58 protein-coding genes and 1 tRNA gene (2 of these 59 only partly in view) are annotated in these 55382 nt (G+C 66.1%); 21 read left to right on the top strand and 38 right to left on the bottom strand.

The genetic code is table 11. The features are described 5' to 3' along the window. Window positions 1-1201: the 3' portion of a spinster family MFS transporter gene (locus tag DM806_RS04730; protein WP_179042078.1), read on the top strand. 50 nt of this gene lie to the left of the window's left edge; the window shows 1201 of its 1251 coding nt (coding positions 51-1251); the start codon falls outside the window, past its left edge; the stop codon is at window positions 1199-1201. Window positions 1202-1311: 110 nt separating this feature from the next. On the opposite strand, the gene DM806_RS04725 is transcribed toward DM806_RS04730, so the two are convergent. Both DM806_RS04725 and DM806_RS04720 read right to left on the bottom strand, forming a co-directional pair. Then, window positions 1312-2889 carry a peptide chain release factor 3 gene (locus DM806_RS04725; protein WP_179042077.1) on the bottom strand — a complete coding sequence of 526 codons (1578 nt, stop codon included), beginning with the start codon at window positions 2887-2889 and terminating at the stop codon, window positions 1312-1314. Between the two features lie 44 nt (window positions 2890-2933). Next, on the bottom strand, window positions 2934-3818 hold the full coding sequence (locus DM806_RS04720; RefSeq protein WP_179042076.1) for an aldose 1-epimerase family protein: 885 nt from the start codon (window positions 3816-3818) through the stop codon (window positions 2934-2936). Window positions 3819-3940: 122 nt separating this feature from the next. Here DM806_RS04720 and DM806_RS04715 point away from each other — a divergent pair, with 122 nt between their 5' ends. Further along, window positions 3941-4483 (top strand): hypothetical protein, encoded by a 543-nt coding sequence (locus tag DM806_RS04715; protein ID WP_179042075.1) that lies wholly within the window; start codon window positions 3941-3943, stop codon window positions 4481-4483. 90 nt (window positions 4484-4573) lie between these two features. Here DM806_RS04715 and pheT read toward each other — a convergent pair whose 3' ends face one another. The 6 genes from pheT to rpmI all read right to left on the bottom strand — a co-directional run bounded on the left by pheT (window position 4574) and on the right by rpmI (window position 9929). After that, window positions 4574-6991: a phenylalanine--tRNA ligase subunit beta gene (gene pheT, locus DM806_RS04710; RefSeq protein WP_179042074.1), complete on the bottom strand. Its 2418-nt coding sequence runs from the start codon at window positions 6989-6991 to the stop codon at window positions 4574-4576. Next, window positions 6988-8079 carry a phenylalanine--tRNA ligase subunit alpha gene (gene pheS / locus DM806_RS04705; RefSeq protein ID WP_179042073.1) on the bottom strand — a complete coding sequence of 364 codons (1092 nt, stop codon included), beginning with the start codon at window positions 8077-8079 and terminating at the stop codon, window positions 6988-6990. Before pheS ends, pheT begins: the two co-directional genes overlap by 4 nt. 56 nt (window positions 8080-8135) lie before the next feature. Continuing rightward, window positions 8136-8462: a GIY-YIG nuclease family protein gene (locus DM806_RS04700; RefSeq protein ID WP_179042072.1), complete on the bottom strand. Its 327-nt coding sequence runs from the start codon at window positions 8460-8462 to the stop codon at window positions 8136-8138. A 48-nt stretch (window positions 8463-8510) separates the two neighbouring features. Next, window positions 8511-9128: a LysE family translocator gene (locus DM806_RS04695; RefSeq protein ID WP_179042071.1), complete on the bottom strand. Its 618-nt coding sequence runs from the start codon at window positions 9126-9128 to the stop codon at window positions 8511-8513. A 221-nt stretch (window positions 9129-9349) separates the two neighbouring features. Beyond that, the gene (gene rplT / locus DM806_RS04690) at window positions 9350-9712 is read right to left on the bottom strand and encodes a 50S ribosomal protein L20 (protein ID WP_179042070.1); all 363 of its coding nucleotides are present in this window, start codon (window positions 9710-9712) and stop codon (window positions 9350-9352) included. Window positions 9713-9725: 13 nt separating this feature from the next. Next, a complete protein-coding gene (gene rpmI / locus DM806_RS04685; RefSeq protein WP_056690492.1) occupies window positions 9726-9929 on the bottom strand; it encodes a 50S ribosomal protein L35 in 204 nt (67 codons plus the stop codon). Between the two features lie 160 nt (window positions 9930-10089). Between rpmI and DM806_RS04680 the strand changes: the two genes are divergently transcribed. The 3 genes from DM806_RS04680 to DM806_RS04670 all read left to right on the top strand — a co-directional run bounded on the left by DM806_RS04680 (window position 10090) and on the right by DM806_RS04670 (window position 13263). Then, window positions 10090-12240 carry an AsmA family protein gene (locus DM806_RS04680; RefSeq protein WP_179042069.1) on the top strand — a complete coding sequence of 717 codons (2151 nt, stop codon included), beginning with the start codon at window positions 10090-10092 and terminating at the stop codon, window positions 12238-12240. A 66-nt stretch (window positions 12241-12306) separates the two neighbouring features. Beyond that, a complete protein-coding gene (locus tag DM806_RS04675) occupies window positions 12307-12720 on the top strand; it encodes a VOC family protein (protein WP_179042068.1) in 414 nt (137 codons plus the stop codon). A gap of 3 nt (window positions 12721-12723) precedes the next feature. Then, a complete protein-coding gene (locus DM806_RS04670) occupies window positions 12724-13263 on the top strand; it encodes an O-acetyl-ADP-ribose deacetylase (RefSeq protein ID WP_179042067.1) in 540 nt (179 codons plus the stop codon). Here DM806_RS04670 and hisN read toward each other — a convergent pair. Continuing rightward, the gene (hisN, locus tag DM806_RS04665; protein ID WP_179042066.1) at window positions 13257-14102 is read right to left on the bottom strand and encodes a histidinol-phosphatase; all 846 of its coding nucleotides are present in this window, start codon (window positions 14100-14102) and stop codon (window positions 13257-13259) included. The two genes, DM806_RS04670 and hisN, sit on opposite strands and share 7 nt — an antisense overlap. Before the next feature lie 73 nt (window positions 14103-14175). Here hisN and DM806_RS04660 point away from each other — a divergent pair, with 73 nt between their 5' ends. Continuing rightward, entirely contained in the window at window positions 14176-14604 is a 429-nt protein-coding gene (locus DM806_RS04660; RefSeq protein WP_179042065.1) for a VOC family protein, read from the top strand. A 49-nt stretch (window positions 14605-14653) separates the two neighbouring features. Continuing rightward, entirely contained in the window at window positions 14654-14890 is a 237-nt protein-coding gene (locus DM806_RS04655; protein ID WP_179042064.1) for a hypothetical protein, read from the top strand. A 137-nt stretch (window positions 14891-15027) separates the two neighbouring features. On the opposite strand, the gene DM806_RS04650 is transcribed toward DM806_RS04655, so the two are convergent. Then, window positions 15028-15963, bottom strand: coding sequence for a ribose-phosphate pyrophosphokinase (locus DM806_RS04650; RefSeq protein ID WP_179042063.1), 936 nt, complete (start codon window positions 15961-15963; stop codon window positions 15028-15030). Window positions 15964-16187: 224 nt separating this feature from the next. On the opposite strand from DM806_RS04650, the gene DM806_RS04645 reads away from it, so the two are divergent. Together DM806_RS04645 and gltX are read left to right on the top strand one after the other, a co-directional pair. After that, window positions 16188-17849 carry an NAD+ synthase gene (locus DM806_RS04645; protein WP_179042062.1) on the top strand — a complete coding sequence of 554 codons (1662 nt, stop codon included), beginning with the start codon at window positions 16188-16190 and terminating at the stop codon, window positions 17847-17849. Window positions 17850-17971: 122 nt separating this feature from the next. Further along, window positions 17972-19300: a glutamate--tRNA ligase gene (gene gltX / locus DM806_RS04640; RefSeq protein WP_179042061.1), complete on the top strand. Its 1329-nt coding sequence runs from the start codon at window positions 17972-17974 to the stop codon at window positions 19298-19300. A gap of 25 nt (window positions 19301-19325) precedes the next feature. Here gltX and DM806_RS04635 read toward each other — a convergent pair whose 3' ends face one another. The 3 genes from DM806_RS04635 to DM806_RS04625 all read right to left on the bottom strand — a co-directional run bounded on the left by DM806_RS04635 (window position 19326) and on the right by DM806_RS04625 (window position 21349). Continuing rightward, window positions 19326-19646, bottom strand: coding sequence for a hypothetical protein (locus DM806_RS04635; protein ID WP_179042060.1), 321 nt, complete (start codon window positions 19644-19646; stop codon window positions 19326-19328). 660 nt (window positions 19647-20306) lie between these two features. Next, window positions 20307-20681, bottom strand: coding sequence for a hypothetical protein (locus DM806_RS04630; RefSeq protein WP_179042059.1), 375 nt, complete (start codon window positions 20679-20681; stop codon window positions 20307-20309). Then, on the bottom strand, window positions 20678-21349 hold the full coding sequence (locus DM806_RS04625; protein ID WP_179042058.1) for an EI24 domain-containing protein: 672 nt from the start codon (window positions 21347-21349) through the stop codon (window positions 20678-20680). The genes DM806_RS04630 and DM806_RS04625 overlap by 4 nt, the downstream gene beginning before the upstream one ends. Window positions 21350-21461: 112 nt before the next feature. On the opposite strand from DM806_RS04625, the gene DM806_RS04620 reads away from it, so the two are divergent. Further along, window positions 21462-22463, top strand: a complete 1002-nt coding sequence (locus tag DM806_RS04620; RefSeq protein WP_179042057.1) for an adenosine kinase — start codon at window positions 21462-21464, stop codon at window positions 22461-22463. Between the two features lie 99 nt (window positions 22464-22562). Here the strand turns inward: DM806_RS04620 and DM806_RS04615 are convergent, their stop codons facing one another. The 3 genes from DM806_RS04615 to tsaD are packed head-to-tail and all read right to left on the bottom strand — an operon-like array spanning window position 22563 to window position 26155. Next, a complete protein-coding gene (locus DM806_RS04615) occupies window positions 22563-24107 on the bottom strand; it encodes a lipopolysaccharide biosynthesis protein (protein WP_256869101.1) in 1545 nt (514 codons plus the stop codon). A 45-nt stretch (window positions 24108-24152) separates the two neighbouring features. After that, window positions 24153-25124: an NAD(P)H-dependent glycerol-3-phosphate dehydrogenase gene (locus DM806_RS04610; protein ID WP_179042056.1), complete on the bottom strand. Its 972-nt coding sequence runs from the start codon at window positions 25122-25124 to the stop codon at window positions 24153-24155. Continuing rightward, window positions 25121-26155 carry a tRNA (adenosine(37)-N6)-threonylcarbamoyltransferase complex transferase subunit TsaD gene (tsaD, locus tag DM806_RS04605; RefSeq protein ID WP_179042055.1) on the bottom strand — a complete coding sequence of 345 codons (1035 nt, stop codon included), beginning with the start codon at window positions 26153-26155 and terminating at the stop codon, window positions 25121-25123. The genes DM806_RS04610 and tsaD overlap by 4 nt, the downstream gene beginning before the upstream one ends. Before the next feature lie 44 nt (window positions 26156-26199). Between tsaD and hemC the strand changes: the two genes are divergently transcribed. The 4 genes from hemC to DM806_RS04585 all read left to right on the top strand — a co-directional run bounded on the left by hemC (window position 26200) and on the right by DM806_RS04585 (window position 29563). Further along, a complete protein-coding gene (gene hemC / locus DM806_RS04600; RefSeq protein WP_179042054.1) occupies window positions 26200-27126 on the top strand; it encodes a hydroxymethylbilane synthase in 927 nt (308 codons plus the stop codon). Further along, complete coding sequence (locus tag DM806_RS04595; protein WP_179042053.1) at window positions 27123-27806, top strand: uroporphyrinogen-III synthase; 684 nt, start codon at window positions 27123-27125, stop codon at window positions 27804-27806. The genes hemC and DM806_RS04595 overlap by 4 nt, the downstream gene beginning before the upstream one ends. Next, entirely contained in the window at window positions 27803-28696 is an 894-nt protein-coding gene (locus tag DM806_RS04590; protein WP_256869100.1) for a hypothetical protein, read from the top strand. Before DM806_RS04595 ends, DM806_RS04590 begins: the two co-directional genes overlap by 4 nt. 117 nt (window positions 28697-28813) lie before the next feature. Further along, the gene (locus DM806_RS04585; RefSeq protein ID WP_179042123.1) at window positions 28814-29563 is read left to right on the top strand and encodes an esterase/lipase family protein; all 750 of its coding nucleotides are present in this window, start codon (window positions 28814-28816) and stop codon (window positions 29561-29563) included. A 432-nt stretch (window positions 29564-29995) separates the two neighbouring features. Here the strand turns inward: DM806_RS04585 and DM806_RS04580 are convergent, their stop codons facing one another. From DM806_RS04580 to queG, 3 genes are all read right to left on the bottom strand, one after another. Continuing rightward, window positions 29996-30475 carry a protein-tyrosine phosphatase family protein gene (locus DM806_RS04580; protein WP_179042052.1) on the bottom strand — a complete coding sequence of 160 codons (480 nt, stop codon included), beginning with the start codon at window positions 30473-30475 and terminating at the stop codon, window positions 29996-29998. 73 nt (window positions 30476-30548) lie between these two features. After that, a tRNA-OTHER gene (locus tag DM806_RS04575) sits at window positions 30549-30635 on the bottom strand. 208 nt (window positions 30636-30843) lie between these two features. Continuing rightward, window positions 30844-31869, bottom strand: coding sequence for a tRNA epoxyqueuosine(34) reductase QueG (gene queG, locus DM806_RS04570; protein ID WP_179042122.1), 1026 nt, complete (start codon window positions 31867-31869; stop codon window positions 30844-30846). A gap of 43 nt (window positions 31870-31912) precedes the next feature. Here queG and DM806_RS04565 point away from each other — a divergent pair, with 43 nt between their 5' ends. From DM806_RS04565 to msrB, 3 genes are read left to right on the top strand one after another with little or no spacing between them, the layout of a single operon-like run. After that, window positions 31913-32902, top strand: a complete 990-nt coding sequence (locus DM806_RS04565; protein WP_179042051.1) for an ABC transporter ATP-binding protein — start codon at window positions 31913-31915, stop codon at window positions 32900-32902. Next, the gene (locus DM806_RS04560) at window positions 32899-34089 is read left to right on the top strand and encodes an ABC transporter permease (RefSeq protein WP_179042050.1); all 1191 of its coding nucleotides are present in this window, start codon (window positions 32899-32901) and stop codon (window positions 34087-34089) included. The genes DM806_RS04565 and DM806_RS04560 overlap by 4 nt, the downstream gene beginning before the upstream one ends. Window positions 34090-34109: 20 nt before the next feature. Further along, window positions 34110-34586, top strand: coding sequence for a peptide-methionine (R)-S-oxide reductase MsrB (msrB, locus tag DM806_RS04555; RefSeq protein WP_179042049.1), 477 nt, complete (start codon window positions 34110-34112; stop codon window positions 34584-34586). 56 nt (window positions 34587-34642) lie between these two features. Here the strand turns inward: msrB and DM806_RS04550 are convergent, their stop codons facing one another. From DM806_RS04550 to htpX, 12 genes are all read right to left on the bottom strand, one after another. Beyond that, entirely contained in the window at window positions 34643-36430 is a 1788-nt protein-coding gene (locus DM806_RS04550; RefSeq protein WP_179042048.1) for a hypothetical protein, read from the bottom strand. Next, window positions 36408-36827, bottom strand: coding sequence for a GtrA family protein (locus DM806_RS04545; protein ID WP_179042047.1), 420 nt, complete (start codon window positions 36825-36827; stop codon window positions 36408-36410). Before DM806_RS04545 ends, DM806_RS04550 begins: the two co-directional genes overlap by 23 nt. 5 nt (window positions 36828-36832) lie before the next feature. Next, complete coding sequence (locus tag DM806_RS04540) at window positions 36833-38356, bottom strand: NAD(P)/FAD-dependent oxidoreductase (RefSeq protein ID WP_179042046.1); 1524 nt, start codon at window positions 38354-38356, stop codon at window positions 36833-36835. 280 nt (window positions 38357-38636) lie between these two features. Beyond that, window positions 38637-38969 (bottom strand): UrcA family protein, encoded by a 333-nt coding sequence (locus DM806_RS04535; protein ID WP_179042045.1) that lies wholly within the window; start codon window positions 38967-38969, stop codon window positions 38637-38639. 188 nt (window positions 38970-39157) lie between these two features. Next, window positions 39158-40747, bottom strand: a complete 1590-nt coding sequence (purH, locus tag DM806_RS04530) for a bifunctional phosphoribosylaminoimidazolecarboxamide formyltransferase/IMP cyclohydrolase (protein WP_179042044.1) — start codon at window positions 40745-40747, stop codon at window positions 39158-39160. Window positions 40748-40847: 100 nt separating this feature from the next. After that, window positions 40848-41414 carry a DUF1993 domain-containing protein gene (locus tag DM806_RS04525; RefSeq protein ID WP_179042043.1) on the bottom strand — a complete coding sequence of 189 codons (567 nt, stop codon included), beginning with the start codon at window positions 41412-41414 and terminating at the stop codon, window positions 40848-40850. 103 nt (window positions 41415-41517) lie between these two features. After that, a complete protein-coding gene (locus tag DM806_RS04520) occupies window positions 41518-43266 on the bottom strand; it encodes a heparinase II/III family protein (protein WP_179042042.1) in 1749 nt (582 codons plus the stop codon). Window positions 43267-43280: 14 nt separating this feature from the next. Further along, on the bottom strand, window positions 43281-43943 hold the full coding sequence (gene rpe / locus DM806_RS04515) for a ribulose-phosphate 3-epimerase (protein ID WP_179042041.1): 663 nt from the start codon (window positions 43941-43943) through the stop codon (window positions 43281-43283). A gap of 89 nt (window positions 43944-44032) precedes the next feature. After that, the gene (locus tag DM806_RS04510; protein WP_179042040.1) at window positions 44033-44524 is read right to left on the bottom strand and encodes a diguanylate cyclase; all 492 of its coding nucleotides are present in this window, start codon (window positions 44522-44524) and stop codon (window positions 44033-44035) included. 55 nt (window positions 44525-44579) lie between these two features. Next, the gene (locus DM806_RS04505; protein ID WP_179042039.1) at window positions 44580-45884 is read right to left on the bottom strand and encodes an RsmB/NOP family class I SAM-dependent RNA methyltransferase; all 1305 of its coding nucleotides are present in this window, start codon (window positions 45882-45884) and stop codon (window positions 44580-44582) included. Window positions 45885-45893: 9 nt separating this feature from the next. Then, entirely contained in the window at window positions 45894-46238 is a 345-nt protein-coding gene (locus DM806_RS04500) for a hypothetical protein (protein ID WP_179042038.1), read from the bottom strand. Next, entirely contained in the window at window positions 46238-47164 is a 927-nt protein-coding gene (htpX, locus tag DM806_RS04495; protein WP_372859256.1) for a zinc metalloprotease HtpX, read from the bottom strand. The genes DM806_RS04500 and htpX overlap by 1 nt, the downstream gene beginning before the upstream one ends. A 118-nt stretch (window positions 47165-47282) precedes the next feature. Here htpX and DM806_RS04490 point away from each other — a divergent pair, with 118 nt between their 5' ends. The 3 genes from DM806_RS04490 (at window position 47283) to DM806_RS04480 (ending at window position 49053) form a co-directional block, all read left to right on the top strand. Continuing rightward, complete coding sequence (locus DM806_RS04490; protein ID WP_179042037.1) at window positions 47283-47456, top strand: DUF1674 domain-containing protein; 174 nt, start codon at window positions 47283-47285, stop codon at window positions 47454-47456. Window positions 47457-47637: 181 nt separating this feature from the next. After that, window positions 47638-48087: a hypothetical protein gene (locus DM806_RS04485; RefSeq protein ID WP_179042120.1), complete on the top strand. Its 450-nt coding sequence runs from the start codon at window positions 47638-47640 to the stop codon at window positions 48085-48087. A gap of 87 nt (window positions 48088-48174) precedes the next feature. Next, entirely contained in the window at window positions 48175-49053 is an 879-nt protein-coding gene (locus DM806_RS04480) for a UTP--glucose-1-phosphate uridylyltransferase (RefSeq protein WP_179042036.1), read from the top strand. Between the two features lie 18 nt (window positions 49054-49071). Here the strand turns inward: DM806_RS04480 and DM806_RS27150 are convergent, their stop codons facing one another. The 6 genes from DM806_RS27150 to DM806_RS04450 all read right to left on the bottom strand — a co-directional run bounded on the left by DM806_RS27150 (window position 49072) and on the right by DM806_RS04450 (window position 53779). Further along, complete coding sequence (locus tag DM806_RS27150) at window positions 49072-49203, bottom strand: hypothetical protein (RefSeq protein WP_256869099.1); 132 nt, start codon at window positions 49201-49203, stop codon at window positions 49072-49074. A 136-nt stretch (window positions 49204-49339) separates the two neighbouring features. Continuing rightward, window positions 49340-49942: a single-stranded DNA-binding protein gene (gene ssb, locus DM806_RS04470; protein ID WP_179042035.1), complete on the bottom strand. Its 603-nt coding sequence runs from the start codon at window positions 49940-49942 to the stop codon at window positions 49340-49342. Window positions 49943-50017: 75 nt separating this feature from the next. After that, window positions 50018-51871 carry a ferrous iron transporter B gene (gene feoB, locus DM806_RS04465; protein ID WP_179042034.1) on the bottom strand — a complete coding sequence of 618 codons (1854 nt, stop codon included), beginning with the start codon at window positions 51869-51871 and terminating at the stop codon, window positions 50018-50020. Beyond that, complete coding sequence (locus DM806_RS04460; protein WP_179042033.1) at window positions 51868-52137, bottom strand: FeoA family protein; 270 nt, start codon at window positions 52135-52137, stop codon at window positions 51868-51870. The genes feoB and DM806_RS04460 overlap by 4 nt, the downstream gene beginning before the upstream one ends. Before the next feature lie 88 nt (window positions 52138-52225). After that, window positions 52226-52888: a COQ9 family protein gene (locus DM806_RS04455; RefSeq protein ID WP_179042032.1), complete on the bottom strand. Its 663-nt coding sequence runs from the start codon at window positions 52886-52888 to the stop codon at window positions 52226-52228. A 9-nt stretch (window positions 52889-52897) separates the two neighbouring features. Beyond that, complete coding sequence (locus DM806_RS04450) at window positions 52898-53779, bottom strand: DMT family transporter (protein WP_179042031.1); 882 nt, start codon at window positions 53777-53779, stop codon at window positions 52898-52900. A gap of 73 nt (window positions 53780-53852) precedes the next feature. On the opposite strand from DM806_RS04450, the gene DM806_RS04445 reads away from it, so the two are divergent. Further along, entirely contained in the window at window positions 53853-54947 is a 1095-nt protein-coding gene (locus DM806_RS04445; protein ID WP_179042030.1) for an alkene reductase, read from the top strand. A 211-nt stretch (window positions 54948-55158) separates the two neighbouring features. On the opposite strand, the gene ribH is transcribed toward DM806_RS04445, so the two are convergent. Further along, window positions 55159-55382 carry the 3' portion of a 6,7-dimethyl-8-ribityllumazine synthase gene (gene ribH, locus DM806_RS04440; RefSeq protein ID WP_179042029.1) on the bottom strand. 199 nt of this gene lie beyond the right edge of the window, so 224 of the gene's 423 nt are visible here — the last part of the coding sequence; its start codon lies off the right edge, out of view — the gene reads right to left on this strand; it ends in the stop codon at window positions 55159-55161.

The following is a 55382-nucleotide window of genomic DNA, read 5'->3' as shown; positions in this document are numbered from 1 at the left end:
GCTGCTGCTGGTCTATACATTCAACTTCCTCGACCGGCAGATTCTCGGCATCCTCGCCGGACCGATCAAGGCGGAGTTGCAGCTGACCGACACGCAGCTGGGTGCATTGGGCGGCATCGCCTTCGCCCTGCTCTATTCGACGCTGGCGATCCCACTGGCGCTGCTCGCGGACCGGACCAGCCGGACATGGGTCATCACCGTCAGCCTCGCCATCTGGAGCGGCTTCACCGCGCTGTGCGGCGTGGCGGGCAACTTCATGCAGATGTTCCTGTTCCGCATCGGCGTGGGCGTGGGGGAGGCGGGCGGCGTCGCCCCCTCCTATGCCGTCATTTCCGACTATTTTCCGGCGCACCAGCGCGCGCGGGCGCTGTCCATCTATTCGCTCGGTATCCCGCTCGGGTCGGCGGGGGGCGTGCTGCTCGGCGGCTATATCGCGCAGACGGTGGAATGGCGCACGGCCTTCATCGCGGTCGGCCTGCTCGGCATCCTGATCGCACCCATCTTCCGCCTGGTCGTGCGCGAACCCGCGCGGCCGGTGCAGGCGGGGGAAGCGGTGCCGGTCAGCGCCGTGTTCGGCATCCTCGCCGCCAAGCGCAGTTTCTGGATGCTGGCGCTGGGTGCCGCGTCCAGTTCGATGTGCGGCTATGGCGTCGCCTTCTGGCTGCCGAGTCTGCTGATGCGCAGCTTCGGCCTCGACCTGCTGGGCGCGGGGCAGTTTCTTGGCGGGCTGCTGCTGATCGGCGGCGTGGCCGGCGTGCTGCTGGGCGGCTTCCTGGGCGATGCGATGGGCGGCAAGGACAAGGCCTTCTTCGCCTGGGTGCCGGCGATCAGCTATGTCGTTGGCATGCCGCTGTTCGTGATCGGCGTGCTGTCGAGCAGCGTGACCGTCGCCTTCGCCCTGTTCCTGATCCCGCAGGCGCTGGTCTATGTCTGGCTGGGGCCGGTGCTGACCGCCGTGCAGCATCTGGTGCCGCCGCATATGCGGGCGAGCGCCTCGGCGACCTTTCTGCTCATCAACAATCTGGTGGGCCTTGGCCTTGGCAGCTGGAGCGTCGGCGCCCTGTCCGATGCGCTGACGCCGACCTACGGAACCGAAGCGCTGCGCTACGCCATCGTCGCGGCGCTCGGCTTCTACCTGCTCGCGGGCCTCTTTATGGCGCTCGCCGGCAAAGCGCTGCGCAAGGATTGGGTGACGGTCTGACCCGCCCTCATTGATGATTACATATCATCAATGAGGGCACCTTGTTCCGGCCAATCATCAATCGAATCCGGGCGCGCGATTGTCCAGATCGCTGTCGGCTTTACGGCGCGTCAGCGCTCCCTGGTGGCGCTGAACTTCACCTTGGGGTGGCGTTCCTGCTGATAGCCGATGTCCCAGGCGCTCTTGGCCATGAAGACGAGATTGCCGTCGCGGTCCTTGGCCATGTTGGCGCCATTGTAGGACACCAGATCCTTCACCGCCGCCTCGTCGCCGCTGATCCAGCGGGCCGTGTCGAAGGGCGACTGTTCCAGCCCCGCCGCCACCTTATACTCCGCCTCCAGGCGCGAGATCAGCACTTCGAGCTGAAGCTGGCCGACGACGCCGACGATCCAGTTGCTGCCGATTTCCGGGTAGAACACCTGGATGACACCCTCCTCGGACAGGTCGTCCAGCGCCTTGCGCAGCTGCTTGGTCTTGGTCGGGTCTTTCAGCGCCACGCGGCGCAATATTTCCGGCGCGAAATTGGGCAGGCCGGTGAAGCGCAGGCCGGGTTTTTCGCTCAGCGTGTCGCCCACGCGCAGCGCGCCATGATTGGGGATGCCGATGATGTCGCCGGGGAAGGCCTCGTCGGCCAGTTCGCGGTCCTGCGCGAAGAAGAGGATCGGCGAATGGACGGCGAGCGGCTTGCCGCTGCCTGACGGCGTCAGCTTCATGCCGCGCCGGAACTTGCCGGAGACGAGGCGCATGAAGGCGATGCGGTCGCGGTGCATCGGGTCCATATTGGCCTGCACCTTGAAGATGAAGCCGGTGACTTCGCTCTGCTCGGGTTCGACCGCGGCCGGTTCTGCGGGCTGCGATCGCGGCGGCGGCGCATGGGCGGACAGGGCGTCGATCAGTTCGGTAACGCCGAACAGCTTGAGCGCCGATCCGAAATAGACCGGGGTCAGGTCGCCATGGCGGTAACGGCCAAGGTCGAACTCGCCATAGCCGCCCTGCGCCAGTTCGGCCTCCTCGCGCAGCTTCTCCAGCGCGCGGGGCGACAGATAATCGGCCAGTTTCGGGTCGTCGAGACCGGTGAACTGGTGGCGGGTGCCGTCAAATTCCTTGCTCGGTCCGCTCGGCTGCATCAGCCGGTTGGTGGCGAAGTCGTAAATGCCCTCGAACTCACCGCCCATGCCGACCGGCCAGCTCATCGGGCAGACGTCGAGTTGCAGCTGGTCGGCGACCTCATCAAGCAGGCCGAACGTCTCGCGGCCTTCGCGGTCGACCTTGTTGACGAAGGTGATGATCGGCACGTTGCGCAGGCGGCAGACCTCGAACAGCTTGCGCGTCTGCGGCTCGATGCCCTTGGCCGCGTCGATCACCATGACGGCGGAATCGACGGCGGTCAGGGTGCGATAAGTGTCTTCCGAGAAATCCTCGTGGCCCGGCGTATCGAGCAGGTTGAAGGTGATCGTCTCGCCATCGCGGGTCCGCTCGAAGGTCATGACGGACGAGGTGACGGAAATGCCGCGCTGCTGCTCGATCTTCATCCAGTCGGATCGTGCGCGCCGGTTCGCGCCGCGCGCCTTGACCTCGCCCGCCAGGTGAATCGCGCCGCCTTCCAGCAGCAGCTTTTCGGTCAGCGTGGTCTTACCGGCGTCCGGGTGGGAAATGATCGCGAAGGTGCGGCGGGATGGGATGCTCATGGGCGGCCCATATAGGGATTTTTGCGCCCAAAGCGAGTCGCGCGTTAAGGCTGAACCAGCGTCACGTCCATGCGGAACGACCGGCTATCGCCCGGCAGCAGCGCCATGACGCCCTGCTTGTCCCAGACGGCGCCGGTAAAGCCGACCAGATCGGCCATGCCCGCCCAGGGTTCGACGCACAGATAATGGGCGCCCGGCTTCTGCCAGAGGCCGAGCCAGGGCGTGTCGGGAAAGTCGATCTTCAGATGCGGCTGGCCGGGCACGCCCCAGGTCAGCGATCGGCTGGCAAGATCGTCCCAGATCAGCGCGTCGCCCTCGAACATGGCATAAGTGGGGACGAGCGTGTCGCCCTCCACCGGGGATGGGACGGGCTTACGGGCGATGAGGCCGGGTTCGTCGCCGACCTTGCGGATCGGCGCGGGTTCGGGCTGGTCGAACAGCACGCAATGGTCCTCAGCTGCGCCGCCATAGGGGAGGGGCCAGGCGAAGGCCGGGTGATAGCCGAAGGAAAAGGGCATGTCCGCCTCGCCCCGATTGGTGACGGTGGCGGTCATGCGCAGCGTCGGGCCGTCAGTCACGAAGCCCATGTCGAGCCGGAAGTCGAACGGATAGGCGGCGCGCGTCGCATTGTCCGCTTCCAGCCGGAACAGCGCATGATCCTCGCCCCGCTCGACCAGCGCGAAGTCGCTGTGGCGGGCGAAGCCATGCTGCGGCATCGGATACTCCCGCCCGTCCAGCCGATAGACGTCGCCGCGCGATCGCCCGACGAAGGGAAAGAGCAGGGGCGCATGGCCGGTCCACCAGCGCGGATCGGCGTCGGTCATCAACTCGCGCCCCTGCGCGTCCCTGAGCGACCAGAGTTCCGCGCCCAGCGGATCGATTTGCGCGGACAGATCGGACGAAGCGATGGCGATGCGGGTGTCGGACAAGCGGGCCTCCAGCGGGATTTGCGCCTGACATAGCGTCGTGTCGGAAAGGAGTCTTCACCTCTGATCGTTTCGGTTGGGGAACCGACAGGCCATTCCGCAGGTTTGGCGGATGGGAGGACGAAATGAAACCAATCACTACCGCCATCGCCCTGACGCTGCTGCTGTCGGGCACGGCCATCGCGCAGGAACAGGACAAGAAGAAGGACGACACGCTGGACAAGGCGGGCCGTATCGCGACCCAGCCGGGGCGGGACGTCGGGCTGGACAAGGACGAGATTCCGCCCGTGCTGACCAAGGCGGTCGAAAATCCCTATGCCCAGCCGGCCAACCGGACCTGCAAGGGGCTGAACATGGGGCTTGGCGAACTCAATGCCGTGCTGGGCGAAGATTTCACCGTCGGCAAGGAAGCCAATGAGAATCGCACCGGCAAGATCGCCGAGGCGGTGGGCAAGACCATCGTCAATTCGTTGATCCCCTTCCGCGGGCTGGTGCGCGAGATCAGCGGCGCGGCGCCCGCCGAGCGCCGGTTGCAGGCGGCGGTGACGGCGGGCATCGCGCGGCGCGGCTATCTGCGCGGGCTGGCGGCGGCCAAAGGCTGCAAGATCGCACCGATCGCGCCGCCCCCAGCGCCCAAGGAAGCAAAGAAGGACGACGATAAGAAGTAACTGCGGTCCGTTCGTTTCGAGCGCAGTCGAGAAACTGATAGCGCGTGCTTCACGTTTCTCCACACGCTCTAAACGAACGGACGTTGAGGCTTATCCCCGCAGCGACCCGCCCAGCTTCTGTGCAGCCTTGACCACGGCAGCGCTGATCGCCTCCAGCTCTTCTTGGCTGAAACTCTTCTCGCCGGGCTGGAGCGTCACCTCGACCGCCAGCGACTTGAAGCCCTCCTCCACGCCCGGCCCGACGAAGACGTCGAACAGGCGCGCGTCGACGATGCTCTTCTTGTCCGCGCCCTTGACGCCCCGGACCAGCGCGTCGGCCTCGACCGTTTCCGGCACGACGAAGGCGAAGTCGCGCTTCACCGCCTGCAGGGCGGGCGGCGCGTAAGGCGCGCGCATGAAACCGCTCTTGCGCTTGCCGGGAATGGAGTCGAGGAAGATTTCGCCCGCGACGACGGTGCCGCTGAGGCCGAACTGCTTCGCCAGCGACGGATGCAGCACGCCATATTCGGCCAGCACCACCTTCGGACCCAGCCGCAACGTGCCCGACTGGCCGGGATGATAGGCGGCCGACGCCTCCCCGAAGCTCTGGAGGTTGGCGACCGGCGCACCGGCGGCGGCCAGCAGCGCGATCACCTCGCCCTTGGCGTCGAAGGCGTCGAACGCTTGCGCCTTGCCGCTCTGCCAGCCACGCGCGGTCTTCTCGCCCGCCAGCACGAAGCCCACAGTCGCGCGCTCGCCCTGCTTGAAATAGCGGCGGCCCAGCTCGAACAGGCGGACCGACGTGGCGCTGCGATCGACATTGCGCTTCGTCGCCGACAGCAGGCCGGGCAGCAGCGAGGGCCGCATGACCTTCAGATCCTCGGAGATCGGATTGGCCAGCGTCCAGTCGCCTCCGCCCACGGCGGCGGCTTCCTTTTCGGACAGGAAGGACCAGTTGATCGCTTCGGCCAGCCCGCGCGCGGCGGCCGTGCGACGCACCCGGCGCTCGACCAGCTGCTCCGGCGTGGCGGTCGGACGGGCGACGCCCGGCACGCGCGGCAGCGGGGTGGAGGGCACATGGTCGAGACCGACGATGCGCACGACTTCCTCGACAATGTCGGGCCAGCCATCGACGTCGCGCCGCCAGGTCGGAACCGTGATGGTCCAGCTGGCGGGCATGGTGACGGGCATGCCGTCCTGATATTCGACGCCGCCGCCCGAGGCACTGACGGCAAAGCCCAGGCTTTCGAGGATGCGCTGCTGCTCGTCGGCGGGCACGTCCACCCCGGCCAGCGCCAGGCACCGGTCGGGGCTGTAGGCGACCGTCTTCTGCGTGGCGGGCGCGATGCCCGCGCGGGTCGCTTCGCTGGCGGTGCCGCCGCACAGCTTCACCACCAGATCGGTCGCGATCGACAGGCCGTCGTCCAGGAAGGCGGGATCGACGCCGCGCTCGAAGCGGCCACGCGCATCACTGGTCAGGGTCAGCTTCTGCCCCGTCACCGCGATCCGCTCCGGCGTGAAATAGGCGCATTCGATCAGCACGTCGGTCGTGCCGTCCTGCGCGCCCGAATGTTCGCCGCCCATGATCCCGCCGATATCGTGCACGGCCTCGTCATCGGCGATGACGGTCATGCTCTCATCGACCGTATAGTTTTTGCCGTTCAGCGCCAGCACCTGCTCGCCGGGCTTGCCCTTGCGGGCAACAAGGCCGCCCTTCAACGTCGCCATGTCATAGACGTGCAGCGGCCGGCCAAGGTCGATCATGATATAGTTGGTGATGTCGACCAGTGTGCTGATCGGCTTCTGCCCGATCGCCTTCAGCCGCTTGCTCATCCATTCGGGCGACGCGCCATTGGTCACGCCGCGCACGGTGCGCGCGAAGAAGGCGGGGCAGCCGTCCATATCGTCCGTCCGCACGTCCGGTCCCGGACCCGTGCCCTCAATGGTCGGCACGATGATGGCGTTCAGCGTGCCGAGGCCCGCCGCCGCCAGATCGCGCGCGATGCCGCGCACGCCCATGCAGTCCTGCCGGTTGGGCGTGATCGACACGTCGATGACCGGATCGTTGAGGCCAGCCCAATTCGCATAGACTTCACCCACCGGCGCGTCGGCGGCCAGTTCGATGATGCCGTCATGATCCTCGCCCAGCTCCAGTTCGCGGAAGCTGCACATCATGCCGTTGGATTCGACGCCACGGATCGCGGTCTTCTTCAGCACCATGCCGTTGACCGGCACCACCGCGCCTTCGGTGCCGAACACGCCGATCAGGCCCGCCCGCGCATTGGGCGCGCCGCACACGACCTGCAACGGATTGCCGTCCCCATGATCGACGGTCAGCACCTGCAACTTGTCGGCCTGCGGATGGCGATCGGCGGTCAGAACCCTGGCGATCCTGAACGCGCCCAGCTTTTCGGCGGGGTTTTCGACGCCCTCGACCTCAAGCCCGATGGCGTTCAGCGTCTTGAGTATCGTCGCCAGGTCGGCATCGGTCTTGAGGTGCGTCTTGAGCCAGCTCAGGGTGAACTTCATGCGCCGACTCCTCCCGACAGCGTGGGCACGTCGAGTGCCGAAAATCCATAATGTTTCAGCCAGCGCAGATCGCCGTCGAAGAAGGCGCGCAGGTCGTTCATGCCATATTTGAGCATGGCGAGCCGGTCGACGCCGGTGCCGAAGGCGAAGCCCTGCCATTCGTCGGGATCAAGCCCGCACGCTTCGATCACGCGGCGGTTGACCATGCCGCTGCCCAGCACTTCCAGCCAGCCGCCGTCCGGCGCATCGCCGTCGCCGCCGATCACGCGCTGGCCATTGGTCAGCGTATAGCCGACGTCCACCTCGACCGACGGTTCGGTGAAGGGGAAGTAGCTGGGGCGCAGGCGCAGGACGATGTCCTCACGCTCGAAAAAGGCCTTGAGGAAGGTTTCCAGCGTCCATTTCAGATGACCCAGCGTGATGCCCTTGTCGATCACCAGCCCTTCGATCTGGTGGAACATCGGCGTGTGGGTCGCATCGGAATCGCTGCGATAGACGCGGCCCGGCGCGATGATGCGGATCGGCGGTTCCTGCGTCATCATCGTGCGGATCTGCACCGGCGAGGTGTGGGTGCGCAGCAGCATCTTCTTCTGCCCCTCTTCATCGGGGAAATAGAAGGTGTCGTGCATCGCGCGCGCCGGGTGCGTCTCCGGGATGTTGAGCGCGGTGAAATTATGCCAGTCGTCCTCGATCTCCGGCCCCGTCGCGACCGAGAAGCCGAGGTCCGCGAAGATTTCCGCCAGTTCGTCCATGACCTGAGACACGGCATGGACGCTGCCCTGCGCACCCAGATCGGCGGGCAGGGTCATGTCGACCTTTTCCGAAGCGAGCTTCGCGTCGAGCGCCGCTTGCTCCAGCGCCGCCTTCCTGTCGGCCAGCGCGGCGGTGACACTCTCGCGCAGATCCTGGATCGGCGGGCCTTTTTCCATCCGCTCATCCGGCGACATGCCGCCCAGCGTCTTCAGGAGGCCGGTCACGACCCCGCTCTTGCCCAGCGCCCCCACCCGCAGCGCCTCCAGCGCGTCGAGCGTGTCGGCGGCGGCGATGTCGGCGATCAGGCCGGCTTTCAGATTGGCAATCTCAGTCATCTTTTCAAACCTTCGTCATTCCCGCGAAAGCGGGAACCCATCTCCCGACCTGCCGGTCAGTCGCTACGTAAAGAGGACAAAGGCTCAAAGCCAAAGCCCAGCGCCAGATCATCCCAATCGGGATTGCCGGCTTCGATCAGCTCGATCTTCCTCTGTCTGTTCCATTTCTTAATCCGCTTTTCCCGCAGGATGGCGCTGTCCATGCTGTCATGCGGTTCGAACCAGACCAGGCGCTTGACGCCGTAGTCTTTCGTGAAGCCTTGGATCAAGCCGTTTCGATGTTCGTAGAGCCGCTTTATGAGATCGGCGGTGACGCCCGTGTAGAGGGTGCCGTTGCGACGGCTGGCGAGGATGTAGACGGTTGGGCTGATCTCGCGCGCCATAGTCACCTCAGGAGATGGGTTCCCGCTTTCGCGGGAATGACGTGGCCTTTATGCTCTGGCCCCCAGCAGCGCGCCGCCAAAGCCGATGAACAGCAACCCGGTGCCGCGGTTGAACAGCTTCTGCCGGTTGACGGGTTCGAGCCAGCGGGCGAGGCGCAGGCCGCCCAACGCGTAGACGCCATACCAGAAGCTTTCGATCATCACGAAGCTGGCGATCAGGATCGCGAGCTGCAACCAGAAGGGGCGCTCCAGGTCGATGAACTGGGGGAAGAGCGCGGCGGCGAAGATGATCAGCTTGGGGTTGGCGAGGCCGGTCAGCAGCCCGGTGCCATAGAGGGCGCGGGCCGAGCGGGCGTTGGTCGCGCTCGCTTCACCGCCGCCCACGGGCGCGCGCCAGGCCTTGATCCCCAACCAGACGAGATAGGCGACGCCGGCATAGCGCAGCACGTCGAACAGGCGCGGCGACGCCTTCAACAATGCGCCAAGGCCAAGCGCCGAGGCGATCAGGCACAGCAGCACCGCGCTCATCAGACCCGCCATCGTGGCTGTCGCCTTGCGCGGGCCATGGGCGATGCTCTGCGTCATGACATGCAGCATGTTGGGGCCGGGCGTGGCCGAGATCAGGAAGACCGCCGTAACGTACAACCACCAGAGATGCAGCGACATGGGATGGTTCCTTCGGAAATTCCGGCTGCCAAACTCCGTTCGCTTCGAGCCCTTCGACTGCCTACAAGGCAGGCGCTCAGGACAGGCTGCGTCGAGAAGCGGCGGGCGCGGTGCAAGGCGTTTCTCGACACGCTCGAAACGAACGAAGGTCGAGTAAAACAAAAAGGGCGCCGAAGGCATCTGCCCCGGCGCCCTTTTGACGATCTTGCGATCGATCAGCCTCAGGCTGCGGGCAGCGCAGCCTTCGCCTGGGCGATGATGGCGCTAAACGCCTCGCCTTCGTGCATCGCGATGTCGGCCAGAACCTTCCGGTCCAGCTCCACGCCGGCCAGCTTCAGGCCGTGCATGAACTGCGAATAGGTCAGGCCTTCAGCGCGGACGCCCGCGTTGATGCGCTGGATCCACAGGCCACGGAAGGTGCGCTTCTTGACCTTGCGGTCGCGGTAAGCGTACTGGCCGGCCTTTTCGACGGCCTGGCGGGCGACACGGATCGTATTCTTGCGACGGCCATAATAGCCCTTCGCCTGTTCCAGGATCCGCTTGTGCTTGGCGCGGGTGGTTACACCACGTTTGACGCGTGCCATGTGCCTCTACTCCTTACTTCAGGCCGTAGGGCGCCCACAGGCGCACATGGGCAACATCCGAATCCGACAGCACGCTGGTGCCGCGGTTCTGGCGAATATATTTTGCGTTGTGGCTGATCAGGCGGTGGCGCTTGCCAGCGACGCCGTGCTTGACCTTGCCGGTGGCGGTGAACTTGAAGCGCTTCTTCACACCGCTCTTGGTCTTCATCTTGGGCATTTTCGTCTCCTTTTGCAGCGCGACGATTACAGACAGCCACGGCAGCCCTAGTTAGCCGGGCGGTCTCACTGAATATCGCGAACGGCGCGCATAGTCGGGCGCGTCCGCAAAAGCAAGCGATTCGGACCCAATGCCTGGATCGCGGCGTTCATGCCCTGCCATGGCTGATGTCGATCCTCTCATGCGCCCGGCGCCAACCTCCGGATGGCGGCCCCATGCCCGCCGTGCGCGGGAGCGCTGGCGCCGCCTACCGCTGGTCGTGCGCATCTTGCTGTGGATCGTCGGCACCCTCTTTGCGCTCTGGCTGATCCTGTTCGTCACCAAGGGGCGGTTCCTGAAACATCCGTTCGAGCGGATCGTCGGCGGCCAACTGGAGCGGCAGGTCCGCGTCAGCGGCGATTTCCAGCTCTATTTCGCCCCGATCAGCATCAGGTTCCGTGCCGAGGGGCTGCGCATCGCCAACCTGCCCTGGGCCAGCCGCCGGGATCTGTTTCGCGCCGACCTGATCGACATGCGGATCGCGCCGCTCAGCCTGATCTTCGGCCGCCAGTATCGGATCAAATGGCTCGAACTGCACAACGCCGCCGCCGACCTCGAATGGTCGCGCGACCGGGCGCATAATACATGGACGCTGGGCGATCCCGATCGCAAGGGCGAGCCGATGACGCTGCCTCTGATCCGCCGCGCACTGCTGGCGGGCACGACGCTGCGCTATCGCGATCCGGTGATGCAACTGTCCACGGACATCGGGTTCGAAACGGTGCGCGCGCAGGACACACGCTTTACCCACGATATCCGCTTTTCCGGCAAAGGCACGATGCGCGACCGTCCCTTCACCCTGGCCGGGGGCTTGCTGTCGCCCAACGCGACCGTGACGGGCGGCAAGAACAATCTGTCGGCGCGCGCCGTGGCCGGGGCGACCGCGCTGGAGGTGAGCGGCACGCTGCCCGGCGCGACCGAGCTGGAGGGCAGCGACCTCAGGCTGGTAACGACCGGTCCCAATCTCCGCCTGCTGTTCGATTTCCTGGGCGTCGCCATCCCCGACACCCGCGCCTATCGCTTCACCTCTGCGCTGACCAAAGCGGGGGAGGAATGGCGCTTCATCCATCTGAAGGGCCGGTTCGGCGACAGCGATCTGGCCGGCAAGATGACCGTATCGCTGCCGAACAGCCGCCTGCTGATCGACGCCGACCTCGCCACGCAAAAACTCGACATCATCGATGTCGGTCCCTTCATCGGCTATGATCCGCAGCGGCTGGCGCAGGAAGGCGCGGGCGGCGCGATCGAAACGGTTGCCGGCACGCCCCGAATCCTGCCCGACGCCCCGCTCCGGGTCGAGGCGATCCGCAACTTCGACGCCAATGTCCGCTACAGCGTGAAGACGATCCGTGCGCCCAACCTGCCAATATCGAACGCGGCGGTGACGGTGAAGCTGGACCATAGCCTGCTCACCCTGTCGCCTTTGACCTTCGACATGTCGGGCGGCCATGTCGGCTCCGACATAGAGATCAACGCGCGCAATCGACCGGTGCGGACCGCTTACGACATCCGCCTGTCGCCCACGCCCATGGGCAAGCTGCTGGCGCGCTGGGGCGTGGAGGAATCGGGTACCAGCGGCACGATCAAGGCGCGGGTGCAGATGACGGGGCTTGGCGACACGCTGCATGATTCGCTCAGCACCGCGAACGGACGGATCGCGGTGATATTGCCCGCAGGCTCGATGTGGGCGCGCAACGTCCAGCTGTCCGAACTGGATGTCGGCACCTTCGTCACCAAGATGTTCTCCGGCAAGCTCAAGCAGCCGGTGGAGATCAACTGCGGCCTCATTGCCTTCACCGTGCGCAATGGTGTGGCGGCGGCCGACCCGATCCTCATAGACACGAAGAAGAATGTGATGCTCGGGCGCGGCGGCTTCTCCTTCCGCAATGAAAGCCTCGACCTCGCCTTCCGTGCCGATGGCAAGAAGATCAGCCTCTTTTCCGGCCAGTCGCCGGTCGGCGTCGGCGGCTATTTCGCGAAACCCGCCATCTCCGTTCTCTCGCCCGAACTGATGGCGCGCGGCGGGGCGGGCGCGGCGCTAGGCATCGTCGCCAGTCCGATCGCGGCGGCGCTCGCCTTCGTCGATGTGGGCGATGCCAAGGGCGCGGCCTGCGGCCCGGTGCTGGCCGGCGCGGACGCGCAGGCCCAGCGCACCAGGGGCGGCAAGCCGCGCGACGATGTCGGCCGCGGCACCACCGCCAAGGATGAAAAGGGCAGGGGCAAGGCCGGAGAGAAGAAGAAGCAGGACAGGAAATTCCTCGGCATCTTCTGATCGACTTCTGATCGGCGGGGCGCGGGTTTATCCTTCGCGGATAACGACTCGAAGAGGAGAGCGGCCGTGAGCGAAACACCCTTCACCATGCCCGGCGTCACCGCGCATCTCACCATCGGCGACGGCAAGGCGACCGAGGCGATCGATTTCTACAAAACAGCCTTCGGCGCGGTCGAGCAGACGAGGCATATCGCCGACGATGGCGAGCGGATCATGCACGCGCACCTCATCATCAACGACGGGCCATTGATGCTGAACGATCATTTCCACGAGATGACGGCGGGCGAACCGGTGCCGCCACCGGCCTGTGTCACGCTCCATCTGGAGGTCGACGATGCCGACACATGGTGGAACCGGGCCTTGTCGGCAGGCGCCAGTATCCGCTTTCCGATCGACAACCAGTTCTGGGGCGCGCGCTATGGCCAGCTCGTCGATCCGTTCGGCCATGTCTGGTCGATCGGCGGGCCGCTCAAGAGCTGAGCCATGATCGTCGGCGCGACCCGGTGGGAAGTGGTGACGGGCGACATCACCCGCAGCACGACTGACGCCATCGTCAACGCCGCCAACAATAGCTTGCTGGGTGGAGGCGGCGTCGATGGCGCGATTCACCGCGCCGCCGGGCCGGATCTGCTCGCCGAATGCCGCACCATCGGCGGCTGTCCGACCGGCGAGGCGCGGATCACGCGCGGCTATGACCTGCCTGCCCGCTATGTCATCCACACGGTGGGACCGGTCTGGAGCGGCGGCGGCCGGGGCGAGCGCGACCTGCTCGCCGGCTGCTACGCCCATTCGCTCAGCCTGGCGCGCCATCATGCGCTGCGCAGCATCGCCTTCCCGGCGATCTCGACCGGCGTCTACGGCTTTCCGAAGGATCAGGCGGCGCGGATCGCCGCAAGCGCCGTCGGTGCGGCGCTGCGCCGTGACCCCGACGCCTTCGACCTCATACGCTTCGTCTGCTTCGATGAGGCCGCCACCGCCCTGTTCGACGCGGCGGTCAGGGATGTGGCCTGCACCGATCAGTGATCGTGATGATGCCCATGCCTATGATTGTGCCCATGATCGTGGCCACGCCCGCCATCATGGATCGCCTCCAGCACATCCTCCAGCCGCGCCGGATCGCCCAGCGCCAGCACATGGCCTTCGCTGTCCGCCGTCAGCGGCTCCCCATTCCAGTCGCACATCAGGCCGCCCGCGCCCTCGACCACCGGCACCAGAGCCGCGAAGTCATAGCTTTGCAAGCCTGATTCGATGACGATGTCGAGGAAGCCCGAGGCGAGCAGCCCATAATTATAGCAGTCCCCGCCATAGACCGGTCCCTGGCGCGGCGACCCGCCCGACACCTTGGCCACCAGCGCCAAATAATGGGGCACGTCACCCTCGGCGAAGAGGTGCGGGCTGGTGGTGGCGATGCCGGCGCCTTCCAGCGCCTTGCACGCGCGGGTGCGCACCGGCTTGCCGTTGAAGGTGGTGGGCTGGCCCGACATGCCGGCCCAGCGTTCCTGTGCGATCGGCTGGTCGATGATGCCGATGGTCGGCCACCCGCTTTGCGTCAGCGCAATCAGCGTGCCGAAGATCGGCCGCCCGGCGATGAAGCTGCGCGTCCCATCGATGGGGTCGAGGATCCACACCCGCTCCGCATCGGTGCGGACCGATCCATATTCCTCGCCGATGATGCCATCGTCCGGCCGCTCCTTTTCCAGGATCGCGCGGATCGCGGCTTCGGCGGCGCGATCGGCCTCCGTCACCGGCGACTTGTCGGCCTTGATCTCCAGGTCGTAGCGCGCACGGAAAAAGGGGCGGATGGCCGCGCCGGCGGCGTCGGCCAGGCGATTGGCAAGCATGAGGTCGTCGCGGGTCGTCATGCCCATCGCCTAGCGGTTGGGGAGCGACTGCGCTAGACTGGTCGCATCTCGAATCCGATAAGAGGAGAGCAAGATGCCTGGTTCGCCCGTCATCCCGTGCCTGCGCTACACCAATGCGCCCGCCGCCATCGATTTCCTGTGCGACGCCTTCGGCTTCGAACGGCACGCCGTCTATCCCGACGATGCCGACCCGACCATCATCCATCATGCGCAGCTGGTGCTGGGTGACGGCATGGTGATGCTGGGCAGCGTCAAGGATATGGAGGGCGAATCGCTCTACACCTGGTCCACGGCGCGCGATCTGGGCGGCGTCACGGGGTGCGTCTATGTCGTGGTGCCCGATCCCGACGCCCATTGCCTCCATGCCCGCAACGAGGGCGCGGTGGTTGTGCAGGAACCAGCCGACAATGACGGCTATCCGGGCCGCGGCTACACGGCCCTCGATCCGGAAGGCAATGTCTGGAGCTTCGGCAGCTACGATCCCTGGGTTCCCATAAGTTAAGCCTTTCGAAACCCGGCCGTTCTAGCCTCCGACTTGGAAAGGAAGGGTCATGGCGCTGCTCGGCTGGATATTGAGCTTCATCTGCCTGCTTGCGGGCCTTGCGCTGCGGCAGGATCTGCCGATCGGCGGATCGATGACGATCTCCAACATCCTCATCGTCTTCGCGCTGCTCGCCTGCCCGATGATCTGGCGCGACCTGCCGCTGGGCGTGTCGCGCGGCCAGCGCATCACGGCGGGGCTGGCGCTGGTCTTCGCCCTGCCGCTGATCCTGTTCCCGGCGCATTGAGCGCAAAAAGAAAAGCCGCCGGCTTCCCGGCGGCTGCATGATTTTTTCGATCTGATCCGATCTTAGTCGAACAGGCTGGACACCGAAAGAGTTCGGCCGGACGATCCCCCGGATCGTCCGCCAGCCTGTTTTCCTTGTCAGTCAAACAGGCTGGACACCGAACTCTCGTCCGCGATGCGCTTGATCGCTTCGCCCAGCAGCGGGGCGATGGGCAGGTGACGGATGCGCTGGGCGCCGTTCACGGCATCGGTGCCCTGGATCGAGTCGGTGATGACCAGTTCCAGCAGTTCCGATGCCTCGACGCGCGCGACTGCGCCGCCCGACAGCACGCCATGGCTGACATAGGCGATCACGTCCTCGGCGCCCGCGGCCTTGAGCGCGGCGGCGGCGTTGCAGAGCGTGCCGGCCGAATCGACGATATCGTCGATCAGGATGCAGAAACGGCCCTTCACGTCGCCGATGATGTTCATCACTTCCGACTCGCCCGCGCGCTCGCGACGCTTGTCGACGATGGCGAGCGGGGCGTTGTCGAGCCGCTTGGCCAGCGCACGGGCGCGCACCACACCGCCGACGTCGGGCGACACGACCATGATGTTCTTGTCGCCGAAGCGGGCCTGGATATCGGCCGACATCACCGGTGCGCCGAAAAGATTGTCGGTCGGAATGTCGAAGAAGCCCTGGATCTGACCGGCATGCAGATCGACGGACAGGACGCGGTCGGCGCCGGCGGTGGTGATCAGGTTGGCGACCAGCTTGGCCGAGATCGGCGTGCGCGGGCCGGGCTTCCGGTCCTGACGGGCATAACCGAAATAGGGGACGACGGCGGTGATTCGCTTGGCTGACGCGCGCTTCAGCGCATCGATCATGATCAGCAATTCCATCAGATTGTCGTTGGTCGGATAGGCCGTCGACTGGATCACGAACACGTCCTCGCCACGGACATTCTCATGAATTTCAACGAAAACCTCTTCGTCGGCGAAGCGACGGACGCTGGCGTCGGTCAGGGGGATTTCGATATAGTCGGCGATGGCGGCCGCAAGCGGCTTGTTCGAATTGCCGGTCATGAGTTTCATGGCGAAAACCCCCCAAACTGATTGGCGTGACGAATTGATGACGATGCGCGAAACGCGGCCCCTTTAGCGGCGCATGTCCGATGTGGAAAGGCGCTTTTGCGCCCTGCGACAAATATGGACCAAGCATTTTCAGAACGTGCGCGAAGCGGGCGTTCGGTTCGAAAATGCGGCATTGAAAAACAGAGCATTTTCGCAAGCAGCGAAAATGCTCTAGGGGCCGGACTATGACCGACAAACTCGTGATCGCGCTTGCGCAGATGACCCAGTCCGTGGGCGACCTCAAGGCCAATGCCGACGCCATGCTCGAATGGCGCGCGCGGGCGAAGGGCGCGGACCTCATCGTCTATCCCGAACTCCAGCTGATCGGCTATCCGCCCGAGGATCTGGTGCTCAAGCCCGCGCTGGTCGACCAGGCCAATTATCAGCTCGACCGGCTGGCGCAGGAAAGCGCCGATGGCGGTCCGGCGATGCTGGTGGGCACCGTCGTCGCCTCGCAGGGAGTCCTGTTCAACGTCGTCGCGCTGATCGACAATGGCGCGGTGACGGCGATCCGCCAGAAGCGCGAGCTGCCCAATTATGGCACGTTCGATGAAAAGCGCCTGTTCGCCCCCGGCCCTCTGCCCGCGCCGATCGACTTTCGCGGCGTGAAGATCGGCGTGCCGATCTGCGAGGATATCTGGTTCCCCTTCGTCACCGCGCATCTGCGCAGCGAGGGCGCGGAAATCCTGATCAGCCCCAATGGCAGCCCGTTCGAGGTCGACAAGGACGATCGCCGCCTGAATGCCGTCGCGGGCACCCGCGTGCGCGAAACCGGCCTGCCGCTCGTCTATCTCAATCGCGTTGGCGGGCAGGACGAGCTGGTGTTCGACGGCGCCTCCTTCGTCATGAACGGCGACCTCGGCATCGCGCACCAGATGCCCGACTGGGAAGAGGCGCTGACGCTCACCACATGGGAGAAATGGGACGGCCAGTGGGTCTGCCTGCCCGGCGAGAAGCATGACCTCGATCCGCGTCCGGCCGACATCTATAATGCGATGGTGCTGGGCCTGCGCGACTATGTGAACCGCAACCGCTTCCCCGGCGTGGTGCTGGGCCTGTCGGGCGGTATCGATTCCGCCCTGTCCGCCGCCGTCGCCGTCGATGCGCTGGGCGCCGATCGCGTCTGGTGCGTGATGATGCCCTCGCGCTTCACGTCGCAGGAGAGCCTGGACGATGCGGTCGAATGCGCGCGCCTGCTCGGCGTCCGCTACGACACCATCCCGATCGAGCCGGCCGTCGCCGCCTTCGATACGATGCTGGCCCCGACGTTCGAAGGTCGCAGCCGCGACCTGACCGAAGAGAATATCCAGTCGCGCATCCGCGGCGTGACCTTGATGGGCCTGTCCAACAAGTTCGGCCACATGCTGCTCACCACCGGCAACAAGAGCGAGATGTCGGTCGGCTATGCGACCATCTATGGCGACATGGCGGGCGGCTATTCGGTGCTGAAGGACGCCTACAAGACGACGGTGTTCGACCTGTGCCGCTGGCGGAACGCGAATGTCCCGTCGCTGGGTGAAGGGTTCGGCCCGGCCGGTCCGGTCATGCCCGACCGCGTCATCACCAAGCCGCCCAGCGCCGAACTGCGCGACAACCAGCGCGACGACGACAGCCTGCCGCCCTATGAGATACTCGACCCGATCCTCTACGGGCTGGTCGAGGAAGAATTGTCGGTCGACAAGCTGGTCGAGCGCGGTTTCGACAAGGAGACCGTCGCCCGGATCGAGCGATTGCTCTACATCGCCGAATATAAGCGCCGCCAGTCGCCGCCGGGCGTGAAGCTTGGCATCCGCAATTTCGGCCGCGACCGCCGCTATCCGATCACCAACGGTTTTCGGACGATTTAATAAGTGGAAAGGCCGTTCGTGCTGAGTAGGGGCTGAGCCTGTCGAAGCCCCGTATCGAAGCATCCTTCGATACGCCATTTCGACTTCGCTCAATGGCTGCTCAGGACGAACGGGTTGTATTTATGACCGTCATCACCCGCTTCGCCCCGTCGCCGACCGGCCACCTTCATGTCGGCAATATCCGCGCCGCGCTCCACAACTGGCTGTGGGCGCGCAAGTCTGCGGGCAAGTTCCTCCTGCGCCTCGACGATACCGATCTGGAGCGGTCGCGCCCCGAATATGCGGAATCGATCAAGGCCGACCTGCAATGGCTCGGCCTCCATTGGGATGGCGAGGAGAAACAGTCCGACCGTTTCGCCCTGTATGAAGCCCGGTTCGAGACGCTGAAAGCCTCCGGCCATGTCTACCCGGCCTATGAAACGAGCCAGGAACTGGATCTGCGCCGCAAGATACTGTTGGGGCGCGGCCTGCCGCCGGTCTATGATCGCGCTGCCCTGTCGCTGACAGCGGACCAGATCGCCGCCTTCGAAGCCGAAGGTCGCACGCCCCACTGGCGCTTCAAGCTGGACCATGACCAGCCGATCGTCTGGACCGACCTGATCCGCGGCGAGCAGCGCTTCGACCCGAAGCTGCTTTCGGACCCGGTGATCCGCCGCGCCGACGGCTCATGGCTCTACATGCTCCCTTCGATCATCGACGATGTCGACATGGGCGTCACCCATGTGCTGCGCGGCGAGGATCATGTGTCCAACACCGCGACCCAGATCCAGATGTTCGTGGCGCTCGGCGCGCCGCTGCCCCAATTCGCGCATGAGGCGCTGCTGACCGGCAGCGAGGGCAAGCTGTCCAAGCGTCTCGGCTCGCTCGGCGTCGCCCATTTCCGCGAGATCGGGCTGGAGCCGGCCGCCATCGCCTCGCTGCTCGCCCGCCTCGGCAGTTCGATGTCCGTAGAGCCGTTCGCCGACACGCAGCCCTTGATCGACAGTTTCGACTTCGCCCATTTCGGCCGGGCGCCGGCGCGCTTCGACGAGGGCGAACTCGCGACCCTCAACCAGAAGATCGTGCATCTCCTGCCCTATGAAGCGGTGGCCGATCGCCTGCCCGCGGGCATGGATGCCGCCGCCTGGAACGCCATCCGCCCCAATCTGGAGACGGTCGCCGGCGCGGCCGACTGGTGGCGCATCGTTACCGGCCCGATCGATGCGCCGGAAGCGGCGGCGGAAGATCGCGAATTCCTCGCCGCCGCCCATCGCCTCCTGTCGGACGCGCCCTTCGACGCCGATATCTGGCGCACGCTGACCGGCGCGCTCAAGGAGGAGACTGGCCGCAAGGGCAAGACGCTCTTCCTCCCCCTGCGCCGCGCGCTGACGGGCATGGACCACGGCCCCGATATGGCGCAACTGCTGCCGCTGATCGGCCGGGAGGAAGCGTTGGCGCGGCTCTCATCCTGACGGTCGAAAGCGACCAAAGCCAGACCTAATGTTTTAATCCTAAGCTGCCATAGAGCGGCTTGTCTGCTGACCAGCTTTCATGTTTCAGGTTTTTCCTCACATTCGCGTCGAAATCATCTACGGTGACTGATGACGTGAGCAGGACTTCTTTGCCTTGAGCGAAAGCCTCCTTTGCACATTTTTCGAGCGCCTGATGAAATGACCATGCAGCAACCTGCATCCAATCGTCGTCTCCCAACCGCTTTTCTAACGACCAGTAGATGTCATTCTGTTCGTTTTCCAGAATAGAGACTTCGGCTGGCCAAAGCTGCTTCACGCGATCGAACAGTTCCTGCGGATCAATCATTGATGGAGAGCCATTCCTATCGACACCTAGGCCATCGTATGTCAGCTAAAATATAGATGTCCACCTGAAGCGGACAGTCCGCTACCCACCCAAATTCGTCATTCCCGCGAAGGCGGGAACCCATCTCCTAACCTTGCATCGAGAGCCACGATGGGGAGATGGATCCCCGCCTCCGCGGGGAAGACGGTATAAAAGCACCTTCCGCCCCCCTTCTGCCAATCTGTTTCCTCTTTTTCCTTCTCCGCCTTCTCCGCCTTCTCCGCCTTCTCCGCGTCTCCGCGCGAACAATAAATCACGCGGAGGCGCGGAGGCGCGGAGAGGGGGGAGGAAAAGAAGGCTGACAGCGGTCTTGCCGACACTCATGCCGCCCTGATCCTATTCCTCTTCCAATGTAGGATTTCCTCTGATCTATCCTGTCCGATGGATCAGCACGCTCTTCCCCCGGTCATGATGACCATGGCGACGCGCGCCCGTGACCCGGCTGACGCGTCACCGGCGCGCGACAGGCGCGTCGACGTGACCCTGCAGACGCGCGAGGGGCGCGTCACAGGCGCGTGGGCGACGCGTCGGCGGCGCATGCCTGCCGAAAAACCCACGAAATGCGTCAGGAAAAAGCTCTGCGACGCTGTGAACTTCGGACCCGTGACCTTGCCGGTCGGCCTATTTCGCCTGCAACGCGCTCGCACACGCCGCCGGATCGACATCCGTTCCCGATGGCGACCGGGCATCCACATGCGTGACCACCGGCTCCTTGCCACGCGCCGGGGCGTAGAGATAGGCGTCGAGCACGCAGCGGCCATTGGCGAATTGCAGCTTGCGCACGGTCGTCTCGCGAATGTCGAGCCGCGGGGTGCCGAACATCTGGGTCAGCTTGCGCGCATCCGATCCCATCAACGGGCCGGGCCTGGTGAAGGCGCTGGCCGGCGGGCCGGGCGGCGGCTGGATCTGGGCCTGTGGCGGGGGCACGATCGCGCTCCCGCACGCCGCCAGAGGCAGGGCGAGGAGCGAGGCCAGGCCCGAACGGAGGGTCTTCATGATTTCGTCTTTCGTCCGAGCAGCATGTGGACCGCCATAGCCGCGCTGAAGATCGGTGCAAGCAGGTTGGCGACCGGCACCAGGAAGAGAATCGCCGAAACGAGGCCCATGAGCCACCGGCTGCCGCGCGCCATGGGCGGCAGGGCGGGATGACGCGGCTCGACCATGTCGGCCATGTCGCGGCCGAGCAGATAGGCGTTCAATGCCAGGAACAGCCCGACCGTCCCCACGCCCGTCACCAGCAGCAGCACATAGGCGGGCAGCGCGACCAGGTTCCAGCCGATCGTCCGCAGGAGCGAGCGACAAGCGAAACGCAGGCTGCGCGCCCAGCCGACCGGCCGGGCCGCAACCTGGGGATAATCGTCGCGCTCGACCACCTCGATAATATCGTCGGCGAACAGGCCCATCACCGCCATGGCGGTGGCGCGGAACAGCAGCCAGCCCGCCGCGACCATCACCAGCACGGTCGCGGTCGCTTCGCCAAGACCGCCCCACACGCCGTTCGTACCCCAGCCCCAATGCAGCCGCAGCGCATGAAATCCGGCCCAGAGCGCAGCGGCCAGCAGGCCGAACAGCAGCAAGGTCAGGATCAGCGTCTTCATCATCAGACGCAGCGCAGCGCCGTGGAAGATGGAGGGGAAAGCGCGCAGGGCGGCGGTCAGGACCATGGGTCCGCTATCCTCTTGCGTCGGCGCTCCGTCAATGAGTGCCGTTGCATGGGGGGCGCAGGCCCGGTAAAGCCCGTGAAATTTTATTTCCACCACAAGACAAGGATATTGCGTGACCGCCACTGCTCCCACGCTTGATGTCGTCGCGATCGGCAATGCGATCGTCGACGTTCTCGCCCGCAGCGACGATGGCTTCCTCGCCGAACATGCGCTGACCAAGGGCGGCATGCAGCTGATCGACGCCGCCATGGCCGAAACCCTCTATGCCGACATGCCGCAGGCCAAGGAAATCAGCGGCGGATCGGCCGCCAACACGCTGGCCGGCCTTGCCGCGCTGGGCAAGAAGTGCGGCTTCATCGGCCAGGTCAATGAGGACCAGCTCGGCGCGGTGTTCGCGCATGACGTGCGGGCGCTCGGCATCCGTTTCGACACGCCGGTCATGCATGGCGAAGTGCCGACCGCGCGCTGCCTCATACTGGTGACGCCCGACGCGCAGCGCACGATGAACACCTTCCTCGGCGCCTCGCAGTTTCTGCCCGAAGCGGCGGTCGATTTCGACCTGATCCGGTCAGCCAAGATCCTCTATCTCGAAGGCTATCTCTGGGATCCCGAGCAGCCCCGCGCGGCGATGCGGGCGGCGATCGACGCCGCGCGCGGCGCGGGCCGCAAGGTCGCCTTCACCCTGTCGGACAATTTCGTGATCGACCGGCATCGCGCCGACTTCATCGACCTGATCGACCAGGGGCTGATCGACATTCTCTTTTCGAACGAGGGCGAGATCCAGTCGCTGGCGCAAGTCGATGATTTCGACGCCGCGCTGGCCCGTTTCGCCGACAAGGTGCCGGTGCTGGTGTCGACCCGCAGCGAAAAGGGCGCGGTCGCCATCGTCGACGGCGTGCGCCATGAAGCGCCCGCCGCGCCGGTGTCGCAGATCATCGACACGACCGGCGCTGGCGACCTGTTCGCGTCGGGTTTCCTCGCCGCCCATATCGATGGTCGCAGCGTCGAGGATGCGCTGGCGCTGGGCGCCGCCGCGGCAGCCGAGGTGATCTCGCACTGGGGCGCGCGCCCCGAGGAAGATCTGGGCCAGATCCGCGACAGGCTGTTCGCGTAAGAATAGCTACATCCGTTCGCTTCGAGCGAAGTCGAGAAGCGGGAAGCGCTGAGCCAGCGTGTCTCCACTTCGCTCGACACGAACGGAAACTGAGTTTTATTATGCCGGCTTCTGCTTGCGGAACAGGGCGCGGTCGTCGGACCCGAAGCCCCAGCGCCAGATGACGAGGCCATAGGCGCCCAATATCGCCCAGACCCCGACCGCCAGTTCGACCCATTCGAACCGGGCCGGCAGCGCAACGAAGCCCGCACCGACGATGCAGGCGACCCCCGCCGCGCTCAGCAGCGGCCAACGCCAGGCGTTGATCGGCGCATCGAGCAGGCGCGACAGCAGCCGCGCCTTGACGAACGCCCCCAGCCCCAGCGCCAGACAGAGCGCGAGCGCGGGCGCGGCGGCGATCCACATTGGCGGCAACTGCATTTCCTTCGCCGCGAAGATCAGGGCGAAGCTGAAGGCCGCCTGACAGCCGATCATCACCAGCGAGATCATCAGGTTGCGATGGCGGGCGATATAGACCAGCGCCGATTCGCTGACGACCGCCGTGGCCGCAACCACTTCGGCCAGCAGCAGGAAGGCGAGCGCGCCGGTGCCGCCGACAAAATGCGGCCCGACCAGCCCCATCACCGCCTCGCCGGGGATGCCAAGCGCCAGCGCGATGCCGGCCTGCGCCGCGATGATCCAGAAGCCGACCTGGCTGACCTGCCGGGCAATGGCACCGAGATTATTCTCCGCAAGATTGCGGGTGATGACCGGGCCAAGAATGGGATCGAAGCTGGTCTTGAGCTTCTGCGGCAGCGACGCGACCTGCTGCGCGACATAATAGATGCCAATCACCGCCGGGCTGACGAACAGGCCCAGGATCGCCATGTCGAGCCGACGCGATCCCCATTCCACGCCGTCCGCCGCCGCCAGCGGCAAATTGCGCCGTGCCAGCCGCCAGAGCCGGCCGGCATCGGGGCGCCAGCCGCTCGGCAGGCCGTAATGGCGCAGCATCGGGATGATCGACGCGACCAGCGCGGCGATCATCGACACGGCATAGGAGAGGATCAGGCCATCGCGGGTGGAATAGAAGGCTAAGGCGAAGGCGCCGATGCTGATCGCCCATGGCTCGATTATGGATCGCGCCCGCACTGTCGCACCGACGTCGAAGCGATAGGCGCAGGCGGCCAGCGCCACGTCCGATCCCGCCACCGCGATCACGACCAGCGCCAGCAACCGGTCGAGGCCATTGACGCCGCTGTTCGGGAACATCGCATGGGGAAAGGCGACGAGGATCACCGATCCGAGCAGCGCGGCAAGGAGGGTCACAACCATCGCGTCGGTCACGACATGATTATGCGGCCGCTCGGTCTGGGACAGCGCACCGGCGAGGCCGCGCTTCAGGCCAAGCGTCGCGATCTGGGCGATGAACTCGACCACCAGCACGGCATAGGCGAAGCGGCCCAGCGCATCGGCGCCATACCAGCGGCCGGCGATGAACAAAAAGGGCAGACGCGCGGCCAGGCGCAGCAGGAAGCCGAACACATTGGTCCGCCCGCCCTTGGCGAGAGCGGCGATATCATCCCGGTCCTCTGGCCGGTCCTGAGCCGGCTGCTGGGGCAACGATGCTTCCGTCGCCAAAATCGCCTTGTCTCCCTGCGTCATTCGTTGATGTCGATTCTAGATGTTATGCGGCAAAAGCGCGATGGCTTATTCGGGGCGCAGCGGACGCGCGAGCAGCGCGTCAATGACCTGGCCCAGCGGCGCAGCATCGGCCAGCAGCGCACAGACTGCTTCCACCACCGGCATTTCCACGCCCGCCGCGCGAGCGGCGTCGCGCAGCACCGGTGCGGTATGCGCGCCCTCCGCCACGGTACGGCGGTTGGACAGCAGTTCGGCCGCGCTCGCGCCTTCGCCCAGCCCCTTGCCGAGCGAGAAGTTGCGTGAATTGGTGGAGGAGCAGGTCAGGACCAGATCGCCCAGCCCCGACAGACCGCCCAGCGTCTCCGCCCGTGCGCCGCGCGCCAGACCGAAGCGGGTCATTTCGGCAAAACCCCGGCTGATCAACGCCGCGCGGGCATTGAGGCCGAGACCCGCGCCTTCAGCAACGCCACAGGCGATGGCGAGCACATTCTTGACCGCGCCACCAATCTCCGCGCCGATGACGTCGTCGGACAGATAGGGGCGGAAGGACGGGCGAGCGATGCGGGCCGCAAGACGCTGGCCCAGTGACTTGTCCTCGCAGGCGAGCGTGATAGCGGTCGGCAGCCCCTTCGCCACTTCATGCGCGAAAGTCGGACCGGACAGGACGGCGATGGGCGAGGTCGGCTGCGCCTGCTGCGCCACTTCGGACATGAGCAGGCTGGTGCCCGCCTCTATCCCCTTCGAGCAAAGAACAAGCGGCACGCCGGCGGGCGCTTGGCGGACGACGCTGCGCAGATGCTGGGCGGGGCTGACCACCAGCAACATGTCGCATGTCCCAATGTCCGCCATCGCGCCGGTCGCCCGGATCGAGGGTGAAAGCGGGATATTGGGGAGGTAGAGCGGATTTTCCTGACCGCCGTTGATCGCGTCGACCACCTCCGGCTCCAGCGCCCACAGCGCCACGTCCTGTCCATCGCTGGCCAGCAATTGCGCCAGGGCCGTGCCCCATGCGCCCGCGCCGATGACTCCCGCTTTCATGCTTTCACTCCTGCTCCGCGCGCCTTTTCCGCCGCCGGGTCGAGCGGCCAGCGCGGCCGGGCGGGGACGGTGAGATCGTCGACCAGCCCCACGGCATAGCGCTCCGCGCCCGCCCAGGCGATCATCGCCGCATTGTCGGTACACAGCCACAGCGGCGGCGCGACAAAGGGCAGGTCATGAGCAGCGGCCAGCGATTCGAGTGCGGTGCGGATCGGCTGGTTGGCTGCGACACCGCCCGCCACGACCAGCGCCGTGACGCCCTCGCTTGCACCCAGCGCGCGGCGCGTGCGGTCGATCAGGCAGTCGATCACCGCCTGCTGGAAGGATGCGGCGATATCTTCGGTCGAATATTGGCCGGACTGGACTGCGCGCATCACCGCGCTCTTGAGGCCCGCGAAGGAGAAGTGCGGCTCCGCCGTGCCGACCAGCGGGCGCGGCAGCGGCACCGCCTTCGCATTGCCCTGCGCTGCTGCCTTCTCGACCTGAGGGCCGCCGGGATAGCCAAGGCCCAGCAGCTTCGCCGTCTTGTCGAACGCCTCGCCCGCCGCATCATCGATGGTGGTGGCCAGCCGCGCATAGTCGCCCGGCCCCTTCACATGGAGCAGCTGGCAATGGCCGCCCGATACCAGCAGCAGCAGATAGGGGAATTGCAGATTTCGGTCGGCGAGGCGCGGCGAGAGCGCATGGCCCTCCAGATGATTGACCGCCACCAGCGGCTTGCCCGCCGCATGGGCGAGCGCCTTGCCGGTGACGAGGCCGACCATCACGCCGCCGATCAGGCCCGGCCCGGCGGTCGCGGCGATCACGTCCACGTCCGCCAGCGTCATCTCTGCATCGGCCAGCGCCGCTTCGATCAGGGGGGCAAGCGCCTCCACATGCGCGCGCGCCGCGATTTCGGGCACGACCCCGCCATAGGGGCGGTGCGCCTCTTCCTGCGTCGCGAGGCGATGCGCCAATATGCGGCCGTCGGCCGTCACCAGCGCAGCCGCGGTTTCGTCGCAGCTTGATTCCAGGCCGAGAATGATGGTCATTGCCGCTTCCATCTAATGCCCGTGGACATTAGAGCAAGCCGCATATGCTTTTCACCGACCGACCGTTGCGCCTGGGCACCAGGGGATCGCCGCTCGCGCTGGCGCAGGCGCGCCTGACCGCTCAGGCCTTGTGCGCCGCCCATGGCTGGGCTGACGGAGCCATCCGGATCGTCACCGTGCAGACCAGCGGCGACCGGATTCAGGACCGGGCGCTGGCCGATATCGGCGGCAAGGCGCTGTGGACCAAGGAGCTGGACCGGGCGCTGGTGGCGGGAGAGATCGACTTTTCGGTTCATAGCATGAAGGATGTGGAGACGGCGCGCCCCGCCGCCTTCCGTATCGCCGCCATGCTGCCGCGTGCCGATGTGCGCGACAAGCTGGTGGGGGTGGAGCATTTCGACGCGCTCCCCGACAATCCGTTGGTGGGCACCAGTTCGCCGCGCCGCGCCGCGCAGGTAAAAAGGCTGCGGCCCGATGCGACCATCAGCCTGTTCCGCGGCAATGTCGCGACGCGCCTCGCCAAGCTGGCGGCGGGCGATGTCCACGCGACTCTGCTGGCCGCCGCGGGTCTTGACCGGCTGGACCAGAGCGGCGTCGGGACGCTGATCCCGATCGACATGATGCTGCCCGCCCCGTCGCAGGGCGCGGTCGGGATCGAGGCGCTGGCCGACAACGCGCCGGTGCTTGCAGCACTGAACGCCATCAACGATCTGGACACATATGACGCGGTGATGACCGAGCGCGCGGTGTTGCGCGGCCTCGGCGGAACATGCCATTCGCCGATCGCGGCGCTAGCGCTGGTCGAGGGCGACGGTCTGTTCCTGCGCGCCGAGATCATCAGCCCCGACGGCACTGAGACGGTGCGCGAGGAAGCCCGGCTGACGCGCGGCGACGAGGCGGCGGCGGAGGCCATCGGCCGCACGCTGCTGGACCGCGCCAGCCCGGCATTGCGCGCGCTGTTCGAGGCGTGAGACGCGTCCTTATCCTGCGGCCAGAACCGGCGGCGGGCAGGACCGCCGTGAAAGCGCGGGCGCTGGGGATGGATGCGGTGCTGCATCCGCTGTTCGCGCCACAGCCGATCGACTGGGCGCCGCCCGTGCCGGAGGATTTCGACGCGCTGCTGCTGACCAGCGCCAATGGCGTGCATCTCGCTGGACCGGCCTTGCTCCATTATCGTGGCCTGCCTGCCTACGCGGTCGGCGCGACCACGGCACAGGCGCTGACCGAGGCCGGCTTTCCCGACATCAGGGTCGGAACACGCGACGGCAGCGCGATCGCGGCGCAGATCGCGGTGGACGGTCATGTCCGCGTCCTGCATCTGGCCGGCACGACGGTCGCGCCGATGTGGACCGGGCCGATCGAGATCACCCGCATTCCCGTCTATGCCATGACCGGCCTGCCCGCCAACCCCGCCCTGATCGAGGATGCCGTGCCCGGCGCCATCCTGCTGGTCCATTCGCCCCGCGCTGGCGAAAGACTGGCGGCGCAGATGCCGCAAGCGCAGCGCGCCGGCCTTCATCTGGTCGCCATCAGCGCTGCGGCGCTGGCGATGTGCGGCGATGGCTGGGCCAGCGCGCAGGCGCCGGACCAGCCGCAAGATGACGAGATGCTGGCTCTCGCCCTGCGTTTGTGCGAAGGACATGCGCAATGACAGACGAAGGGGTCAGCATGAACGACGGGGACGGGGTGGCCAGCACGACCGTAACACCGCCGCCCGCACGCAGGCGCAATATTCTGCCGATATTGATCCTCACGCTGCTGGCCTTTGCCCTGGGCGTCGCGCTGACCGCCTGGGCCTGGCCGCAGATCCAGCGTCGCTGGGGCGATCCCCAGATCCAGCCCGCCGCAACCCAGCCGCTCGCCGTTGGCGCCCTGCCCAGCGTTGCACCCCGTCCGCTGACCGCCGACACCGCACAGATGCTTGACGGGCGGGTCGTGCAGCTGGAGGAACGGCTGACCCGCATCACGGTTGAGGCGCAGGCGGCATCGGCCAATGCGGCGCGCGCCGAAGGGCTGCTGGTCGCCTTCGCCGCCCGCCGCGCGCTCGATAATGGCGCGCCGCTCGGCTATATCGAGGGGCAGTTGCGCCTGCGCTTCGGTCAGGCCCAGCCGCGCGCCGTCGCCACCATCATCAATGCGGCGCGCGAGCCGGTGACGCTGGCCGACCTGCGCGCCGGGCTTGCCGACATCGGCGCCATCGTCACCACCCCGCCGGGCGATGCCGGCTGGTGGGAAGCGTTGCGCCATGAGGCCCGCGAACTCATCACCATCCATAAGGCGTCCACCCCCTCGCCCCGTCCGCAGGCAGCCTATGAGCGCGCCCTGCGCTATCTCGACGGTGGCCGGGTCAGCGCGTCGCTCGCCGAGGTGGAGCATATGCCGGGGCGGGCCGTTGCCGAGCGCTGGGTCCAGATGGCCCGCCGCTACATGGAAGCCCGCCGCGCGCTCGACCTCATAGAAACCGCCGCGATCCTCGAACCGCGCACCCTGCGGACCACCGAAGGAGAGCCGATCGCCCAGACATCCCCGCTGGCGCCCTGATTCGGCTGTCACAAACGACGAACCGTTGATCGCCTGAGGCGAAACCGATGGACGCGGCGGGCGTTTGTCACGACAATGTCATCTTTCGCCCTCCAGGGTTCAGGAATAGTCATCGTCGTGCCGCCTTACGCCCAAGCTGTCACCACATTCTGGAAGGATCGCCTCGCGCCGGGACCGCGCGCGGCTGCGCTTCCGCCGGTGCAGCAGTTGCTGGGCAATCTGTCGGTCCCCTTCGACCTCGCCCGGACGAAAGCGCAGGCGGCGATTCTGGCCGGACAGATGAAGGGCGACGGGCGCAGCGTGCTGCTGATCCCCGGCCTGATGGCGTCGGAACAGCGCATGGGCTGGCTGCGCGATATCCTGACCGCCGCCGGCTATGATGCGCATGACTGGGGGATGGGCCGCAATTTCGGACCGAAGCCCGATAGTCTGGAAAAGATCGATCGCCGCGTCGACGCCATCCGCAAGCGCAGCGGCGGCCCGGTGACGCTGGTGGGCTGGAGCCTTGGTGGACTCTATGCCCGCGAATATGCGAAATTCGCCGCGCACAAGGTCGGCGGCGTGGTGACGATGGGCACGCCCTTTTCCGGCGATCCGCGCGCCAATCATGCCTGGCGGCTCTATCAGCTGGTGTCGGGCTTCCCGGTCGATCGGCCACCCTTCCCCTGCACGCGTGAGGAAAAGCCGCCGGTGCCGACCGTGGCGCTCTGGTCGAAGCGCGACGGCGTGATCCTGCCCGAATGCGCCAGGGGCCGCGCCGGCGAGCGCGACTGGGCGATCGAGGTGGACTGCACCCATATGGGCTTCGCCGCGTCCCCCGAAGGCATCGCCGCCGTGGGCAAGGCGCTTGAGTCGATGCGCGGCTGACAAGGTCATGGACCCGACCGACAGGGTCACGGCGCCAAAGTTCACACCATCGCAGGTTTCGGTTTTCCGCGCTTCTTGCAGGAATCGTGACAGAAGCGCGCCCCTGACGCGCGCGCCACGCACCTGTCGGGTCATCGCGACGCGTCGCCGACGCGCCTGTTGGATCATCGCCACATGCCTGTGACGCGCCATGTGGGTCACGGGTGCGTCACAGGGGGCGCGGCACGAACGGGGCGCGCGGACGCGAAGGGCGGGCTGATCCATCCCTCAGGATAGATCAGGAAAAATCCTACATTGGAAGACAATAGGATTGGGCGGCGCCGGTGCTGCGCACCTCAAGCGCGCTCGAAGCGAACGGGAGGGGGGCGGGTATGGATGGGTGGATAGGGGACGGTCGGCTCTTGTGTCCGACCCCGCGTAAACAGACTTCCGTTACAGTTGCTCTAACTTCAACACCCAATCCCGCTGTGCCTCAGTGTCAGGGATCGGCAAACGTCTCGCTATCTGGATTGCTGACAACGCGGCAATGGGTTTAACGCCGCTGCTGATTAGGACGGCGGCTGCCATTACAGATGAACGACCAATGCCAGCCCGGCAATGGATCGCGATAACGGCATCCTTGTTCGCGATGCTCGCGGCAAACTGCATGGTTTCAGTGGCATCGTTAGGGATGCCCCGGTCGGGGATTGGGAAAGAAAGATATCGGATGCCATTCTGCTCGCAAAGAGCGGCTTCCATTGCCAACTCGAGATCATCAATCTCCTCACGCTCAAGGAGGCTAACCACAAGGTTTACGCCGGAACGCCTCCAATGCGCGATCTCATCCTCCAGCCAGTCGCCAGAACGCGGGCGTGCCATAATTCCCAGTTTGAAGATGCTGGGGGCATCTATCCAATACAGTTCAGATAGCATTTCCTCGGTTATCCCGAATGATAGTTAGCAGGAGATCACCTGACCGCCTCAAACAGCTAAAATAGTCGATTGATGCCAGCGGCAGGGGATCGAACCCGCACCCTCACCTAATTAGGTGAGGATCGCTGTAGCGATACGTCTACCATTCCGTCACGCTGGCTGCCCCATTTAGCCCGGTAGTGGATCGCGCTGCAACGTCCGCTTACGAGCAAGGCAATCGACCATGGGAATGGCAAGAATTGGTCGCTTTCCCGCCATTCCCCTTCTTCGTCATGCCGGGCTTGACCCGGCATCCCGCTTCTCTTCGCTCAAATGAAGAAGCGGTGACGATGGTAACTTCTAGTCGCCAGCGGACCGTCCGCCCCTGCCTAACCCGACAGCTTCCCGATCGCCCACTCCGCGGCCTCCGCCACCACTGGATCATCGTCGCCGATCAGCGCCTGCAACCGGCCTAGTAACCGGGCGTCGCCGCTATTGCCTGCGGCGATGGCGGCGTTGCGGACCATGCGGTTGCGGCCGATGCGCTTGATCGGGGAGCCGGAGAAAATCTCCCGAAAGGTGGCGTCGTCCAGGTCGAGCAGATCGCCGATTTTCGGCGCGGCCAGTTCGGCGCGGCCGACGAAGGCGCGGTTGGCGGCGGCCGCGTCGGCGAACTTGTTCCAGGGACAGACGGCGAGGCAGTCGTCGCAGCCATAGACGCGGTTGCCGATGCCGGTGCGCAGTTCCTCCGGGATCGGCCCTTTATGCTCGATGGTGAGGTAGGAGATGCAGCGGCGGGCATCGACCACATAGGGGGAGGGGAAGGCGTCGGTCGGGCAGGCGGTGTGGCAGGCGGTGCAGCTGCCGCAATGATCGTGCTCCGGGCCGTCGGCCGCCAGCGTGATCTCGGTATAGATGGCGCCCAGGAACAGCCAGCTGCCATGGTCGCGGCTGACGAGGTTGCTGTGCTTGCCCTGCCAGCCAAGGCCCGCGCCCTGCGCCAGCGGCTTTTCCATGACCGGGGCGGTGTCCACGAACACTTTCAGCGCGGTTGGTTGTTGATCGACCAGCCAGCGGGCGAGCGCCTTCAATGCCTTCTTGACGACGTCGTGATAATCCTTGCCCTGCGCATAGACCGAAAAGCGCGCGCGGTCGGGCACGTCCGCCAGCGCCAGCGGATCGCGCCCCGGCGCATAGCTCATCCCCAGCATGATGACGCTGCGCACGTCGGGCCACAGCCCCTTGGGCGATCCGCGCTGCTCGGCCCGATCCTCCATCCACAGCATTTCGCCATGATGGCCCGCGTCCAGCCACTGGCGCAGCCGTTCCCCCGTTCTGGGCGCGACATCGGCGGGCGCGATGCGGCAGGCGGCGAAGCCCAGACGCAGCGCTTCCGCCTTCAGCCGCTGTTCCAAGGTTTCTATAGGCACGGGCACGGGTCCAGACTATCAGAGCGGGATGATCGGCGACACTCCGGCATCGGCCATCCCCGCACCGCTCGCCCCGCAAGCGGCCTATGCCGTCGAAGGCCATGGGCTTGTCAAGACATTCGGCAGTTTCCGCGCAGTCGACGGGATCGACATCAGGGTGCCTGCAGGATCGATCTACGGCGTGCTTGGTCCCAATGGCGCGGGCAAGACGACGCTGCTGCGCACGCTGCTGGGCATCGTCGACCCGGATGAAGGCCATCGCAGCCTGCTGGGCGCGGCGCAGCCTCAGCGCATGGCGCAGGAGGTCGGCTATCTGCCGGAGGAGCGCGGCCTCTATCCGTCGATGAAAGCCTATGAGGCGATCGCCTTCATGGGCGCGCTGCGCGGCCTGCCGCTGAAGGTCGGGCGGGAGCGGGCCAAAGCGATGCTCGCCGAGCATGGCATGGGTGCGTCGATCGACAAGCCGATCCGGCAATTGTCCAAGGGCATGGCCCAGACGGTGCAGCTGTTCGGCACCATCGTCCATGAGCCGCGCCTGATCGTGCTGGACGAGCCTTTTTCCGGCCTCGACGCGATCAATCAGGAAAAGCTGGAGGCGCTGATCCGCGCGCAGGCGCGGCGGGGCGTCACGATTCTCTTTTCCACCCATGTCATCGCCCATGCCGAACGGCTGTGCGAGCGGATCGCCATCGTCGCGGGCGGGCGCATCCGCTTCGAGGGCACGCCGGGCGAAGCGCGCGACCGGCTGCGCCCGCAGGTGCGGCTGCGCACCCGGACGGTGGACGGGGCATGGCGGCGGGCGCTGCCGGAGGACACTATGGCGGAAGAGGGGGCGTGGCACTTCGCCCTGCCCGACGAGGGGATAGAGCCGCTGCTGCGCGCGCTGATCGACGATCAGGCGGGGATAGAGAGCCTGTCGATCGAACGGCCGGGGCTGCACGATGCGTTCGTCGCCATTGCCGGCGCGGCGGTGGCCAAGCAGATGCAGGATGACCGGGTGCAGGAGGAAGAGGCATGAAGCAGCTGTGGCGCGCCGCCTTCGTCATCGCCCGGCGGGACTTTACCGCCGTGGTATTGTCACGCACCTTCATCCTCTTCCTGCTCGGGCCTCTGCTGCCGATCCTGATCGGCTTTGCCTTTGGCGGGTTGGGGGAGAAAATCTCCAATACCGACCTGCGCCCGGTCGTCGGTGTCGCCATGTCGGCGCAGGACAGCGCGGCGCTGGAGCGGGCGCATGATCGCCTGACCGAACGGATGGGCGAACAGGCGCTGCCCCGCCTGCGGCGCGTGTCGACGTCGATCAGTCCGCGCGTGCAGCTGGCCCGCGCCGATTCGGAGGTGGTGGCGATCCTGTCCGGGAGCGTCGCCCGGCCCGTGCTGACCGGCAAGGCGGAGGATCTGGACAAGCTGCAGGGCGACCTCAGCCTGATGTCCAGCGCGGCGAGGGCCGAACGGACGCTGCAACTGGTGAAGATCGAACGGCAGGAGGTCGCTACCAGCCTCGGCGCGCAGGCGCAGGCGAGGCTGGTCATCGGCCGGATTGCGCAGGTGGTGATGTTCTTCCTCACTATCTTGCTCGCGGGCATGATCCTGTCCAATCTGGTCGAGGAAAAGACCAACAAGATCATCGAGATATTGGCCGCCGCCATTCCGATCGACGCGATCTTCCTGGGAAAGCTGATGGCCATGCTGGCGATGAGCTTCGTCGGGATCGCCTTCTGGGGCGGCACGGCCTTCGGCATCTTCCTGGCGCTGGGCGGGGGCGGATCGGGCCTGCCGGCGCCGGCGGTGGGGTGGCCGATCTTCCTGATATTGGCGGTGCTGTATTTCGCGATGGCCTATACACTGCTCGGATCGCTGTTCCTGGGGATCGGCGCGCAGGCGGCGACGGTGCGCGAGGTGCAGACGCTCAACATGCCGATCACCATGGGGCAGATGCTGATCTTCTTCTTCGCCAGCTATGCGGTCGACCATATGGGGTCGCCTGCGGAGGTCGCGGCCTGCATCTTCCCCTTCAGCTCGCCCTTCGCGATGATCGCGCGCGCGGCGCAGGACGCCACGCTCTGGCCGCATCTGGTGGCGCTGGTCTGGCAGGCGGCGTTCGTGGCGCTCATCATCCGGGTGGGCGTGCTGCTGTTCCGCCGCCATGTGATGCAGTCGGGCGGGCGCTGGTGGAAGACTCTGTTCAGGCCGGCGACAGGCTGAACCGGCTAAGGATGGCCGTCATGAACCGGCGGCATTTCCTGAGTGGCGTCGCGACCGGCGTCACCGCTATCGTCCTGTTGCAAATCCTCCCCGATGCGGCGGAGGCGGCCTATCCCTTCACCCTGACCGATGCGCAATGGCGCAAACGGCTCAGCCCCTGGGGCTATAAGGTGCTGCGACAACAGGCGACCGAGCATCCCTTCACCAGTTCGCTGAATGACGAGCATCGTGCGGGCCTCTTCGCCTGCGCCGGCTGCGGGCAGAAGCTGTTCAGTTCGAAGACAAAGTTCGACAGCGGCACCGGCTGGCCGAGCTTCTGGGCGGCGCTGCCCAGAGCGGTGGGCACCAGCCGCGATCTGGGGCTGGGCGAGGTGCGCACCGAGGTGCATTGCGCGCGGTGCGGCGGACATCTGGGCCATGTCTTCGACGATGGGCCGCGGCCGACCGGCAAGCGCTACTGCATGAACGGGGTGGCGCTCAGCTTCCTGCCGGCTTAGCGTTTCGAAGCAGACGGAACGTCTGCTGACTCGGAAAACGCGGCAAACCAAAGAATCTAGAGCGGCCGGGCCGATGAAAGCGGAACGGAACCCGCTCTGATGCGGTAGATGTGCAGCGGCCCCTTGCCGGGGAGCGGGTTCAGCCAACCGGGTACCTGCCTGCGCGCCAGCATCGCGGCAAGACCTTTGGGATTGGCCTCGCCATAGAGCCGCCCTTCGTTGAGGCCGTCGCAGGTCAGGAGATAGGTCGCGCGCGTGCGGTCGATCGCCTTCCTGGCGGCGTCGGGGGCATCGACAAAGGCGTGGATGACGGTGGCGATGCCGACGGCATTGCGGTGATGGGCGGTGCCGATCACGCTGTGCGGGCTGTGCACCAATATGTCGGGGCCAAGGTCGATCGGCGCGAGCAGGGTGGTGGTCGGCAGCGCCATGAGCGGCGCCAGAGCGGTCGCGGAGCGGCAGTCGGCGCTGGCTTTCTCCGCCGGTTCGGGCTGGTCGGCGATCGTGACCCAGATGGCGCACAGGCCAGCCGGGGTAAGTGTCACCAATGCGACCGATCCGAATATCCTGAGCAGCGCCAGACGCGACGCCTGCACCCGGCGGAACAGCAGCAACAGGAGCCAGGCGAGACCGGGCAAGGCGAAGAGATGCGCCACCGACAGCGCGCGCATCACCAGCATCGATACGGCGATCGCCCCGGCGAGCAGCAGGCCCAGCGCCAGCCAGCGCATCCGCGCTTCGCCGCTGGCCGTGCGCGCTGCGACAAGAGTCGCGCCAAGCCCGATCAGCGAGGGCAGGAGGATGACGCCCTGCATCGATGCGCCCTGTTCCCAGAAGGGGCGGCCCTCCATCACATGCAGATACCAGAGCTTGTAGGCGAGGGGGCCGAGCATCGAGAAAGGATCGCCCGACAGGCAGGGGCCGCCGGTCGCGAGGAATATTGCCAAGGCCGTGCCGCCCCCTATTGCGGCCATGGCGAGACGGCGGGTGGCCGATGCGGTGCCGATCAGGCGCGCGGCGATCCCCGTTGCGCCGGCGAGCGCAACCAGCGGCCAGAGATAGGCGGCGGAAAAAGCGTCGCACTGGCTGGTGACGAGCGCGTCGGTTCCACGCAGCAGGGCGAGAAGCAGCAGGGCGGCGCTGCCCAGGGTCAGGGCGAAGGCGATGAAGCGCGGCGTCTGATCGCGCGCTATCCAGTGCCGCAGGGCGAAGGTAGCGGCGAAGATTGCGGCATAGGGCAGCGCTTCGCTGGAAATCTGGAGCCAGAGCGCCAGCGCCAGCGCGGCCACGATCCCGCCCCGCGCCGCCCGCGCGTCCATCGCGCCGGCCAGGGCCACGGCCGCCAGCATGATCTGCCAGCCATGATGATCGATCCGCAGCGGCGTGAACTGCACCACGATGCTGGGCGCGGTCAGCAGCAGCGCGACGCCGAGCAGGGCGATGCCGTTATTGGCGACACGCCTTGCGGCAAGGAAGAAGGCGGCGGTCAGCCCGCCGAGCAGGAGCAGCGGCACGAGCGCGCAGGCCAGCAGTTCGGCCGTCGCCATGCCCAGCATCGGTCGCAGCAGCAGGATCAGGCCGGCAACCGGCATATCGACGACGCGCGACCAGTGCATGGGGCCGCCGACCGGCGGATTCACCCGGTGCTGGCTGATATCGTGAAAGGCCTGCCCGCCAATCCAGTCGCGTATCTGCACCAGCCGCATCGCGTCGTCGGGATCGCGAAAGGCGAGCGTGGCAAAGCCGCCATGGAAAATCCACAGCAGGGCCGCGCTGCACGCCATCCAGCCCACCACCGCCCACCCGATGGCGCGGCGCTGTTCAGGCGCGGGCGAAGACGCCATATTTGCGGATCGCATAGACGGTGAGGAAGCTGGCCGGTATCGACAGCAGCTTGGCGATCGCAGGCGCGACGCCCAGCAGGCTCAGCCCGCCGACCATCGCCATGGTCATCCCCATGCCGAGCAGGGCGCTGGCGAGGAAGGCCAGCCGCTGGCCATGCGACGGACCGGTCCCGGTGTCGAAGACGAAGCGGACGCTGATCATCCAATGGATCAGCAGGCCCGCGGCATAGCCGCCAAAGGCGGCGGGGACGGGCGGCACGCCCATCCGGTCCAGCATCAGGAAAAGAATGAAGTCGCCCGACAGCGCGCAGATGCTGGCCAGCAGATAGCGGGCGAACATCAGGCGCGCGATCGGCGCGGCGAGCGCCCGCAGCCGATCGGCACTGGTCGGGACCATGCGGGTCAGGCCGCCTTCAGCCGCGACGGCACGGTGCGGACGCTGGCGAGCGCGGCCTGCGCATCGGCATCCTGGCCTTCCTCGCCCGCCTCATGATATTCGGCATCCTCATTGACCTGCCACACGTCATGGACGCGCTTGCCCGCGACGATGTTGCGGACGGTCAGCATCGCCGTCATCATCGCATGGTCCTGATTATTGTAGCGGTGCATGCCGTTGCGGCCGACCATGTGGAGCGTCGGATAGCGTGCCTCCAGCTCGGTGCGCATCGCCAGCACATTGGCGGCATAGGCGTCGTCATAGACCGGATAGGCCTTTTCCTGCCGCACCACTGCGCCGCCGACGACATCGTCGGGGTTGCACAGGCCCAGGATCGCCATTTCCTTCTTCGCCAGTTCGACGAGGTCGGCGTCGGACGAGGACCAGAGGCCGTCGCCTTCGAAGCAGAAATATTCGAGGCCCACGCAGGCCAGATCCGGGTCCGGCACCATTTCGGGCGACCAGCTGCGGAAATTCTGGATGCGGCCGACCTGCACCTTGGAATCGTGGATATAGATCCAGTTGTCGGGGAAGATATCCTCGCCCTTCACCATCAGCGCCACGGTCAGGAAGTCGCGATATTTGAGGTCCATCGCCTCCGGCAGGGTCGCCGGCAGCGGGTGGATACGGCCCGCCAGCTCGCGCATCGGCGCGGAACTGATGACATGGGCGGCGTTGATGACGACGTCGCCATCCGGGCCGTCGGCGACCAGTCGCCAGCTGCCACTCGCCTGATCCTCTTCCAGCCGCTTGAAACTGTGCGCCATCAGCACCTGGTTGCCGCCTTCGACCACCCGGTCGCGCGCGGCTTCCCACATCATGCCGGGGCCGAGGCGCGGATAGCGGAACGTCTCCAGCAGCGTCTTGGTCGCCATGCCGTCATTGGGCTTCTTGTTGAGGCCGAGCGAGCGCTTCAGGCCATCGGTCACCGCGCCCCAGAGCGACAGCCCCTTGATGCGCTGCGCCGCCCAGTCGGCCGACATCTCGTCGCAGGGCATGCCCCACACCTTCTCGGTATAGGTCTTGAAGAAGATCGAGAAGAGCTTGTGGCCGAACGCGTTGACGGTCCAGTCCTGGAAGGACTTCACGTTGCGGTTCGGGAACAGCTTGGCTTTGGCGAAGCTCGCCATGCACAGTGTCGAGCGGAACACGCCCAGATTCCACAGCGCTTCGAACGCGCGCAGCGGATAGCTGTAGAATTTTCCCTCATAATAGATGCGGCTCATGCGCGGGCGCTGGATGAAGTCGTCGGGCAGGATTTCATTCCACAGGTCGACGACCTGCTGCGACTTGGAAAAGAAGCGGTGCCCGCCAATGTCGAATCGGAAGCCGTCCAGCTCGACCGTGCGGCTGATGCCGCCGACATAGACCGGATCCTTTTCGATCACGGTGACGCTGTAACCCTGCTTGGTCAGAAGATAGGCGGCAGTCAGGCCAGCGGGGCCGGCCCCGATGATGGCAACGTCCACGCTTTGGTCGGTACGCGGCATGGCAATCGATTCCCCCGGATGATCTCTCGTGGCCTCCAGATTGCAGGAAATCCGCTAAGGACTGGTTAATGGCCGGTAACGATAAATGGCCCGGCATGACAAAGGGCCGCCCCACACCGGTGGAGCGGCCCTTGTTTGAAAATGCGCGGAAGAGCGCATTTTTGATGCCGCACCAGCCCTCTCCCCCACCCGGCCACCCAACGGCAGTATCATATGGGTGGCCGGGTGGGGGAGAGGGCTGGTGCGGCTATGCGCCGCGAGGCGCATTCAAAACAGCCGATCAGCTCATCCGCTGGGCGAGGGCGCTCAGGTCGCTGCGCGCACCGTCGATCGCGGCGCTGTAGCAGTCGCGATAATCATCAGTGACCGGGATGACCGATCCGTTGACAAAGCCGCACACCTGCTTGGAGGCGCGGACCAGCCGAGAATCGGCGCGGCGCATGCCATTGGTGCTGGCGAGGTTGAGATCGGCCACGGACACAGCGATCGAGCGCGTTTCAGCGCCTGTATTGCCGTCGACGATGACATCCATTCCGCTATTGCCCGCGCTCGCCACTCCGGGCAGCGCAACAGCCAACGTGGCGGCCAGTGCCACCATCCTCTTTCTGGTCATCCTATAGTCTCCTGTCGAACTGTTCTTTTGATTTTCTGCCCCACGTCTGACGTGGAAGTAGGGTCTTGTTCAAAATAGGCGCGCGCGGTGAAGTTGAAAAGAGGCCACTTCATAAAAAGTGGCTGATTTCCGCGATTTTGCGGGTGCGAAATACTTTGTTTCGCACCCGCGTCAGAGTTTCCGGATGCTTAGTGGCGGAAGTGGCGCATGCCGGTGAAGACCATGGCGAGGCCCGCTTCGTCGGCCGCCGCGATGACTTCATCGTCGCGGATCGAACCGCCGGGCTGGATCACCGCCGTGGCGCCCGCTTCCACCGCCGCCAGCAGGCCGTCGGCGAAGGGGAAGAAGGCGTCGGAAGCGACCGCCGAACCGATGGTGCGGGCTTCGCTCCAGCCGGCTTTCTCTGCGGCGTCCTTCGCCTTCCAGGCAGCGATGCGTGCCGATTCGAGGCGGTTCATCTGGCCCGCGCCCACGCCCGCCGTGCTGCCATCCTTGGCATAGACGATGGCGTTGGACTTCACATGCTTGGCGACGGTCCAGGCGAACAGGCAGTCCTTGAGTTCCTGATCGGTCGGCGCGCGCTTCGTCACGACCTTGAGCGCGTCGCGATCGACCTTGCCATTGTCGCGGCTCTGGACCAGCAGGCCGCCCGCGATGCTCTTGATCTGGAGGCCGGGGCGGGCCGGATCGGGCAGTTCGCCGGTCAGCAGCAGGCGGAGATTCTTCTTCTTCGCGAAGATCGCCTTCGCTTCCTCATTCGCGCCCGGCGCGGCGACGACTTCGGTGAAGATGCCGCTGATCGCTTCGGCGGTGGGACCGTCGAGCGGGCGGTTGACCGCGATGATGCCGCCGAAGGCCGACACGCTGTCGCAGGCGAGCGCGGCTTCATAGGCCTCGATCAGCGTCTCGCCGGTGGCGACGCCGCAGGGATTGGCGTGCTTGACGATCACCACGGTCGGCGGGCCGTCGCGGAATTCGCTGACCAGCTCCAGCGCGGCGTCGGCGTCGTTATAATTATTGTAGCTGAGTTCCTTGCCCTGGATCTGCTCGGCCTGGGCGATGCCCTTCGCAGAAGGGCCGATGGGCAGGTAGAGCGCGGCCGACTGGTGCGGGTTCTCGCCATAGCGCAGGGTCGAGCCGAGCTTGCTCGACACCGCCAGCGTTTCGGGGAACATCACGCCCTGATCGGCGAAGGCGAACCAGCTGGCGATCATCGAATCATAGGCGGCGGTGGCGGCATAAGCCTTCGCGGCGAGCATACGGCGGAAATCATAGCTGGTCGCGCCGCCCTTTTCCGCCATCTCCTCGATCAGGCGGGCATAGTCGGCGGGATCGGTGACGATCGCGACGCTTTCATGATTCTTGGCGGCGGAGCGGACCATGGACGGGCCGCCGATATCGATATTCTCGATGATCTCTTCGCGCTCGGCCCCCTTGGCGACGGTGGCGGCGAAGGGATAGAGGTTGACGACCACCAGGTCGATCGCGCCGATTTCATGCTCCTCCATCGAGGCGACATGTTCCGGATTGTTGCGCACGGCGAGCAGGCCGCCATGCACCTTGGGGTGCAGCGTCTTGACGCGGCCGTCCATCATCTCGGGGAAGCCGGTGAGGTCGGAAATATCCTTCACGGCAAGGCCCGCTTCGCGCAGCGCCTTGGCGGTGCCGCCGGTCGACACCAGCTCCACCCCATGTTTGCCCAGCGCCTGGCCCAGTTCGATGAGGCCGGCCTTGTCGGACACGGACAGGAGGGCGCGCTTGATGGTGACGTCAGTCATGGGCAGGGCTTTCTCTGGGCAAAGGGCAGACGGCTTTGCGCCAGCCCCTTAGTCCCGTGCGGCGAAAAAATACAGCCCCAGACGCGCCTGCCGACCAAGGCTATGCTACGGGCACGGTGCCCGGACGCAGATGGGGCAGCATGTGCGCGACATAATCGGCCTTGCCGAGCGCAATGCCTTCCTTGCGGAGGATCGTATAGGCGGTCATCACATGGAAGTAGAATTGCGGCAGCGTCCAGTCGCGGGCGTAGCTTTCCGCCGTCAGGTCGAAGATCATGCCGTTGGGCAATTCATGGGCGAGCGGCTGCTGCGCTTCCCTGTCCAGCGCGTCCTGCGCCAGTCCGTCGAGCATCGCGATCGTGTCGCCGATCCGCGCGCGGGCGGACGCGATCGAACCGGGATTCTCCCCCGCCTGCCGCCCTTCGTCGATAAGCGTCTGGACCAGAGGCGGCAGGGGCTGGTCCTGAAGGCGATGAACCCCCTCCCATGCCTGCACGCAGGCGAAGCGGATCTGGGTCGCGAGCGGGAACATGTCCGGGGCAAGGCGGGCGGAAAGCAGGGCGTCTGCATCATCCCCCGCCAGTTGCGCCTGCGCCTTTTCAAGCCAGGCGGACAGCGACTGAAGCATTTGCCGGTAGGTGGGAATGAGGAGGGAGGTCAAGGACATGGGCTGCTTTCTCGCGATGGCCGGGGCGATGTCCCCGCCCTGCGACTGCTAGCTGCTGTCCCGGCCGGATGCCATGGCCAATGTCGGTCGGGCGGTCGAGCCGTCAGCCCATCCGCTTGAATAGCCAGCCGATGCTGGAGCCGCCGGGCAGCGCTTCGCCCGTCACGACCAGCTGCTTGCCCGGATGGGGGCGGCCATCGCCATCGACCCACAGGCTGTCCTCGACGCTCAGCACGCCCGCGCCGGTGCGGAACTGCCAGAGACTACCCAGGTCGATGCGCAGCACCGCGCCCTGATTGTCGGCGGTCAGGGTCGGTTCGACGCCGGGCGCCAGATGGAAGCGCAGCTGCACCGGCTGCTTGCCGGGTTTGCGCCGCCGTTCCGCCGGGGTCAGCATATCCTCGCCCCGGACTTCCTTGCCGTCGCCGCTGACCATCAGCAGGCGGCGATGGACATAGCCCAGCCGTCGGACATAGCCGTCATGGCTGAGGTCCAGCCGGCTGCCATTGTCCATTTCCTGCCGGTTCAGCTCGACCTCGGTCACGCCCTTGCCCAGCGTGCCGTCGGGCAGCAGCGCGGTGGAGTTGCTGTCGTTCAGCACCAAAGTGCTGTGCGCGGCGGTGGTGCGCAGCCCCTGCGCCAGATCGCGGGGTATCCACGCGCCTTCCAGGCCCGCGCCGCCGCAATTGACGATCAGGCGCAATGGCCCGTCGCTGATCTCGATCGCGCCGGTCGAGGCGCAGCCCGCCTCGGCCAGCCGGGCGACGGGCGGCGGGGCGGCGTCGATCTGCACGACGGTGCTGCCGGCGCTGATCCGTTGATAGCCCCAGTCGCGCGCTGCACGCAGCGGCCGGGTGCGCACGCGGCTGGCATTGACCACTGCCTCGACGGTCTGCGGATCGATCGCGCCCGCGCCCTGCCAGCTGCCAAGCCCGCCATCGCCATGGGTGAGGCCGAGCAGCGCCGGCACGGCCCGCGACAGGCCATCGGTAAGGCACAATGGCGGCTTTTCGCGCCGCACATCATAAACGGCGCGCAGCATCGACAGCAGCATCACCGCTTCCAGCTGGGCCAGCGGCGATCGCGACACGATGCCGCCGTCGGGGTGGAAGCCGCTGTCGATCGCACGCTTGAGGCCCGCCTCGCCGAACAGGCGGCGCGCGTCGCCGCCGGGGATCAGCAGGGCGGCGGCCAATATGCCGCACCAGGCGACAAGGCGCGGTAGGCCCATCGGCGCCTTGTCGGCGATACGGTCCAGATGGCGGGCGGTGCGCGCAATGCAGTTCAGCACCAGCGAGCGGTAGACGAGGTCGCTGGACGAGAGGATCAGCGGCGCATGGGCGGTCCAGAACAGTAGCCGCCAGCCGGCATTGTCGGCGCGCCAGGCCGGTTCGCTCGGCGTTTCGGCATGGGCCGCCAGCCATTTGCGCATCACCGCCTCGGCGATCGGCGCGCCCTGCTCGCGCGAGGCGCTGCTGCCAAGGTCGCGAAGCCAGCGGAAGCTGTGCAGATAATCGGCAAAGGCCGGGCTGACCGAAAGTTTCGCGAAGTCGATCGAGCCGATCGGCTGCTTCTGCCCCCGGAACAGGAAATAGCCGGCGCGGATCGCCGCCCCGGCGCGACCGTCGCCCGGCACCGCATCATCGGGCACGGCGAGCAGCTTGAGCGGATATTTGCCCCGGAGCTTGCGGCCGTGGATCGGCGTCTTCCAGCTCAGCAGGTAGAAATGGTTGGCGATGCGTTGCGCCAGCGACAGGCCCTTGTCATCCGCGACGCGGATGAGCCGCTTGCCCTGTTCGATGCCATCATTATCCGCTTCGGGCGGATCATCCTGGCCTCGGCGGACGGACATGCGCCGCGCTTCGCTCACCCGCCCCGCAGCTTCCGGATATTGTCGGCATAGGCGTCAGGCCCGCCGCGGAAGGTGGCGGTGCCCGCGACCAGCACGTCGGCGCCGGCCTCGATCGCCTTGGGCGCGGTGGTGAAATCGATGCCGCCATCGACCTGAAGACGGATGTCGCGGCCCGACTTGTCGATCATCTTGCGGATCGCCTCGATCTTGCGCAGCTGATTTTCGATGAAGCTCTGGCCGCCGAAGCCGGGGTTGACGCTCATCACCAGGATCAGGTCGACATCGTCCATCAGATAGTCGAGCATCTTGGCCGGCGTGCCGGGATTGAGCACCACGCCCGCCTTCACGCCCAGCGACTTGATATGCTGGACGGTGCGGTGGATGTGCGGACCGGCTTCGGGGTGGACGGTGATGATGTCGGAACCAGCGGCCGCGAACGCATCCAGATACTGGTCCACCGGTGAGATCATCAGATGGACGTCGAAGACCTTCTTCGTGTGCGGGCGCAGCGCCTTCACCACCGCCGGGCCGATCGTGATGTTGGGCACGAAATGCCCGTCCATGACGTCGATATGCACCCAGTCGCAGCCCGCTTCGTCGATGGCGCGGACCTCCTCGCCCAGGCGGGCGAAGTCGGCGGAGAGGATGGAGGGCGAGATGAGAATGGAACGGGTCATTAACCGTTCGCCTTAGTCGTCGCCGGGGTCAAGGGCAACGGACATTTGCCCGCGAGTCGCGATTGTTTTGGGACGCCCGCGCAAGGCGTTCAAAGCATGACGAAAATGGTCGGGTCCAGCCGGCGCGACGGTGGCGTGCCATGGGGCAGCATCTGCTTGACGCCATGCAGCGCCACCACCTCTCCCGCCGCGTCCAGCACCGGGGCGGCGACCAGCCGCATCGCGCAACGGCCCGACCCGTCGGCCTGGTCTATGTCCACGTCCAGGGTGAAGCCGCGCTTGTGGCGGATCGCATAGCCGCGCAGCCGTTCCATCGGGTCGCGCGAGTCCGGCGCATAGAGCGACACGGACAGGGGGCGGGGCACGTCGCTGTCGCGTTCCAGCCCGAATATGTCGTAGACGCCGGCGGTCCAGCGCAGGCCATTGTCCCTGAGGTCGCAGAACCACAGGCCAAGCCCCCGCTCGGCCAGCGCCGCATCATTGCGGGCGATGGTGGGATCGAGCAGCACGGGCGACAGATGCTCGCGCAACGCGTAGAGCGGCCAGCTGTGATGCAACGGCAATGGCTCGGTCGGACGCATGGGCGACGCACCTTGTGAAACGGAAGATCCCGTCTACGCCTTTTATGGTTAAGGCTTAGTTCGCCTGTCTGGCAAGACGGGCGATGAAGAAACCGTCGGCGCCGCCCCGATCGGCGAGCATGTCGGGCAGCGAGCGGAGCCAGCCTTGCGACGTGGGGGCCATGTCTTCGGGCAGTTCGGCCACAGTCGCGGGAACAAGCGCGAAGTCGGGATGCGCGGCCAAGAAGCGTTCGACCTGTTCCTCGCCCTCGGCCTGTTCGAGCGAGCAGGTGGCGTAGACGATCCGCCCGCCCGGCTTCAGCCATCCGGCGGCGCGCGCCAGCAATTCGCCCTGCAATTCCGCGAGTTCCGCAATCTGGCGCGGGCCGATGCGGTGCAGCACGTCGGGATGGCGGCGGTAGATGCCGGTCGCCGTACAGGGGGCGTCGAGCAGGATTGCGTCCACCGGGGCGTCGGGCTGCCACTGGCGCAGATCGGCCGGCACCACCGTTGCGGACAGGGTGGTGCGGGTCAGATTTTCGCTCAGCCGCTCCAGACGCTTTTTCGACTGGTCCACCGACAGGACATGCCAGCCCGCCGCCGCCAGTTGCATCGTCTTGCCGCCCGGCGCGGCGCACAGGTCGAGTATGGTCCGTCCTTCGCCCGCGCCCAGCAGCCGCGCCGCGCAGGAGGCGGCGATGTCCTGCACCCACCATGCGCCCTCGGCAAAGCCCGGCAGGTCGGCAATGGCGCCCTGATCCGAGTTGGCAGGCAGGCGGACATGACCCGGCGCGAAGGATGCGCCATTGAGTTCGGTTGTCCATTTCGCTGTCTCGGCCGCGTCGCGCAGCGTGACGTCGACCGGCGGGCGGACGGCATAGGCAATGGCGGCGGCTTGCGGCATCGCCTCGCCCCATTGGCCGGTCCAGCGCTCCACCACCTCTGCGGGCAGGGTTGGAGGATCGGGCAAAACCGGCTCGCCGCGCGTCACCGTGCCGAACACGCCATGGACCAGCTTGCGCGGGCCGCCGTCGACCAGCGGCAGGGCGGTGGCGATCGCGGCATGGGCCGGCGTGCCCAGCACGAGCGTCTGGACGAGCGCGATGCGCAGCACCATGCGCGCCTTGGCATCGTCGGGCAGAATCTGCTTGGTTGCCCCGTCGATCAGCGCGTCGAGATCGGGCAGGTGGCGCAGCACTTCGGCGGCGATGGCATGGACCAGCGCGCGGTCGGACTGCGGCAAACCCTGCGCGGCGCCATGCAGCGCCAGTTCCAGCGGATCGCCCCGGCGCAGCACGGCATCGAGCAGGCGCAGCGCAGCGCGACGCGCGGGAAAGCCGGGGACATCATCGGGGCGGGGACTATTGGGACGGCGGGGCATCAGCGGCCCCTACGCGCTTTCGCCCTCAAAGAAAATGGGAGACGCCAAAGCCGAGTGCCCAAAGCCGACTGCAAGGAACAGGGCGATCCAGAAGAGGATGCCGACCCAGAGCGCCAGCCAGTCCGCGCGGCGCGGTCTGGCACGGACGCCTTTGGGAACGGTGCGGAGCGAGGAGGGGATGCGCTTGCCGCCCAATGTGGCGACCGCGATGACGCGGCGGCCGACGCCGTGGAAGAAGCGCGCCGTGTGGCGGGAAAAGACATGGTCGACGGTCAGGTCGACGACCAGCCCGCCGGCGTGGCGCAGCATCACGCCCGCCACGTCGACGACGACTTCCCCGATCTCGTCGACCATCAGCGCCCGTGCGGATCCAGCGCGCTGCGGCGGCGCTGTGGCGCGGCCACGGGGGAAAGGGCCGATGCGCGCGGCGCGGAGCCGATCGCGGACGTGCCCATTTCCGCCGCGATATCCTGCAGGGCGGCGATGCGCTTCTCGGTCGCGGGGTGGGTGGAGAACAACTCGCTCACATGGGTCGGCACGATATAAAGCTGCGCCGCCGCCGGATTGCGCTCGGCCACCGGGTTGGGGATCATCTCCGCCCGGCCCGAAATCTTGGCCAGGGCCGAAGCGAGCGCATGGGGATTGCCGCTGATCTCCGCTCCGGCGCGATCGGCGCCATATTCGCGGGTGCGGCTGATCGCCATCTGGACGATCATCGCGGCGAAGGGCGCGACGATCACCGCCAGCAGGCTGGCGACCATATTGCCATGCCCTTCGCGATCGCCGCTGCGGAAGAAGAGGCCGAAATTAGCCAGCATCGAAATGGCGCCCGCGATCGTGGCGACCATCGTCATGATGAGCGTGTCCCTGTTCTTCACATGACCCAGCTCATGCGCCATCACGCCGGCCACCTCGTCCCGGCTCAGCATGGCGAGCAGGCCGCTGGTTGCGGCGACGGCGGCGTTTTCGGGGTTGCGCCCGGTCGCGAAGGCGTTGGGCGCGTCCTGGTCGATAATATAGACGCGCGGCATCGGCAGTTGCGCGCGCTGGGCCAGTTGCTGCACAAGATTGTAGAAATCCGGCGCGCTCTGCGCATCGACTTCCCGCGCATCATGCATGCGCAGGACTATCTTGTCGGCGTTCCAGAAGGTGAAGAGGTTCATGCCCGCCGCCACCAGCAGCGCGATCACCGCGCCGCCGCTGCCGCCCAGCGTATAGCCCAACGCCATGAACAGCGCCGTCAGCGCCGCCAGCAACATGGTCGTCTTCATCCCGCTCACTTGCACCCGCTCACTTGCAATAGTCTCCTTTGCGGCCCAAAATACGGGCAGGACGTGAATATGGGGTGGATCGGCCCCTTTCGCAATCAGACTGCCCGCAATCGAAAGGCCGCAATCCATGGGAAGTTTCAACGGCAAGCGCCCGGCGCATGTGAAGCCGCCCGCCCATCTTTCCAAAAGCCCGCCGGTGCCTGAGGGCGATCCGATCGACGCGCCCTCACGTCATGATGAGGAACTCAGCCCGGTGCGCTACGGCGACTGGGAGCGGAAGGGAATCGCGATCGATTTCTGACGGTTGGCGCCAGCGACCCGAATATTAGGCTCGGTTCGCCGCCGATTTGGCACGTCTGCCGTTGGTCCGTGCCGCTGCTGCGAGGAGACAGGGCGCCGCCTATGGCCTTTTTGCCCCGCTTTTGTGCAGGACTTCCTTTATAAAGGAGTTTTCGGGCGTGGGTGTGCAACTTGTTTCGGATATGGACGTGAATGTGAAGCCGGTATCGGCCTATGCGCCGGAAGATGCGGCGCTGCTGTGCGGTGTCGGCCGTCTCGTCTGTGCCTGGACCATGTTGGAACAGAGCTTGGAGGCGAAGATCGGTATGTTGCGCGACGCCATGGGCGACGTGCGCACTGTGGGCGCGCGCACCCGGCCGACCATGACCAAGCTGATGACCGAATTGCGCACGATGGTGGCGATGCGCGACCGGCGCAATGCCAGCGCCCTGACCGAAATTTCGGCGATCGAGCGCGACATGCAGCGGATCGACCGGTTCCGCGCGCTCATCATCCAGGGCTTCCAGCAGCCCGAACCGGGCGGTTTCGCGTGCCGCGATCCGCGCAACAACCAGATCCACGTCAGTCTGGATCAGCTTGACGCGGAAATTTCCTCGCTCGAAACGGTCGCGCAGAGACTTCTTTCCATCTGACGCGTTGTTGCGCACGCAACCGCTTACCTCTACCCTTTTCAAGCGATTCTAGACGCATTTTCCGCGTTGCAGCGAGAATGGAGCAGCATGTCTCATAAGCCTATTCGCAAAGCCATCTTCCCTGTCGCCGGCCTTGGCACCCGGTTCCTGCCCGCCACCAAGGCGGTGCCCAAGGAATTGCTGCCGGTCGTCGACCGGCCGCTGATCCAATATGCGGTCGATGAAGCCCGCGAGGCCGGTATCGAGCAGATGATCTTCGTCACCGGCCGCGGGAAGGGCGCGATCGAGGATTATTTCGACATCGCCTATGAAACCGAGGCTACCCAGCGCGAGCGGGGCAAGGATCTCGGCGCACTGGACGGCACCCGCCTGCTGCCCGGCAACGCCGTCTTCATCCGCCAGCAAGAGCCGCTGGGTCTGGGCCATGCGATCTGGTGCGCGCGCGACATCGTCGGCGATGAGCCCTTCGCCATCCTGCTGCCCGACGAATTCATGCGGGGCACCCGCGGCAATGGCTGCCTCAAGCAGATGGTGGACGCCTATCACAAGGTCGGCGGCAATCTGGTCTGCGCGCTGGAAATTCCGATGGAAGACACGCCCAGCTATGGCGTCATCGATCCGGGCGCGCGGGATGGCGCACTGACGCAGGTGAAGGGGCTGGTCGAAAAGCCCAAGCTCGGCACCGCGCCGTCCAACCTGATCGTGCCGGGCCGCTATATCCTCCAGCCGGAGGTGATGAAGATCCTGGAAACGCAGGAAAAGGGCGCGGGCGGTGAAATCCAGCTGACCGACGCGATGGCCTCGCTGATCGGCAACCAGTCCTTCCATGGCGTCACCTTCGACGGGCGCCGTTTCGACTGCGGTTCCAAGGCCGGCTATATCGAGGCGAACCTTGCCCTCTCGCTGGAGCGCGAGGATCTGAAGGATCATATCCGCGCCTTTGCGCAGGAAGAACTGGCCCGCTGAGCCGCCGGTTGCTGCCCGTCAGAAGGCGGGCGGCAACCGGACGATCAGCAGCGCCAGACCCGACAGGGCGATGGCGCCGCCGATCGCCAGTTCGACGGGTTGGACGATCTGACGGACAGGGACGGCGATGGCTTTTTCGATCTTGCTCATGCCCTGCAATATAGGTTTTGAGCCGATCAAGTCCCGCGCATCCTTCCGGTCAGACTGACCGGCCGGATCGATCACCGAAAAAAGGGCGGCTTCCCGATGGGGAGCCGCCCTTTTTCATGTCGTCGATGCGCGAGCCTCAGAACGGCACTTCATCGTCCAGATCATTGTCGAAATTGGGGCCGCCGGTGCCGCCGCGGCTGCCGCCGCCCGACGAGGAGCGACCGCCGCCGAAGCCGCCGCCACCCTGGCCGCCGCCCGAACCACCACCGAAATCATCATAGTCGCCGCCGCCGAAGCCGCTCGATCCGCCGCTCCAGTCGCTCACGCCCTGCTGCGAGCGACCACCGCCGCCACCGCCGAAGCCGCCACCCTGGCCGCCGCCGCCCGGCGCGCCATCCAGCATGGTCAGCACCGCGCCCGGACCCTGCAACACCACTTCGGTGGTGTAGCGGTCATTGCCATTATTGTCCTGCCACTTGCGGGTGCGCAACTGGCCTTCCAGATAGACCTTCGATCCCTTGCGCAGGAAACGCTCGGCAACGCCGGCCAGACCTTCGGAAAAGATCGACACGCTGTGCCATTCGGTGCGCTCCTTGCGCTCCCCGGACATGCGGTCCTTCCAGCTTTCGGACGTGGCGATGCGCAGGTTGCACACCTTGCCGCCATTCTGGAAGCTCTTGACCTCCGGGTCGGCGCCCAGATTGCCGACCAGAATGACCTTGTTGACCGAGCCTGCCATGATTCCTCCGAAAGCGCCAAAGCGGCCGTTATAGAGCGCCCGCCTTGCCCTTCAAGAACAAAGAGCCAACGAACGCTAGGCCAGACCGAGCGCGGTCGCGGTCCAATAAGTCAGCCCGGCCGCGACATAGGCCAGCACGAACAGATAGCCGACCATGAAGCCCGTCCATTTCCAGCCGGCGGTTTCGCGTCGCGTCACCGCGATGGTGGAAATGCATTGCGGCGCGAACACGAACCAGGCGAGGAAGGCCAGCGCCGTCGCCAGCGACCAGCGCCCCTGCAACCGTTCGCCCAGCCCCTTGTCCAGCGCCTCGACATCATCCTCGGCATCGATCGCATAGACTGTGGCGATGGCGGAGACGGCCACTTCGCGCGCGGCCATGGAGGGCAGCAGGGCAAGGCTGATGTCGCGGTTGAAGCCGATCGGCTCGACCAGCACATTGATGCCGCCCGCGATCCGGCCGGCGATCGAATATTCGCTCTGCCGCACGCCATCGGGCGCCTTGGGGAAGCTCATCAGCACCCACAGGACGATATTGGTGAACAGGATGATCGTGCCCGCGCGCTTCAGGAAGATCACCGCGCGCTGCCACAGGCCGATCAGCAGATCCTGCGGTCGGGGCCACTGATATTTGGGCATTTCCATCAGGAAGCCGCTGCTTTGCCCCTTGGTCACGGTCAGCCGCAATGCCCAGGCGGCGACCAGCGCGCCGACAATGCCGAAGACATAGAGCAGGAACATCACCAGCCCCTGCAAGCCGACGCCCCATCCAACCGTCCGGGCGGGGATGAAGGCGCTGATGATGAGGCCATAGACCGGCAGTCGCGCCGAACAGGTCATCAGCGGCGCGATCAGGATCGTCGTCAGCCGGTCCTTGGGATCGGATATGGTGCGCGTCGCCATGATGCCGGGCACCGCGCAGGCAAAGGAGGAGAGGAGTGGGATGAAGGCCCGGCCCGACAGGCCGACCCGAGCCATCAGCGCATCCATGATGAAGGCCGCGCGCGCCATATAGCCGGTCGCTTCCAGCATCAGGATGAAGAAGAAGAGGATCAGGATCTGAGGCAGGAAGACGATCACCGCGCCCACGCCGCCGACCACGCCCTGCAACAGGAAATCGTGGACGATGCCCGGCGGCAGCGTGTTCGTCACCGCCTCGCCCAATGCCGTTACCCAGCCTTCCAGCATGTCGGCCGGCGCACTGGCCCAGCTGAACACCGCCTGGAACATGACGAACAGCAAAGCGAGCAGGATGATGAAGCCGGCGACGGGATGCAGCAGCACCCGGTCCACCGCCGCCGTCAGTCGGCGCGACGGAGTCTCGCGCACGATCGCGGCGCGCGCGATCCGTTGCGCTTCGCCGCGTACCTTGTCGAAATCATGCGCTGCGTCGCCCGTATAGGGCCGGGGCGCGCCGTTCATCAGACCGTCCAGTTCCTGACGCAGATGGTCCAGGCCACGCTTGCGCACCGCCACGGTCGACACCACCGGTACGCCCAGTTCGCGCGACAGGATGTTGGCGTCCAGTTCCAGCCCGTCGCGGGTGGCAAGATCGACCATGTTGAGCGCGACGATCGTGGGCAGGCCCAGCGCGATCAGTTCGATCGCGAAGCGCAGATGATTGTCGAGGTTCGATGCATCGACCACGATGACCAGCGCGTCGGGGCGCCTTTCACCCTCCTGCTTGCCCAGGATGACATCGCGCGTCACCTGCTCGTCGGGGCTGGTGGGGTCGAGGCTGTAGGTGCCGGGCAGGTCGACCAGCTCGACCGGGCGCCCGTCGGACAGAGCCAACCGGCCCGCCTTGCGCTCCACCGTGACGCCGGGATAATTGCCCAGCTTCTGCCGGGCGCCGGTCAGTGCGTTGAACAAAGCGCTCTTGCCGGCATTGGGATTGCCGACCAGCGCGACCAGCGGCAGGCCGCTCATGCTGCCGACTCCATGTCCGGCATTTCCGGCCCGGTACGCACGGTGATGGCGGCGGCATGTGCGCGGCGCATGGCGATGGTCATGCGCCCGACCTTGCAGGCGATCGGCCCCTTGCCCAGGAAACCGCCATGGTGCAATGCCTCCACGCTCGCCCCTTCGCACAGGCCGAATTCGCGCAGCCGCTGGCCTTCGGACGGGGTAAGGGCGGACCAGTCGATCAAGTCGACATAGGCGGGTTGCCGCAGCGGCAGGTCGGTCAAGCGCAAGGGAACTATACTCGCAGACTATTTCTGCGAGTGACTATCAATACCTTTACCAAATGGCCAGCGTGAATCGGCCATCGGTTTCGGCAGATCATATTGCGGGATAGCGCAACCGGCCGATGAAGCGCGCCAGACTGAGCCGTTCGCCGCCCCCCACGCCCTTCCACTTCGCCTTGGCCTTTTCGAACTGGATCACATTCTCGACCCGGCGGGCGAGGAAGGCGCGGCTGTCGGCATGGCTTTCGCTTTCGTCATCGACGAAGACCAGCAGGGTGGAGGCATAGACAGCGGTCAGCGTCGTTCGCTTGGTATAATGGTTGAAGTCGGCGGCCGTGTCGCCGGCCGCGCGCCACATGATGTCGGCGGCGCGCCAGGCCAGTTTCGCCGCGCGGGCCGCATTGGTCGGCAGCGCCAGGATGGCGAGCGCTCGGCGCAGCGCTTCCCGGTCGGGCGCCAGCAGGGCGAGCCGCGCCTCGACCAGCGCCAAAATCTTCTTGCGGATCGACAGCGTCGCCAGTTGCTCGGCCGGCACGGCGTCGAGCATCCGCGCATCGATGCTGGCGAACCAGGCGTCGATCATCTCGATCGCGCCATCGTCGAAGGCAAGCTGCGCGACATCGGCGTCGACGCGCTTTTCCTGCGCCGCCATCATCACCGCCTGCGGCCGCCAGCCGTCGAAAGCGGCGTGACGCGCAAGAGCAGGCGCCAGCAGCGCGCGGATTTCGTCGAGGGTGAGATCCTGGGTATCGCTCATATTGCCAGTCTAGGCCCGTCCCGGCAGGCGCACAAGCACCAGCGCCGCCGCGACCGCCGCCGTGCCGAGCATGTCGGCGGCGCTCAGCCATTCGGCGAACAGCAACCAGCCGAAAATGGCCGATACGGCGGGTTGCAGCAACAGACTCAGGCCCAGCACCAGCGGCGAAAACCAGCCGATCGCATAGGTGAGCAGCCCCTGGCCGATCAGCTGGCTCGACAAAGCGAGCAGGATCAGCGGTGTCCAGTCGCCCGGCATCACGCGCTCCCCCAGCAACAGCGCGCAGAGCAGGAGCGCCGGTGTACTGGCGAGGCTGGACCCCGCCAGCACCGACCAGCTGTCGAGCCGCCCGCGCGCGCCCTGCACGATCAGCAGATAGGCCGTGTATAACAGCCCTGCGAGCAGGCAGAGCAGGTCGCCATGAAGGTTGCGGATCGACAGGTCATAGCTGCCGCCCATCATCACCGCGGCCCCGGCGCTCGCCAGCAGCAGGGCGGCGGCCTGCATCCGCGTCGGCCGCTGGCGCAGCACCAGCAACGCCCAGGCGGGCAGGAACAGCCCGCTCAGATTGCCGAAGATGGTCGCATTGGCGACCTTGGTATAGAGGATGCCGATATGCCAGGCGGCCAAGTCCAGGGCGAAGACCAGGCCCGACAGGAGCAGCGCGGTCCATTCGCGGCCGGTCGGCGGGGTGCGCCTGAAGCCTGGCCGGGCGAGCAGCAGCAGAAAGGGGAGGGCAATCGCCAGCCGCCAGAAGGCCGCCGCGACCGGGCCGACATCCGACAGGCGCACCAGCACCGGACCCAGCGGCAGGATCAGGTTTGCAAGGATCAGCGCTGGAAAGGCCATGCGCGGCATGGATATGTGCGCGGCGGGGGTTGAAGTCGGCATGGCGGCTCCCTAGCTGGCTTTGCGCATCAAGTCCCGTTGCATTTTGCAACTTTGATGGAGGGAGTTTCTTTCTATGACCACATTGTTCGATCCGATCCAGCTTGGCGCGGTCAGCGCCCCCAACCGCGTCCTGATGGCGCCGCTGACCCGCGGCCGCGCGACCCGCGCCCATGTGCCGACCTCGATCATGGCCGATTATTATGCGCAGCGCGCCTCGGCCGGCCTCATCATCAGCGAGGCCACGGGTATTTCGCAGCAGGGATTGGGCTGGCCATATGCGCCAGGCATCTGGTCGGACGAACAGGTCGAGGCGTGGAAGCCGGTGACGCAGGCCGTGCATGACAAGGGCGGCCGGATCATCGTCCAGCTCTGGCATATGGGCCGGGCCGTCCACAGCGCCGTCACCGGCGAGCAGCCCGTGTCCGCCAGCGCCACCGCCGCGCCGGGGGATGCTCACACTTATGAGGGTAAGCAGCCCTATGAAACTGCCCGTCCGCTGGCGCTGGAGGAAATTCCGGGGCTGATCGACACCTATGTCCGCGCCGCGCATAATGCGATCGCCGCCGGGTTCGACGGGGTGCAGATCCATGCCGCCAACGGCTATCTGATCGACGAATTTCTGCGCGACAACAGCAATTTCCGCGACGATATCTATGGCGGCAGCGTCGAAAACCGCGTCCGCCTGCTGCGCGAAGTGACGCAGGCGGTGGTCGATGCGATCGGTGCCGACCGCGTGTCGGTGCGCCTGTCCCCCAATGGGGACACGCAGGGCGTTGACGACAGCGATCCCGCGACCCTGTTCGCGGCGGCGGCCGATGTGCTGGACGCGATCGGTATCGCCTTTCTCGAACTGCGCGAGCCGGGACCGGACGGCACTTTCGGCGCGACGGACGTGCCGCGCCAGTCGCCGCTCATCCGCCGGCATTTCAAGGGACCGCTGGTGCTGAACAGCGACTATGATGCGGAGCGCGCGCAGGCGGACCTGGCCAGCGGCCTGGCCGATGCGATCAGCTTCGGTCGTCCACTGCTCGCCAATCCCGACCTTGTCGAACGGCTGCGCCAAGGTGCGCCGGTCAACCAGCCACAGGCGATGACGACCTGGTACAGCCAGGGCGTGGAGGGCTATACCGACTATCCGACGCTGGCCGAGGAAAAGGCGGCGGCCTGAGGTAGCTGAGGAGCGGACATTGATTCAACGTCATCCCGGGCTTGACCCGGGATCCCGCTTCTTCTTCCAAGCCGAACTTTGAAAGGCAGCTGGACCCCGGCTCAGGGCCGGGGTGACGAGCGTTGGGAATATCCGCCCCCCCACCACCCAAACCCGACAAAAAAGGCGGCTCCATCGGGAGCCGCCCTTTTTTCGTCTGTCAGCGCTTCAATCAGGCGCCGAATTTCTCGCGCAGGGCCAGCATGGCGATGGCCGCCTTGGCCGCCTCACCGCCCTTGTCCTTCTGGTCGGGGCGGGCGCGGACCAGCGCCTGTTCTTCATTCTCGACGGTCAGGATGCCGTTGCCGATAGCGATTCCGTCCATCGAAAGCGCCATAAGGCCGCGCGCGCTTTCGTTCGACACCACCTCGAAATGATAGGTTTCGCCGCGGATCA

Source organism: Sphingobium lactosutens (assembly GCF_013393185.1).
GTDB classification, from domain to species: Bacteria; Pseudomonadota; Alphaproteobacteria; order Sphingomonadales; family Sphingomonadaceae; genus Sphingobium; species Sphingobium lactosutens_A.
The sequence above is the reverse complement of the archived record's forward strand: the minus strand, read 5'-3'. Positions and strand labels throughout refer to the sequence as shown.

Coding starts and splice junctions, on each gene's coding strand:
- DM806_RS04725 (WP_179042077.1), bottom strand. CDS start 2,889: ATGAGCATCCCATCCCGCCGCACCTTCGCGATCATTTCCCACCCGGAC.
- DM806_RS04715 (WP_179042075.1), top strand. CDS start 3,941: ATGAAACCAATCACTACCGCCATCGCCCTGACGCTGCTGCTGTCGGGC.
- pheT (WP_179042074.1), bottom strand. CDS start 6,991: ATGAAGTTCACCCTGAGCTGGCTCAAGACGCACCTCAAGACCGATGCC.
- pheS (WP_179042073.1), bottom strand. CDS start 8,079: ATGACTGAGATTGCCAATCTGAAAGCCGGCCTGATCGCCGACATCGCC.
- DM806_RS04700 (WP_179042072.1), bottom strand. CDS start 8,462: ATGGCGCGCGAGATCAGCCCAACCGTCTACATCCTCGCCAGCCGTCGC.
- DM806_RS04695 (WP_179042071.1), bottom strand. CDS start 9,128: ATGTCGCTGCATCTCTGGTGGTTGTACGTTACGGCGGTCTTCCTGATC.
- rplT (WP_179042070.1), bottom strand. CDS start 9,712: ATGGCACGCGTCAAACGTGGTGTAACCACCCGCGCCAAGCACAAGCGG.
- rpmI (WP_056690492.1), bottom strand. CDS start 9,929: ATGCCCAAGATGAAGACCAAGAGCGGTGTGAAGAAGCGCTTCAAGTTC.
- DM806_RS04680 (WP_179042069.1), top strand. CDS start 10,090: ATGGCTGATGTCGATCCTCTCATGCGCCCGGCGCCAACCTCCGGATGG.
- DM806_RS04670 (WP_179042067.1), top strand. CDS start 12,724: ATGATCGTCGGCGCGACCCGGTGGGAAGTGGTGACGGGCGACATCACC.
- hisN (WP_179042066.1), bottom strand. CDS start 14,102: ATGACGACCCGCGACGACCTCATGCTTGCCAATCGCCTGGCCGACGCC.
- DM806_RS04660 (WP_179042065.1), top strand. CDS start 14,176: ATGCCTGGTTCGCCCGTCATCCCGTGCCTGCGCTACACCAATGCGCCC.
- DM806_RS04655 (WP_179042064.1), top strand. CDS start 14,654: ATGGCGCTGCTCGGCTGGATATTGAGCTTCATCTGCCTGCTTGCGGGC.
- DM806_RS04650 (WP_179042063.1), bottom strand. CDS start 15,963: ATGAAACTCATGACCGGCAATTCGAACAAGCCGCTTGCGGCCGCCATC.
- DM806_RS04645 (WP_179042062.1), top strand. CDS start 16,188: ATGACCGACAAACTCGTGATCGCGCTTGCGCAGATGACCCAGTCCGTG.
- gltX (WP_179042061.1), top strand. CDS start 17,972: ATGACCGTCATCACCCGCTTCGCCCCGTCGCCGACCGGCCACCTTCAT.
- DM806_RS04635 (WP_179042060.1), bottom strand. CDS start 19,646: ATGATTGATCCGCAGGAACTGTTCGATCGCGTGAAGCAGCTTTGGCCA.
- DM806_RS04630 (WP_179042059.1), bottom strand. CDS start 20,681: ATGAAGACCCTCCGTTCGGGCCTGGCCTCGCTCCTCGCCCTGCCTCTG.
- DM806_RS04625 (WP_179042058.1), bottom strand. CDS start 21,349: ATGGTCCTGACCGCCGCCCTGCGCGCTTTCCCCTCCATCTTCCACGGC.
- DM806_RS04615 (WP_256869101.1), bottom strand. CDS start 24,107: ATGACGCAGGGAGACAAGGCGATTTTGGCGACGGAAGCATCGTTGCCC.
- DM806_RS04610 (WP_179042056.1), bottom strand. CDS start 25,124: ATGAAAGCGGGAGTCATCGGCGCGGGCGCATGGGGCACGGCCCTGGCG.
- tsaD (WP_179042055.1), bottom strand. CDS start 26,155: ATGACCATCATTCTCGGCCTGGAATCAAGCTGCGACGAAACCGCGGCT.
- hemC (WP_179042054.1), top strand. CDS start 26,200: ATGCTTTTCACCGACCGACCGTTGCGCCTGGGCACCAGGGGATCGCCG.
- DM806_RS04590 (WP_256869100.1), top strand. CDS start 27,803: ATGACAGACGAAGGGGTCAGCATGAACGACGGGGACGGGGTGGCCAGC.
- DM806_RS04580 (WP_179042052.1), bottom strand. CDS start 30,475: ATGCTATCTGAACTGTATTGGATAGATGCCCCCAGCATCTTCAAACTG.
- DM806_RS04565 (WP_179042051.1), top strand. CDS start 31,913: ATGATCGGCGACACTCCGGCATCGGCCATCCCCGCACCGCTCGCCCCG.
- DM806_RS04560 (WP_179042050.1), top strand. CDS start 32,899: ATGAAGCAGCTGTGGCGCGCCGCCTTCGTCATCGCCCGGCGGGACTTT.
- msrB (WP_179042049.1), top strand. CDS start 34,110: ATGAACCGGCGGCATTTCCTGAGTGGCGTCGCGACCGGCGTCACCGCT.
- DM806_RS04550 (WP_179042048.1), bottom strand. CDS start 36,430: ATGGCGTCTTCGCCCGCGCCTGAACAGCGCCGCGCCATCGGGTGGGCG.
- DM806_RS04545 (WP_179042047.1), bottom strand. CDS start 36,827: ATGGTCCCGACCAGTGCCGATCGGCTGCGGGCGCTCGCCGCGCCGATC.
- DM806_RS04540 (WP_179042046.1), bottom strand. CDS start 38,356: ATGCCGCGTACCGACCAAAGCGTGGACGTTGCCATCATCGGGGCCGGC.
- DM806_RS04535 (WP_179042045.1), bottom strand. CDS start 38,969: ATGACCAGAAAGAGGATGGTGGCACTGGCCGCCACGTTGGCTGTTGCG.
- purH (WP_179042044.1), bottom strand. CDS start 40,747: ATGACTGACGTCACCATCAAGCGCGCCCTCCTGTCCGTGTCCGACAAG.
- DM806_RS04525 (WP_179042043.1), bottom strand. CDS start 41,414: ATGTCCTTGACCTCCCTCCTCATTCCCACCTACCGGCAAATGCTTCAG.
- DM806_RS04520 (WP_179042042.1), bottom strand. CDS start 43,266: ATGTCCGTCCGCCGAGGCCAGGATGATCCGCCCGAAGCGGATAATGAT.
- rpe (WP_179042041.1), bottom strand. CDS start 43,943: ATGACCCGTTCCATTCTCATCTCGCCCTCCATCCTCTCCGCCGACTTC.
- DM806_RS04510 (WP_179042040.1), bottom strand. CDS start 44,524: ATGCGTCCGACCGAGCCATTGCCGTTGCATCACAGCTGGCCGCTCTAC.
- DM806_RS04505 (WP_179042039.1), bottom strand. CDS start 45,884: ATGCCCCGCCGTCCCAATAGTCCCCGCCCCGATGATGTCCCCGGCTTT.
- DM806_RS04500 (WP_179042038.1), bottom strand. CDS start 46,238: ATGGTCGACGAGATCGGGGAAGTCGTCGTCGACGTGGCGGGCGTGATG.
- DM806_RS04490 (WP_179042037.1), top strand. CDS start 47,283: ATGGGAAGTTTCAACGGCAAGCGCCCGGCGCATGTGAAGCCGCCCGCC.
- DM806_RS04485 (WP_179042120.1), top strand. CDS start 47,638: ATGGACGTGAATGTGAAGCCGGTATCGGCCTATGCGCCGGAAGATGCG.
- DM806_RS04480 (WP_179042036.1), top strand. CDS start 48,175: ATGTCTCATAAGCCTATTCGCAAAGCCATCTTCCCTGTCGCCGGCCTT.
- DM806_RS27150 (WP_256869099.1), bottom strand. CDS start 49,203: ATGAGCAAGATCGAAAAAGCCATCGCCGTCCCTGTCCGTCAGATCGTC.
- ssb (WP_179042035.1), bottom strand. CDS start 49,942: ATGGCAGGCTCGGTCAACAAGGTCATTCTGGTCGGCAATCTGGGCGCC.
- feoB (WP_179042034.1), bottom strand. CDS start 51,871: ATGAGCGGCCTGCCGCTGGTCGCGCTGGTCGGCAATCCCAATGCCGGC.
- DM806_RS04455 (WP_179042032.1), bottom strand. CDS start 52,888: ATGAGCGATACCCAGGATCTCACCCTCGACGAAATCCGCGCGCTGCTG.
- DM806_RS04450 (WP_179042031.1), bottom strand. CDS start 53,779: ATGCCGACTTCAACCCCCGCCGCGCACATATCCATGCCGCGCATGGCC.
- DM806_RS04445 (WP_179042030.1), top strand. CDS start 53,853: ATGACCACATTGTTCGATCCGATCCAGCTTGGCGCGGTCAGCGCCCCC.